The 57,671-nt window shown below is 72.5% G+C and carries 49 protein-coding genes (1 of these 49 running past the window's edge); 40 read left to right on the top strand and 9 right to left on the bottom strand.

The annotated features are described in order from the left end of the window. Positions 1–761, top strand: partial view of a DUF2510 domain-containing protein gene (locus FJ657_RS00240; protein ID WP_141161705.1) — the 3' portion only. It extends 175 nt beyond the left edge of the window; 761 of the gene's 936 nt are visible here — the last part of the coding sequence; its start codon lies off the left edge, out of view; its stop codon occupies positions 759–761. A gap of 73 nt (positions 762–834) precedes the next feature. Here the strand turns inward: FJ657_RS00240 and FJ657_RS00235 are convergent, their stop codons facing one another. Next, complete coding sequence (locus tag FJ657_RS00235) at positions 835–1,662, bottom strand: alpha/beta hydrolase (RefSeq protein WP_255447044.1); 828 nt, start codon at positions 1,660–1,662, stop codon at positions 835–837. Positions 1,663–1,765: 103 nt separating this feature from the next. Between FJ657_RS00235 and FJ657_RS00230 the strand changes: the two genes are divergently transcribed. Continuing rightward, a complete protein-coding gene (locus FJ657_RS00230; protein WP_181408810.1) occupies positions 1,766–2,998 on the top strand; it encodes an alanine racemase in 1,233 nt (410 codons plus the stop codon). Positions 2,999–3,099: 101 nt separating this feature from the next. After that, positions 3,100–3,855: a gamma-glutamyl-gamma-aminobutyrate hydrolase family protein gene (locus FJ657_RS00225; RefSeq protein WP_141161703.1), complete on the top strand. Its 756-nt coding sequence runs from the start codon at positions 3,100–3,102 to the stop codon at positions 3,853–3,855. A 91-nt stretch (positions 3,856–3,946) separates the two neighbouring features. Here FJ657_RS00225 and FJ657_RS00220 read toward each other — a convergent pair whose 3' ends face one another. Further along, positions 3,947–4,876, bottom strand: coding sequence for a hypothetical protein (locus FJ657_RS00220; protein WP_141161702.1), 930 nt, complete (start codon positions 4,874–4,876; stop codon positions 3,947–3,949). Then, complete coding sequence (locus FJ657_RS00215; protein WP_141161701.1) at positions 4,876–5,064, bottom strand: hypothetical protein; 189 nt, start codon at positions 5,062–5,064, stop codon at positions 4,876–4,878. Before FJ657_RS00215 ends, FJ657_RS00220 begins: the two co-directional genes overlap by 1 nt. Before the next feature lie 108 nt (positions 5,065–5,172). Between FJ657_RS00215 and FJ657_RS00210 the strand changes: the two genes are divergently transcribed. The 3 genes from FJ657_RS00210 (at position 5,173) to otsB (ending at position 8,785) form a co-directional block, all read left to right on the top strand. Beyond that, the gene (locus FJ657_RS00210; RefSeq protein ID WP_141161700.1) at positions 5,173–6,321 is read left to right on the top strand and encodes an SLC13 family permease; all 1,149 of its coding nucleotides are present in this window, start codon (positions 5,173–5,175) and stop codon (positions 6,319–6,321) included. An 80-nt stretch (positions 6,322–6,401) separates the two neighbouring features. Further along, positions 6,402–7,928: an alpha,alpha-trehalose-phosphate synthase (UDP-forming) gene (gene otsA / locus FJ657_RS00205; protein ID WP_255447043.1), complete on the top strand. Its 1,527-nt coding sequence runs from the start codon at positions 6,402–6,404 to the stop codon at positions 7,926–7,928. Continuing rightward, positions 7,925–8,785: a trehalose-phosphatase gene (otsB, locus tag FJ657_RS00200; protein WP_141161699.1), complete on the top strand. Its 861-nt coding sequence runs from the start codon at positions 7,925–7,927 to the stop codon at positions 8,783–8,785. The genes otsA and otsB overlap by 4 nt, the downstream gene beginning before the upstream one ends. A gap of 44 nt (positions 8,786–8,829) precedes the next feature. On the opposite strand, the gene FJ657_RS00195 is transcribed toward otsB, so the two are convergent. Further along, the gene (locus FJ657_RS00195) at positions 8,830–9,549 is read right to left on the bottom strand and encodes an SDR family oxidoreductase (protein WP_141161698.1); all 720 of its coding nucleotides are present in this window, start codon (positions 9,547–9,549) and stop codon (positions 8,830–8,832) included. Positions 9,550–9,735: 186 nt separating this feature from the next. On the opposite strand from FJ657_RS00195, the gene FJ657_RS00190 reads away from it, so the two are divergent. After that, on the top strand, positions 9,736–10,227 hold the full coding sequence (locus FJ657_RS00190) for a MerR family transcriptional regulator (RefSeq protein ID WP_141161697.1): 492 nt from the start codon (positions 9,736–9,738) through the stop codon (positions 10,225–10,227). Here FJ657_RS00190 and FJ657_RS00185 read toward each other — a convergent pair whose 3' ends face one another. After that, positions 10,228–10,680, bottom strand: coding sequence for a hypothetical protein (locus FJ657_RS00185; RefSeq protein WP_141161696.1), 453 nt, complete (start codon positions 10,678–10,680; stop codon positions 10,228–10,230). It abuts the gene before it with no gap. Positions 10,681–10,884: 204 nt separating this feature from the next. Between FJ657_RS00185 and FJ657_RS00180 the strand changes: the two genes are divergently transcribed. From FJ657_RS00180 to FJ657_RS00130, 11 genes are all read left to right on the top strand, one after another. Beyond that, positions 10,885–13,821 carry a Na+/H+ antiporter subunit A gene (locus tag FJ657_RS00180; protein WP_141161695.1) on the top strand — a complete coding sequence of 979 codons (2,937 nt, stop codon included), beginning with the start codon at positions 10,885–10,887 and terminating at the stop codon, positions 13,819–13,821. After that, positions 13,818–14,345 carry a Na(+)/H(+) antiporter subunit C gene (locus tag FJ657_RS00175; RefSeq protein ID WP_141161694.1) on the top strand — a complete coding sequence of 176 codons (528 nt, stop codon included), beginning with the start codon at positions 13,818–13,820 and terminating at the stop codon, positions 14,343–14,345. Before FJ657_RS00180 ends, FJ657_RS00175 begins: the two co-directional genes overlap by 4 nt. Continuing rightward, entirely contained in the window at positions 14,342–16,141 is a 1,800-nt protein-coding gene (locus FJ657_RS00170; RefSeq protein WP_141161693.1) for a Na+/H+ antiporter subunit D, read from the top strand. Before FJ657_RS00175 ends, FJ657_RS00170 begins: the two co-directional genes overlap by 4 nt. Next, entirely contained in the window at positions 16,134–16,868 is a 735-nt protein-coding gene (locus FJ657_RS00165) for a Na+/H+ antiporter subunit E (protein WP_141161692.1), read from the top strand. The genes FJ657_RS00170 and FJ657_RS00165 overlap by 8 nt, the downstream gene beginning before the upstream one ends. Next, positions 16,865–17,251 (top strand): MrpF/PhaF family protein, encoded by a 387-nt coding sequence (locus tag FJ657_RS00160; protein WP_255447042.1) that lies wholly within the window; start codon positions 16,865–16,867, stop codon positions 17,249–17,251. The genes FJ657_RS00165 and FJ657_RS00160 overlap by 4 nt, the downstream gene beginning before the upstream one ends. Then, entirely contained in the window at positions 17,248–17,610 is a 363-nt protein-coding gene (gene mnhG / locus FJ657_RS00155; protein ID WP_141161691.1) for a monovalent cation/H(+) antiporter subunit G, read from the top strand. The genes FJ657_RS00160 and mnhG overlap by 4 nt, the downstream gene beginning before the upstream one ends. A 56-nt stretch (positions 17,611–17,666) precedes the next feature. Next, entirely contained in the window at positions 17,667–19,397 is a 1,731-nt protein-coding gene (gene ilvD, locus FJ657_RS00150; protein WP_141161690.1) for a dihydroxy-acid dehydratase, read from the top strand. Between the two features lie 77 nt (positions 19,398–19,474). After that, positions 19,475–21,286, top strand: a complete 1,812-nt coding sequence (locus FJ657_RS00145; protein WP_141161689.1) for an acetolactate synthase large subunit — start codon at positions 19,475–19,477, stop codon at positions 21,284–21,286. A 4-nt stretch (positions 21,287–21,290) separates the two neighbouring features. Next, positions 21,291–21,800: an acetolactate synthase small subunit gene (gene ilvN / locus FJ657_RS00140; protein WP_141161688.1), complete on the top strand. Its 510-nt coding sequence runs from the start codon at positions 21,291–21,293 to the stop codon at positions 21,798–21,800. Positions 21,801–21,909: 109 nt separating this feature from the next. Further along, positions 21,910–22,935 (top strand): ketol-acid reductoisomerase, encoded by a 1,026-nt coding sequence (ilvC, locus tag FJ657_RS00135; protein WP_141161687.1) that lies wholly within the window; start codon positions 21,910–21,912, stop codon positions 22,933–22,935. Positions 22,936–23,155: 220 nt separating this feature from the next. Continuing rightward, entirely contained in the window at positions 23,156–26,824 is a 3,669-nt protein-coding gene (locus FJ657_RS00130; RefSeq protein WP_141161686.1) for a lamin tail domain-containing protein, read from the top strand. 22 nt (positions 26,825–26,846) lie between these two features. Here the strand turns inward: FJ657_RS00130 and FJ657_RS00125 are convergent, their stop codons facing one another. Further along, positions 26,847–27,917, bottom strand: a complete 1,071-nt coding sequence (locus FJ657_RS00125; protein ID WP_181408809.1) for a ThiF family adenylyltransferase — start codon at positions 27,915–27,917, stop codon at positions 26,847–26,849. A gap of 172 nt (positions 27,918–28,089) precedes the next feature. Here FJ657_RS00125 and FJ657_RS00120 point away from each other — a divergent pair, with 172 nt between their 5' ends. The 3 genes from FJ657_RS00120 to FJ657_RS00110 are packed head-to-tail and all read left to right on the top strand — an operon-like array spanning position 28,090 to position 30,308. Beyond that, positions 28,090–29,220: a mannitol-1-phosphate 5-dehydrogenase gene (locus FJ657_RS00120; RefSeq protein ID WP_141161684.1), complete on the top strand. Its 1,131-nt coding sequence runs from the start codon at positions 28,090–28,092 to the stop codon at positions 29,218–29,220. 3 nt (positions 29,221–29,223) lie between these two features. Next, positions 29,224–29,847 (top strand): hypothetical protein, encoded by a 624-nt coding sequence (locus FJ657_RS00115; RefSeq protein ID WP_141161683.1) that lies wholly within the window; start codon positions 29,224–29,226, stop codon positions 29,845–29,847. After that, on the top strand, positions 29,844–30,308 hold the full coding sequence (locus tag FJ657_RS00110) for a hypothetical protein (protein WP_141161682.1): 465 nt from the start codon (positions 29,844–29,846) through the stop codon (positions 30,306–30,308). The genes FJ657_RS00115 and FJ657_RS00110 overlap by 4 nt, the downstream gene beginning before the upstream one ends. Before the next feature lie 8 nt (positions 30,309–30,316). Here FJ657_RS00110 and FJ657_RS00105 read toward each other — a convergent pair whose 3' ends face one another. Together FJ657_RS00105 and FJ657_RS00100 are read right to left on the bottom strand one after the other, a co-directional pair. Then, positions 30,317–30,709 (bottom strand): DoxX-related protein, encoded by a 393-nt coding sequence (locus FJ657_RS00105; protein WP_141161681.1) that lies wholly within the window; start codon positions 30,707–30,709, stop codon positions 30,317–30,319. Then, positions 30,706–31,695 (bottom strand): phosphatase PAP2 family protein, encoded by a 990-nt coding sequence (locus FJ657_RS00100; protein ID WP_141161680.1) that lies wholly within the window; start codon positions 31,693–31,695, stop codon positions 30,706–30,708. The genes FJ657_RS00105 and FJ657_RS00100 overlap by 4 nt, the downstream gene beginning before the upstream one ends. Before the next feature lie 244 nt (positions 31,696–31,939). Between FJ657_RS00100 and serA the strand changes: the two genes are divergently transcribed. The 16 genes from serA (at position 31,940) to FJ657_RS00025 (ending at position 53,245) form a co-directional block, all read left to right on the top strand. Then, complete coding sequence (gene serA, locus FJ657_RS00095) at positions 31,940–33,532, top strand: phosphoglycerate dehydrogenase (protein ID WP_141161679.1); 1,593 nt, start codon at positions 31,940–31,942, stop codon at positions 33,530–33,532. 175 nt (positions 33,533–33,707) lie between these two features. After that, positions 33,708–34,505, top strand: a complete 798-nt coding sequence (locus FJ657_RS00090; RefSeq protein ID WP_141161678.1) for a hypothetical protein — start codon at positions 33,708–33,710, stop codon at positions 34,503–34,505. A 122-nt stretch (positions 34,506–34,627) separates the two neighbouring features. Further along, a complete protein-coding gene (locus FJ657_RS00085) occupies positions 34,628–35,692 on the top strand; it encodes a 3-isopropylmalate dehydrogenase (RefSeq protein WP_141161677.1) in 1,065 nt (354 codons plus the stop codon). Positions 35,693–35,718: 26 nt separating this feature from the next. Then, entirely contained in the window at positions 35,719–36,834 is a 1,116-nt protein-coding gene (locus FJ657_RS00080) for a branched-chain amino acid aminotransferase (RefSeq protein WP_181408808.1), read from the top strand. Between the two features lie 271 nt (positions 36,835–37,105). Continuing rightward, entirely contained in the window at positions 37,106–37,678 is a 573-nt protein-coding gene (locus FJ657_RS00075; protein ID WP_141161676.1) for a hypothetical protein, read from the top strand. After that, positions 37,675–39,729, top strand: a complete 2,055-nt coding sequence (locus FJ657_RS00070) for a protein kinase domain-containing protein (protein ID WP_141161675.1) — start codon at positions 37,675–37,677, stop codon at positions 39,727–39,729. Before FJ657_RS00075 ends, FJ657_RS00070 begins: the two co-directional genes overlap by 4 nt. A gap of 187 nt (positions 39,730–39,916) precedes the next feature. Next, positions 39,917–40,903 carry a phosphate ABC transporter permease subunit PstC gene (gene pstC, locus FJ657_RS00065; protein ID WP_141161674.1) on the top strand — a complete coding sequence of 329 codons (987 nt, stop codon included), beginning with the start codon at positions 39,917–39,919 and terminating at the stop codon, positions 40,901–40,903. A gap of 7 nt (positions 40,904–40,910) precedes the next feature. Next, the gene (gene pstA, locus FJ657_RS00060) at positions 40,911–42,347 is read left to right on the top strand and encodes a phosphate ABC transporter permease PstA (RefSeq protein ID WP_255447041.1); all 1,437 of its coding nucleotides are present in this window, start codon (positions 40,911–40,913) and stop codon (positions 42,345–42,347) included. Continuing rightward, complete coding sequence (pstS, locus tag FJ657_RS00055) at positions 42,344–43,960, top strand: phosphate ABC transporter substrate-binding protein PstS (protein ID WP_141161673.1); 1,617 nt, start codon at positions 42,344–42,346, stop codon at positions 43,958–43,960. Before pstA ends, pstS begins: the two co-directional genes overlap by 4 nt. Before the next feature lie 249 nt (positions 43,961–44,209). After that, positions 44,210–46,738, top strand: a complete 2,529-nt coding sequence (locus tag FJ657_RS00050; protein ID WP_141161672.1) for a hypothetical protein — start codon at positions 44,210–44,212, stop codon at positions 46,736–46,738. 118 nt (positions 46,739–46,856) lie between these two features. Beyond that, positions 46,857–47,966 carry a substrate-binding domain-containing protein gene (locus FJ657_RS00045; RefSeq protein ID WP_141161671.1) on the top strand — a complete coding sequence of 370 codons (1,110 nt, stop codon included), beginning with the start codon at positions 46,857–46,859 and terminating at the stop codon, positions 47,964–47,966. 22 nt (positions 47,967–47,988) lie between these two features. Beyond that, a complete protein-coding gene (locus FJ657_RS00040; protein ID WP_141161670.1) occupies positions 47,989–49,032 on the top strand; it encodes a hypothetical protein in 1,044 nt (347 codons plus the stop codon). A 200-nt stretch (positions 49,033–49,232) separates the two neighbouring features. Continuing rightward, positions 49,233–50,345, top strand: a complete 1,113-nt coding sequence (locus tag FJ657_RS16955) for a COG1361 family protein (protein WP_181408807.1) — start codon at positions 49,233–49,235, stop codon at positions 50,343–50,345. Beyond that, positions 50,342–51,085, top strand: coding sequence for a hypothetical protein (locus FJ657_RS00035; RefSeq protein ID WP_141161669.1), 744 nt, complete (start codon positions 50,342–50,344; stop codon positions 51,083–51,085). The genes FJ657_RS16955 and FJ657_RS00035 overlap by 4 nt, the downstream gene beginning before the upstream one ends. Beyond that, entirely contained in the window at positions 51,082–52,083 is a 1,002-nt protein-coding gene (locus FJ657_RS00030) for a sortase (protein WP_255447040.1), read from the top strand. Before FJ657_RS00035 ends, FJ657_RS00030 begins: the two co-directional genes overlap by 4 nt. A 394-nt stretch (positions 52,084–52,477) precedes the next feature. After that, entirely contained in the window at positions 52,478–53,245 is a 768-nt protein-coding gene (locus FJ657_RS00025) for a phosphate ABC transporter ATP-binding protein (protein ID WP_141162635.1), read from the top strand. A gap of 47 nt (positions 53,246–53,292) precedes the next feature. Here FJ657_RS00025 and FJ657_RS17145 read toward each other — a convergent pair whose 3' ends face one another. Further along, the gene (locus FJ657_RS17145) at positions 53,293–53,505 is read right to left on the bottom strand and encodes a hypothetical protein (RefSeq protein ID WP_141161668.1); all 213 of its coding nucleotides are present in this window, start codon (positions 53,503–53,505) and stop codon (positions 53,293–53,295) included. Positions 53,506–53,571: 66 nt separating this feature from the next. Here FJ657_RS17145 and FJ657_RS00015 point away from each other — a divergent pair, with 66 nt between their 5' ends. The 3 genes from FJ657_RS00015 (at position 53,572) to gltX (ending at position 57,298) form a co-directional block, all read left to right on the top strand. Further along, complete coding sequence (locus tag FJ657_RS00015; RefSeq protein ID WP_141161667.1) at positions 53,572–54,348, top strand: fumarylacetoacetate hydrolase family protein; 777 nt, start codon at positions 53,572–53,574, stop codon at positions 54,346–54,348. Positions 54,349–54,361: 13 nt separating this feature from the next. Then, positions 54,362–55,669 carry an MFS transporter gene (locus FJ657_RS00010; RefSeq protein ID WP_141161666.1) on the top strand — a complete coding sequence of 436 codons (1,308 nt, stop codon included), beginning with the start codon at positions 54,362–54,364 and terminating at the stop codon, positions 55,667–55,669. 135 nt (positions 55,670–55,804) lie between these two features. Beyond that, positions 55,805–57,298 carry a glutamate--tRNA ligase gene (gltX, locus tag FJ657_RS00005; RefSeq protein ID WP_141161665.1) on the top strand — a complete coding sequence of 498 codons (1,494 nt, stop codon included), beginning with the start codon at positions 55,805–55,807 and terminating at the stop codon, positions 57,296–57,298. Positions 57,299–57,671 lie beyond the last annotated feature (373 nt).

The following is a 57,671-nucleotide window of genomic DNA, read 5'->3' as shown; positions in this document are numbered from 1 at the left end:
AGCAGGGTGGGCTCGCCGGACTCACCGCATCCACCACCGCTCTCACCTTCGTGATCACGCCGACGCTCGGCACCGCGCTCTACGGGGTCTGGGGTCCCCTGCCGATCGTCGTCGGGATCGCCGTGCTCGTGCTGGTGCTCGTCTTCCTGCTCGTGCACCCGGCGTTCGCGCCGCGTCGCGCGCCCAGCGGACGGCGCCGCCGCAGCGGTGACACCACGACCCCCGCGCGAGTGCCCCGAGATCGGGGTCTCGCCGGGATTCCGGCGCTCTCCTACATTCGTCGCATGACGATCTCCAACCCGTACGCGCCGCTTCCCTCCGCTCCCGGCTGGTACCCGGACGGGCAGGGCGGCCAGCGCCACTGGGACGGGGCGCAGTGGACCGCCCACTCGCCGGCTGCGCCGCAGCCGCAGTACGCGACCCCGCAGCCGCAGTACGCGACGCCGCAGCCGCAGTACGGCACTCCGCACTACGCCGCGCAGCCGGGCTACGGCGCGCAGCCCATGGTCATCCAGCGCCACGGGATGGCCACCGCGGCGCTCGTGCTGGGGATCTGCGGCTTCGTGCTCATGGGCATCCCGTTCTTCATCGGGATCTTCCTCGGCGGACCGCTCGACATCGTGGCCGTCATCCTGGGCATCGTCGCGCTGACGCGGCTGAACCAGAAGCAGGGCGTCGGCAAGGTGCCGGCGATCTTCGGCATCGTGCTCGGCGGCGTCAGCCTGCTGTCGGTGTTCGTCGGGGCCGGTTGGATCTGGTGATCCGGTCCGCGGCGCCCGGCGCTGCGCGGTCGGCTCGCCTCGCCCGCCGGACTCGTCGTCGCGAACCCGCGGTCTAGCCCTGCATCAGCACGAGCACCTGCTGCGTCAGCGTGCTCGCGACCTTGCGGTCGGAGGCGGTGGCCGCCTTGTCGCCGGGCTGCTCTCCGTAGTCGCCGAAGGAGGCGTGGTCGGCTCCGCGGATCTCGACGAGCGTCGCGGAGTCCGGCAGCAGGTGTCGCGCGGCCTGGATCTTCGCGGGGGTGCTGAGTCCGTCGCGCGAGCCGCCGAGGCTGAGCACCTTCGCGTCGGTGGACGAGATGTCGGCGGCGCAGTAGGAGCCGAGCAGCACCAGCCCCGCGATCGCGTCGCGGCCGCTCGAGCGGTCGTCGGCGACCAGCTGACAGGCGCGCACGCCGCCGAGCGAGTGCCCGCCGACGTACCAGCGCTGCACCTCCGTCGCGCCCGCCGCATCCGCCACCTGGGTGAGGTCGCTGAACGAGCGGGTGTCGAAGAGGGCGAAGTTCAGGGTCACCGACGGGATGACGACCACGACGCCCGCGTCGGCGAGCCCGCGCAGCTTGGCCGCGTAGGCCTCGGGCTCGACCCGCGCTCCCGGCAGCATGACGAAGCCGGCTCCGGTCGCGCCCTGCTTCGGGATGAGCACCACGCCCGCAGCGCTGCGGGTGACCGCGATGCCCGTGTCGTCGTCGAGCGCGGCGAGCGGCTTCGGCTCGGCCCGCATCGGGTTGAGCGCCCAGATCACGAAGCCGAGCAGGGCGACGAGGCCGGCGGCGAGCGCGGCGATGCCGACGCGTCGCACGACCCGCACGGCCCGGGAACGTGGGCGTCGGGCAGACGATCCGGGCGCGGTGCTGCCGGGGGCGGGCGTGTCATCGGTCACCCGGCGAGCGTAGCCGCGACGTGCCGGGAGAACCGCCGCGCGCTCGATGCTGCGCCGCGTCGCGCGACCGAGCGCACCCGCGGCGGAAGGTAGCGTGGACGCCGTGACTGACCTCCGCCTCAGCGCCCGCACCAAGTCCATCCCGCCGCGATTCTGGAACCGCTCCGCCGCCGAGATCGCCGGCGAGCGTCACCGCATCGACGAGTTCACGACGCCGGTGCTCGCGCTCGACGAGAGCGCCGAGGGGCACAACATCCGCCGCTTCGCGCAGTGGGCGAAGGAGCAGAGCGTCGAGTTCGCCCCGCACGGCAAGACGACGATGTCGCCGCGCCTGTGGCGGCACCTCACCGAGGCGGGCGCGACCGCGATCTCCGTCGCGACCCCCTGGCAGGCGCAGCTGGCGCGCAGCGAGGGCGTTCGTCAGGTGCTGCTGGCGAGCGAGCTGCTCGATCCCGCGGCGGCGACCTGGCTGGCGCGGGAGCTCGACGACGACGCCGGCTTCCGCTTCTCCTGCTTCCTCGACTCGCAGGAGGGACTCGAGGTGCTCACCGCCACCCGCGGCGACCGCCCCGTGGATGTGCTGATCGAGCTGGGCGAGCCCGGTGGCCGCACCGGACGCCGCAGCTCCGACGAGGCGCTCGCGCTCGCCTGGGCCGCCGCTCGCGAGAGCCGCGTGCGCCTGCACGGGCTCGCCGGCTACGAGGGCTCGCTCGTCAGCGACCGCAGCCCCGAGTCGGAGGCGATCGTGCGCGCCTACTACGCGCGCCTCATCGATCTGTTCGAGACGATCGCGGCGTTCGAGCTCTGGGATGCCGACCGTCCGCCGGTGATCACGGTCGGCGGGTCGATCTGGTTCGACGTCGCCGCCGAGGTGTTCGCGCCGCTCAAGGACCGCGCGCGCATCGTGCTGCGCGCCGGGTCGTTCGTGGCCCAGGACGACGGCGTCTGGGGCGCCCAGTCGCCGCTCGGCCCGGACTCGGGCGTCGAGGATCCGCTGCGCCCGGCCCTGCGCCTCTGGAGCCGGGTCATCTCGCGACCCGAGAAGGGCCTCGCGATCCTCGACGCCGGCAAGCGCGACGTGCCCGCCGACCTCGGCTTCCCGGTCGCCGTCGACGTCGACGGCGCTCCGCTGGCCGGTCACGAGGTGTTCCGCCTCGACGACCAGCACGCCTACCTGCGCGTGCCGGAGGACAGCACGCTGACGCCCGGCGACGTCGTGCGACTCGGCATCTCGCATCCCTGCGGCGGCTTCGACCGCTGGCGGGTGCTGCCGGTCGTCGACGACGCGAACGCGAAGAAGCCGCGGGTCGTCGGCTTCGTCGAGACGTACTTCTAGGCCGCGCCGTCCGCATCCGCTTACCTGCTCGCCCTGTCGTCACCGCGGCCGCGACGTCGCGCCGCAACGCGCGCGAAACGGCGCGGTGCTTGGATGAGCGCGTGAGCACCGTCCGCCCCGTCATCGGCGTCACCACCTACCTCGAGCCGATCCGCTCGGGCATCTGGGAGCTGCCGGCCGCCTATCTGCCCGAGACCTACCTGCGCTCCGTCGTCGACGCGGGCGGCATCGCCGTGCTGCTGCCACCGCAGCCGGTCGATGACGAGATCGCCGCGGCGACGGTCGCGAGCCTCGACGGGCTGCTCGTCACGGGCGGCTACGACGTCGATCCGGCGCGGTACGGACAGCGGGCGGGTGAGCACACCGACACCCCGCGCGACGACCGCGACGCCTGGGAGGATGCGCTGCTCGCCGCGGCGATCGCGGCCGAGCTGCCGTTCCTCGGCATCTGCCGCGGACTCCAGCTGCTCAACGTGCACCAGGGCGGCACCCTGCTGCAGCACCTGCCCGACGCGCTCGACGGCGACACGCGCTACAGCGGCGACGCAGGGGTCTTCGCGATCAACGAGGCCGCTCCGGTCGACGGCTCACGCCTGGCGGAGCTGTACGGCGGGGCGACGAGCGTGGATGTGCGCAGCTACCACCACCAGGCCGTCGACCGGCTCGGCGCGGGGCTGCGGGTGACGGCGGTGTCGGCGGGCTCCGGTGCGACCGAGCAGGTCGTGCAGGCGATCGAGCTGGAGGGCGACGCCTTCGGCATGGCGGTGCAGTGGCATCCCGAGCAGATCGGCGACCTGCGCGTGTTCCAGGGCCTGGTGGATGCGGCGGTCGAGCACCGCCGGACGCGCTCGGCCTGACGTTCGGTCGAGCCCGGCGCGGTGGGTCGATCCCGGCGGTGCGGGTCGAGCCCGGCGCGGTGGCGCGAGCCCGGATCTCCGGGCGGGTCGGTCAGTCGGCTTCGCCGGTCGGGGGCGTCTTCGGCGTGCGCGGGGTGCGCGGCTTGGCGGCGGGCTTGGCGGTGGAGCTGCCGGCAGCGGCCGAACCCGTCGAACCCGCCGAGCCCGACGACCCGCGGCGGATTCCGGTCGACCCGGTCGCCGCGCTCTTCGACCCGGCGCGGCCCGCGGCGGGCTTGCGCGCCGGTTTGGCGGCGCCCGCGGGCGTGACCGCCTCGGTTCCCGTGCTGCCCGCATTGGCGTGGCTGACGGCCGACTTCGGCGCGGGGAGCACGGCGGTGTCGGCGGTGCCCGCACGGTCGCCGGCGTCGACGGCGAGGTCGTCGGCGGCGGAGCCGGCGGCATCCTCATCGGTCGTCGCGGCGGGGGCCGACGTGGAAGCCGAGCCGGCGGCGTCGCCCGTCGGGGTGACCGGGCCGGTCACGTTCGACTCCTCGGCGACGCCGGCGGGCGCGGCGATCGTGTGCGGGGTGACCGGTGCGCTCGGCGCCGTCGCGGTCGGCGCGGGGTGCGTCTCGGCGACATCCGCCGGGGGAGTCGTCGGCGTCCAGTCCGGCGTCGGGGCGGCCGGCGTCGGCGCGTCGGCCGTCGGCTGGCCGGGGCCGCCCACCGGGCCCGGGGATGCGGCCGGGGCCTTCGGCTCGTGCCGGTCGAGGTAGAGCTGCGCCGCGCGCGTGCCGACCACGAGGAAGCGCACCAGCAGCACGACCAGGATCACGATCACCGCGAACACGAAGAGCATGAAGGCCGCCCACAGGCCGAAGCCGATGAAGTGCAGGCCGGATCCGCCGCCCGGCAGGAGCGGGTTGGGGCCGCCCCCGAACCCGCCGGCCCCGCCTCCGGGGCCCTGGTACTGGTCGTGGTCGCCGCGGGCGCCGACGGCGATCACGCGGTCGAGGGTCGTGAGCAGCGTCGTCGACATCAGTCCTCCAGCTCGAGTGCGCGGTTGTCCTCGATGACGGTGCCGACCGCGATCGCGACGGTCATCGCCCAGCTGATCCACATCAGCGCGAGGCGCCAGTCCTTGGGGCCCTTCCGGGTGGTCTGGACGAGGCCGAACGCCCCGAAGAGCGAGCTCAGCACGCTCGTGTTCAGCAGGTACTTGCGCATTCCGCCTCCTCAGCAGTGCCGCCAACGCTACCCGGCGCGGGAGGCGTGGTCCCAGGGTCTACAGTGAAGCGCCAGCCCCGATGGTCGTGGTGGCGGAAGGAACCACGGTTGCGCACCGCGATCATCGGCGCCGTCCTGCTCGTGCTCGGCGTCGTCGCCGTCGCGACGGGACTCCTGCCCGTCTCCGAGGCGCTCGCCGTCGCGGACCGCACCTGGCCCATCCTGCTGTTCGTCGTGGCGATCACGGTCGTGACCGAGCTCGCCGCCGAGGCCGGGCTGTTCACGGCGATCGCTGAGCGCACGGCGCGCTGGGGCGCCCACCGAGCCTGGCTGCTCTGGATCTTCGTCGTGCTGCTCGCCGTCGTCAGCACGGTGTTCCTCTCGCTCGACACGACGGCCGTGCTGCTGACGCCCGTGGTCGTGCAGCTCGCCCGTCACAACGGCCTGCCGCCGCTGCCCTTCGCGCTCACGACGGTGTGGCTCGCGAACACGGGGTCGCTGCTGCTGCCGGTGTCGAACCTCACCAACCTGCTGGCGGAACATGCCCTCGGCGGAATGCCGGCCGCATCCTTCGCCGCGATGATGGCGCTGCCCGCTCTGGTCGCGGTGCTCGTGCCGTGCGCCGTGCTGTTCCTGATCTACCGCCGCGACCTGCTGCGGCGCTACCAGCCGGGCACGCCCGAGCCGATCGACGACAAGGTGCTGTTCCGCGCGTCGGCCATCACGGTCGCCGCGCTGCTTCCGCTGCTCGTCTCGGGCCTGCCGGTGTGGATGCCGGCCTGCGCCGGAGCTCTCGTGCTCGGCGTGCTGTTCGCCGTGCGCCGCCGTCGGGTGCTGCGCTTCTCGCTCGTCCCGTGGCAGCTGGTCGTGCTCGCCTCCGGGCTTTTCCTCGTCGTCGAGACCGGGCACGCGCTCGGACTGACGGGGATGCTGGCGCAGCTCGTCGGCGAGGGCGAGGGTCCGCTCGCGCTGCTGCGGCTCGCGGGCACCGCCGGGGTGGGCGCGAACGCGATCGACAACCTGCCCGCCTACCTGCTGCTCGAGCCGCTCGCCGAGAGCCCGCACCGCATCGCCGCGCTGCTGGTCGGCGTCAACGCCGGTCCGCTCATCACGCCGTGGGCCTCGCTCGCGACCCTGCTCTGGCATTCGCGGCTCACCTCGATGGGCGTCGAGATCTCCTGGCGGCGCTACGCCCTGCTCGGGCTCGTCGTCGCGCCGCTCACGGTCGTGCTGGCGACGCTCGCGATCCTCGTCTGATGCCGCCCACGCCGGGCGCGGCACCTGGCACTCGACTGGAAACCGAGAGCCCGCCGAACGTGCGCCGATAACCTTGACTCGTGCCTGACGACAGATCCCATCTCGTCGTCGTGTCGAATCGCCTCCCCGTCGACCGCACGGTCGGACCCGACGGTGAGCCCACCTGGTCGCCGTCGCCCGGCGGACTCGTCACCGCCCTCGAGCCCGTCATGCGCTCGGCCGGCGGCGCGTGGGTCGGCTGGGGCGGGCAGCCCGACCTCGGGCTCGAGCCCTTCGAACACGACGGCATCCGCATCATCCCGATCGACCTCAGCGAGACCGACATCGAGCGGTACTACGAGGGGTTCAGCAACGACACCCTGTGGCCGCTCTACCACGACGTCATCGCGCCGCCGAGCTACCACCGTGTCTGGTGGGACAGCTACGTCGGCGTCAACCGGCGCTTCGCGGATGCGGCCATCGCCGCCGCCGCGCCCGACGCGACGGTCTGGGTGCAGGACTACCAGCTGCAGCTGGTGCCGCGCATGCTGCGCGAGGCCCGACCCGACCTGACGATCGGGTTCTTCAACCACATCCCCTTTCCCGCCTACGGCATCTACTCGCAGCTGCCCTGGCGCACCCAGATCATCGAGGGGCTGCTCGGCGCGGATGTGATCGGCTTCCAGCGCGTCGCCGACGCCGGCAACTTCACCCGCGCGGTGCGCCGCCTGCTGCCGTATTCGACGAAGGGCGCGATCGTCAACGTGCCCGACGGCGACGGCGCGCGTCAGGTGCTCGCGAAGGCGTTCCCGATCTCGATCGACACGGCCGGCTTCGAGGAGCTCGCCCAGCGGCCCGAGGTGCAGGCCCGGGCGGCGCAGATCCGCCACGACCTCGGCAACCCGGCGAAGATCATGCTCGGCGTCGACCGCCTCGACTACACGAAGGGCATCCGGCACCGGCTCAAGGCCTTCGGCGAGCTGCTGGCCGACGGCCGGGCGGATGTCGGCGACGTCACGCTCGTGCAGGTCGCCAGCCCCAGCCGCGAGCGGGTCGAGACCTACCGCCAGCTGCGCGACGAGGTCGAGCTGACCGTCGGGCGCATCAACGGCGACTACGGCACCATCAGCCACCAGCCGATCAGCTACCTGCACCACGGCTTCCCGCGCGAGGAGATGGCGGCGCTCTACCTGGCCGCCGACGTCATGCTCGTCACCGCGCTGCGCGACGGGATGAACCTGGTCGCCAAGGAGTACGTGGCCGCGCGCAGCGGCGACCTCGACGGGGTGCTCGTGCTGAGCGAGTTCGCCGGCGCCGCCGATGAGCTGCGCACGGCTGTGCTGATCAACCCGCACGACATCGCCGGCCTGAAGGACGCCATCAGCGGCGCCCTCGACATGCCGCGCGAGGAGCGGCGGCGGCGGATGCGCGCGATGCGCAAGCGCGTGCGCGAGAACGACGTCGAGCACTGGTCGCAGACCTTCCTGGATGCGCTGCGCCGGGTCCGGCGCGGCGACGACCTCTCGGCGCTCGGCGCCGCCCCGGCGCGACGTTCGGCGGGGCAGGCCCCGGCTCCGCGCGCGGCGGCGGGCGCCGCGTCGACCACGCCGGGCGGAGCCCGCGGATGACGCCGGGGGAGGGTCTGGGGGAGGTCGTGCGCGACGCCGCGACGACCTCGGGCCGCGCCTCGGCGCATCCCGAGCCCCTCGCCGACCCGCTCGCCGGAGCGCTGCGCGAGCTCGCGCACCAGCGGCGCCTGCTCGTCGCGCTCGATTTCGACGGAACGCTCGCGCCCGAGGTCGACGACCCCGAGAAGGCGCGCGCGCTGCCCGAGGCCCGGGCGGCGGTGCTGCGGCTCAACGCCCTGCCGAACACCCGCGTGGCGATGGTCAGCGGCCGCGCGCTCGAGAGCCTCATCCACGTCACCGACCTGCCCGACGACGTGCTGCTCGTCGGCTCGCACGGCATCGAGCTGCGCCTCGACAACCCCGACGACGCGCTCGCGCTCAACGACCGGGAGCAGGAGGACGTCGAGGTGCTGCACGAGGTGCTCGGCGAGGTCGCCGACTCGCTCGACGACGTCTGGCTCGAGCCGAAGCCGGCCGGCTTCGCGCTGCACACGCGCCTCGCCTCCGACCGCGCCTCGCGCGTGGCCCACCTGGTGGCGCTGAGCGAGACGGCGGCCGAGCTCGACAACCTCACGGTGCGGCACGGCAAGAACGTGCTCGAGTTCTCGGTGCGGTCGACGACGAAGGGCGAGGCGGTCGAGCACCTGCGGCGCTATGTGAAGGCGGATGCGGTGTTCTACGCCGGCGACGACGTCACCGACGAAGACGCCTTCGCCGCGCTCGAGGCCCACGATCTGGGACTCAGGAGCGGCGACGGCGACACGGTCGCGGCGTACCGCGTCGACGGCCCCGCGGAGGTCGCGGCGGCGCTGGCGGCGCTGGCGACCTTCCGCGAGGGCGACGTGCACGAGCAGTAGGCGCCGCCCTCGGGCACACGTGCCCGAATCCGGAGCCGTGCGACTCAGTCGCGCGGGCCGCGCAGCTGCGCGAGCTGCTCGCCGTAGAACGCGACCGGGTCGGTCACGGCGCCCTTGACGTGCCGGCTCCACTCGTCGACGAGCACCTCGATGTCGCCGTTCTCGATGCCGTCGAGCGCGACGCGCGCCACCTCCGCCGGCGAGACCATCGGCCCGTCGTACCCGGCCATGATGTCGGTGTCGGCGGCTCCGAGATGGATGCCGGTCACCTGCGTCCCCTGTCCGGCCAGCTCGAGGCGGATGCCCGCGGTGAGTGCCCACTCGGCCGCCTTCGCGGGCGCGTAGGCCCCGGCGCCGAGCGTGCTGAACCACGACAGCGCCGAGAGCACGTTCGCGATCGCGCCGCCGCCGTTCGCGGCGAGCACGGGCGCGAAGGCCCGCGCCATGCTCAGCGTGCCGAAGTAGTGGGTCTCCATCTCGAGCCGCACCAGGTCGAGGTCGCCGGCGATCAGGTCCTGCCGGGTCGCGATGCCGGCGTTGTTGATCAGCAGCTGCACATCGCCCGCCTGCGCGGCCGCCGCGGCGACCTGCCCGGGATCGGTGATGTCGAGCCGCAGCGGGCGCACGCCGTCGAGGTCGATGCTGTCGGGGTTGCGGGCGGCCGCCCACACCGACGCCCCGCGGTCGCGCAGCTGCGCGGCGAGCTGGCGGCCGATGCCGCGGTTCGCTCCGGTGACGAGGGCGACGGTTCCGTCGATCTTCATGGTCGTGCTTCTCCTTGGTGCCCCGGCGGGCCCGGTGAGCCGGGCGGGGCTGTCGATGCGAGCGCCGGGATGACGCGCCGGGTTACCGTAAGACCTGACATCAATGTGAGGTGCAAGCGCCGGCCGCGAACGCAGCGCGGCTCGGCGCCGACCTCGCGTCGACTCCCCAGCAGAAGGGCGGCATCCATGCGCATCGGCGACCTGTCGGCGGCGACCGGCGCGAGCGTGCGCTCGCTGCGCTACTACGAGGAGCAGGGGCTCATCGCACCCGAGCGCACCGCGGGAGGACAGCGCGAGTTCGACGACCTCGACCCGGCGCGGGTCGCCTTCATCCAGCAGCTGTTCGCCGCCGGCATGACGAGCTCGAGCATCCGCGAGCTGCTGCCGTGCACGCACTCCGGCCGCACGACGCGGGCCCAGCGCGCGCGACTGCGCGCCGACCGCGACCGCATCGCCGAGCAGATCGACCGTCTCGTGCAGGCGCGCGACCGTCTCGACCACGTGATCGAGCTGGCCGAGGAGCGGGCTGACGGCGTCGAGTCCGACCCCGAGTCGGGCCGCGATCCCGACCGCGGTGCCGCTCGCGAATCCCGTGCCGACGGCGGCGGCGGCTGGTGGGGATCCGAGCTGACCGCGTGCCCGCCGAGAGCCGGGTCGGCGGCGCTCAGCGCATCGTGATCAGCGCTGCGTGATCCTGCGCGGCACCCAGTAGACCGGATCGATCGCCCGAACGCCCGCGTCGGTCGCGACCAGCTCCACGTCGGAGACGACCTTCTCCCCGGTCTGGTCACGCCCGGTGACGGTCACGATCACGCGCCCGTCCGCGGCGGAGCGGGTGCTGAGCGCCACATCCTTCAGACCCGGATCGAGGTCATCGTGCTGTGCCGCGTCGATGGACGCCGAGCATCGGCCCGGATCGTCGGCGTAGTCCTGGCAGAAGGCGTACGCGTCGCTGCTCGGCTCGCCGACGCCGGCGCCCGCCTCGATCACGTGCGCCATGAAGGTGTTCGCCTCCTTCGCGGTGACCGCGGCGGGCGAGTGCTGATTGATCGCGATAGCTCCCGCTGCGACGCAGCCGATCGCCGCGACGGCCATGCCGACGCCGAGGCCGGTGATCGCGCGAGTCGGCATGGCAGGCATCCTTCGGGAGTCGGGGGCCACCGCGAGCGGAGAACTCCTCGCACGCTAACTCCGCGAGGGGGCGGTGCCCTCCGGGCTGACCCCGACCGCGCCCGGCGACATACAGGTGTCGCCCGGTAGACTCCGAGCAGCACACCCTCGCCGTCTGCCGCGACCTCGTTCCCGGCCCCAGGCACCCGACGAGAAGGAGACCAGATGATCGTGCTCCTGCTCGCGTTCGCGTTCGGGGGCGTCGTCATGCCGGTGCTCATCCGCCTGCTGGGCCGCTCGGCCTTCGCGATCGCAGCGCTCATCCCGACCGCGGCGTTCGTGAACGCGCTCGCGCAGCTGCCGACCGTGGTCGGCGGGGGAGTCGTGCGCGAGGTCGTGCCGTGGATCCCGGCGCTCGGCGTCGACCTGTCGCTGCGCCTCGACGGGCTGTCGACCACGATGGCGCTCATCGTCGCCGGCGTCGGCGCGCTCGTGCTGCTCTACTGCGCGCGCTACTTCGCGCCGACCGCCCCGGCGCTCGGCCGCTTCGCCGGGGTGCTGACGGCATTCGCGGGCGCGATGTACGGCCTCGTGGTCGCCGACGACATGTTCGTGATGTTCATGTTCTGGGAGGCGACGAGCGTCTTGAGCTACCTGCTCATCGCGCACCTCGCCGCGAAGGCGACGAGCCGCCGCGCAGCGCTGCAGGCGCTCATCGTCACGACGCTCGGCGGTCTCGTCATGCTCGTCGGGCTCGTGCTGCTGCGCGTCGAGACCGGCACCTCGTCGCTCGCGGGGGTGGTGGATGCGCATCCCACCGGCCCGGTCGCGGGCGTCGCCGCCGTGCTGATCGTGGTCGGCGTCGCGTCGAAGTCGGCGCTCATCCCCTTCCACTTCTGGCTGCCGGCGGCGATGGCCGCGCCCACGCCGGTCAGCGCCTACCTGCACGCCGCGGCGATGGTGAAGGCGGGCGTGTACCTCGCGCTGCGCCTGACTCCGGGGCTGTCGGAGGCGCCCGGCTGGCGCGAGACGCTGCTCGTGCTGGGACTGACGACGATGCTGCTCGGCGGGGTCACCGCGCTGCGGCACAGCGACCTCAAGCTCGTGCTCGCGCACGGAACCGTGTCGCAGCTCGGCTTCCTCACCGCGATGGCCGCCGTCGACACCCCCATCGCGGCGCTCGGCGCCGTCGCCCTGCTGCTGAGCCACGCGCTCTTCAAGTCGACGCTGTTCCTGACCGTCGGCGTCATCGATCACGACCACGGAACCCGCGACCTGCGCAAGCTCTCCGGTCTCGGCCGTCGGCGCCCGGTGCTTGCGATCACGGCGCTCGCCGCGGTGCTGTCGATGGCCGGGCTGCCGCCGGCGCTCGGATTCGTGGCCAAGGAGACCGTGCTGACGGGGCTGATCGAGGGCGCCCACGACGACGGCGCGCTCGCGGCCGTGCTCGTGGTCGTCGTCGCCGGATCCGCGCTCACCCTCGCCTACGGCCTCCGCTTCCTCTGGGGAGCCTTCGCCCGCAAGCCCGGCGTGACCGAGTGCTCGCCGGTCGCGCATCCCGACCCCCGCTTCCTCGCGCCCCCGGTGCTGCTCGCCGCGGTCGGCCTCGCGCTCGGGCCGCTCTCGGGGCTCGTCGATCCGGTGCTCGCGCGAGCCGGCGCCGACGCCTCCTCGCACGGCGAGGCGCACTACCACCTGGCGCTCTGGCACGGGCTCGAGCCGGCGCTCGGGCTCTCGGGCCTCACCCTCGTGCTCGGCGTCGCGCTGTTCCTGCTCGTCGGCCGCCGCACCGCCGACGCCCCCGGCGAGAGCCTCGCGCCGCGGGCCTACGGCGCCGCGATGCACGGGGTGGATGTCGTGGCCGCCCGCGTCACGGGCGCCACCCAGCGCGGCTCGCTGCCCTTCTATCTCGGGGTGATCTTCGTCGTCGCGATCGGCGCCGTCGGCACCGCCGTGGTCGCGTCCGGTGCGCGCATCCCCGAGCTGCGGATCGCCGACGGCTGGGCCCAGGTCGCCGTCAGCGCGCTCATGATCGTCGCCGCCGTCGCGGCTGCCCGGGCGCAGAAGCGCTTCACCGCGGTCGTGCTCGTCGGCGTCACCGGAACCGGGATGACGGCGCTCTTCGCCCTGCAGGGCGCGCCCGACCTCGCGCTCACCCAGCTGCTCGTCGAGACCGTCACGCTCGTCGCCGTCGTGCTCGTGCTGCGGCGCCTGCCGGCCCGGCTCGGCGAGCGCAACGGCAGCGCCATGCCCGTCGTGCGCGCGATCATCGGCATCGCCGTCGGCGTGCTCATGGCGGTCGTCGCGGTCGTCGTGACGGCGGCGCGCACGGCATCCCCCGTCTCGGTCGACTGGGCCGACCTCGCGGTCACCTTCGGCCACGGCAAGAACGTCGTCAACGTCGCCCTCGTCGACCTGCGCGGCTGGGACACGATGGGCGAGCTCTCGGTGCTCATCGCCGCGGCGACCGGCGTCGCGAGCCTCGTCTTCGTGCGCACCCGCGAGGACCGGCTGCGCCGGCCGGGACGCCGCGAGCAGCGCGACGCCCTGCGCGAGCGCCGCGCGACGGCCGCGGCGACGCCCGGCTGGGAACCCGGCCGCAGCGCCTGGCTGCTCGCCGGCCGCACCCTCGGCGAGCGCAACCGCTCGATCCTGCTCGAGGTCGTCGTGCGCCTGGTGTTCCACGCCCTCGTCGTGTTCTCGGTGTACCTGCTGTTCGCCGGGCACAACGCGCCGGGCGGCGGGTTCGCCGGAGGTCTCGTCGTCGGGCTCGCGCTCGTCGGGCGGTACCTCGCCGGCGGCCGCGACGAGCTGGCCGCGGCCGCGCCCTTCGACGCCGGCCGCGTGCTCGGCCTCGGCATGGTCTTCGCCGCCGGAACCGCGGCCGTCCCGCTCTTCCTCGGCGCGGATGCGCTCACCTCGACCTGGTTCGAGGCCGAGGTGCCGGTGCTCGGCCACCTCGAGTTCGTCACCTCGACGTTCTTCGACATCGGTGTCTACCTCGTCGTGATCGGCCTCGCGCTCGACGTGCTGCGCAGCCTCGGCGCGGAGGTGGACCGGCAGTACGAGGTCGCGCAGGGCGAGATCGACGCCGGCGCTGGTGATGCCGTCGGCCCGACGGCGTCGACCGCGTCGGCCGACGCCGAGGGGGTGCGCTCGTGAGCCTCTCGCTCGTGCTGCTGATCACGATGGCTGTGCTCTTCGCCTGCGGCGTCTACCTCATGCTCGAGAAGAGCATGACCCGCGTGCTGCTGGGCTTCCTGCTCGTCGGCAACGCGACGAACCTGCTGATCCTGTCGATGGCGGGCGTGCCTGGCGGCGCCCCGATCGCCGACGGCGCCGACGGCGCGACGACCGATCCACTGCCGCAGGCGCTCGCGCTCACCGCGATCGTCATCACCTTCGGCGTCTCGGCGTTCCTGCTCGCGCTCATCTACCGCTCGTGGAAGCTCGGCCGCCCCGACGAGGTCGAGGTCGACGAGGCCGACGTCGCCGTGCGCACCGAGGGCGTTCCCGAGGAGGAGCTCGACGGCGACACCCGCGCCGGCGACAGCGAGTTCGCCGACGAGACGGGTGGGGCGGATGCCGTGCCCGATGAGCACGAGGTCGGCGACGACGCGAGCGACCCCGACCCCGGCCCTGCACCCGATCCCCGATCCGCCAGCACCGAGGAGGCGACCCGATGACCTCGCTCGTCCCGCTCGTCGTCCTCGCTCCGCTGCTCGGCGCGGCGATCACGCTGACGCTCGCCGGGCGCCCGCGCATCCAGCGCCTCATCGCCGTGGCGGTGCTCGCCGGCGTCGCGGTGCTCGGCGGCGTGCTGCTCGTGCTCGTCGACCTGCACGGCACGCTCGTGATGCAGGTCGGCGGCTGGGCGGCGCCCTTCGGCATCGCCCTCGTCGTCGACCGCCTGTCGGCGCTGCTCGTCGCCGTCTCGGCGATCGTGCTGCTCGCGGTGCTGCTGTTCTCGGTGGGGCAGGGCCTCGCCGACGGGCACGACGAGACGCCCGTGTCGATCTACTACCCGAGCTACCTCATCCTCGCCGCGGGCGTGTTCACGGCCTTCATCGCGGGCGACCTGTTCAACCTCTACGTCGGCTTCGAGATCGTGCTCGTGGCCAGCTACGTGCTGATCACGCTCGGCGGATCGGAGTCGCGCATCCGCGTCGGGCAGACCTACATCGTGGTCAGCCTGGTCTCGTCGATGCTGTTCCTCACCTCGATCGCGATGCTCTACGGCGCGACCGGCACCGTGAATCTCGCGCACCTCGCCCTGCGCATCGCCGAGCTGCCCGAGGGCACGCAGATCGTGCTGCACGTCATGCTGCTGCTCGGCTTCGGGGTGAAGTCGGCGGTGTTCCCGCTGTCGTTCTGGTTGCCCGACTCGTACCCGACGGCGCCCGCGCCGGTCACGGCCGTGTTCGCCGGACTGCTGACGAAGATCGGCGTCTACGCGATCATCCGCACCGAGACGCTGCTCTTCCCGGGGCCCGAGCTCAACGCCGTGCTGCTCGTCGTCGCGTCGCTGACGATGCTCGTGGGCATCCTCGGCGCGATCGCGCAGACCGACCTCAAGCGCATGCTGTCGTTCACGCTCGTCAGCCACATCGGCTATCTGATCTTCGGCGTCGGGCTCGGCTCGGCCGTCGGAACCGCCGCGACGATCTACTACATCGTCCACCACATCGTCGTGCAGACGACCCTGTTCCTGGCGACCGGGCTCGTCGAGCGCATCGGCGGAACCACCTCTCTGCGCCGGCTCGGCGGACTGCTGCAGGCCTCGCCGCTCGTCGCCGTGCTGTTCTTCATCCCGGCGCTCAACCTCGGCGGCATCCCGCCGTTCTCTGGGTTCCTCGGCAAGCTCGGGCTGTTCCAGGCGGGCGCCGAGAACGGCACGCCGCTCGCCTGGGTCGGCATCGGCGTCGGCGCGCTCGTCTCGCTGCTCACGCTCTACGCGCTCATCCGCGCCTGGAGCCTCGCGTTCTGGCGGCCGCGCCCCGAGCCGATCGCCGCGGGCGCGCCCGAGACCGGGTCGCTGTCGCTGACGACGGTGGATGCGCAGACCAGCGTCGTCGAGGTCGTGCGGCCGGGTGGCGGGGCCGGTGCGGCGGGCGCGTCGCCGAGCGGGGTCGTCCGTGCCGCCGGACCCGGCTCGCCCTCGTCGACCGGGCCCGAGTCCCCGGCCAGCGCCGAGGCCGCCGACCGCGCCGTGCCGACCCGCGACGACGCTCGCCGAGCTGTCGGCGCGCATCCATCGACGCGAGGCAAGCGCCGCGGCGCCGCCCCGACCCTGCTCGTCGGCGCGACCGCCGGAATGGTGCTCGTTTCCGTCGCCCTGACGATCGGCGCCGGCCCGCTCTACGAGCTCGCCGAGCGCGCCGGGCAGAGCCTCGAGAGCTCGAGCTACATCTCGGCCGTGTTCCCCGACGGGGTGCCCGGAATCGGCGACGGCACCGCGACCGAGGGAGGATCGCATGGCTGAGAACCCGCGTCGACACGACGCGCTCGACCCCGCATCCACCTCGACCGGCGCCGTCGACCGCGCGGCGTCCGCCGGCTCGAGCGGAGCTGCTGCCGGAGACGGAGACGTCGACCGCACGGCTGCGCAGGGCGGCGCGACCCCGCGCAAGCGCTGGATCCTGGTGCAGCAGCTGCCCCTGCTGGTCGCGCTCGTGCTGCTCTGGATCGCGCTCTGGCGCGACGTCAGCGTGCTCGGCCTCGTCACCGGCGCGATCGTCGCGGTCGTCGTCGGCCGCACCTTCTGGCTGCCGCCGGTCGAGCTCTCCGGCCGCTTCAACCCGTGGCGGCTGCTCGTGCTGATCGGCGCCGTCGGGGGCGAGCTCGTCGCCGCCTCGGTGCAGATCGCGCGTCTCGCGCTCAGCCGCCGCGGGGTGCGCGGCAACGCCGTCGTCGAGGTGAACCTCCGCACGTCGAGCGACTTCGTGCTGACGCTGACCTCGATCGCCGTGTCGCTCGTTCCGGGCTCGATCGTGATCGAGGTCGACCGGGCGCGCTCGAAGATCTTCCTGCACGCGATCGGCGTGACGGACGACGCGGGCGTCGAGCGCGTGCGCCGTCAGGCGCTGCGCATGGAGCGCCGCGTCGTCATGGCCGTCGGCTCGAAGCGCGACGTCGAGCGGGTGTGCGCGGTGGATGCGGGCGCGGGCGCGGCCGCGCCCGGCGCGTCGGATCAGGAGGATCGGCGATGAGCCCCGGAATCGACCTCGTCTCCGTCGGCGTCGCCGTCGCCGGGGCGCTCGTGCTGGTGACCGCGCTGCTGGCCGTGATCCGCATCGTCCGCGGGCCGAGCATCCTCGACCGTCTCATCGCGACCGACGTGCTGATCAGCTGCCTCATGCTCGGCCTCGGCATCGAGATGATCCTCGACGGCCACACCCGCACGATCCCGCTGCTCGTCGCGCTCGCCGCGACGGCGCTGTTCGGCACGATCGCCGTCGCGCGCTACGTCACGAAGCAGGACCGCGCCGAGCGCGAGCGGCTCGAGCGCGAGCAGGCGGAGCGCAACGCGGCCGAGGCGGCGGCGGATGCGGCGGCCGCCGACGCCGCGACCGGAACGGGGGAGCGGGCATGAGCGCCGACATCCTCGACACGATCCTCGACGCCGTCGTGGCCCTCTTCCTCGTGCTCGGCGGCGCGCTCTCGCTGCTCGCCGGCATCGGCCTGCTGCGCTACCCCGATGCGCTGAGCCGCCTGCACGCGGCCACGAAGCCGCAGATCCTCGGGCTCGCCTTCGTGCTCGCGGCCATCGCGCTGAACGACCGGCACTGGACGACGCTGCTCGCCCTCGCGCCCGTGCTGCTGTTCCAGGTGCTGACGACGCCGATCTCGGGCCACATGGTCGGCCGCGCCGGCTACCGCACGGGCAACTTCCGCCGCGACCTGCTCGTGACCGACGAGCTCGTCGACGACATCGACCGCGCCGACGCCTGACGCGCGCCGATCCGCCACGGCACATCCGCACCCCGCGCGAGTCCTAGACTCGACACATGCCGGAAACACCTGAGAACTCCGGCGCGCCCGCCGCGTCGCCGATCGACCACAAGCCCCGCTCCCGCACCGTCACCGATGGCATCGAGGCCACGACCAGCCGCGGCATGCTTCGCGCGGTCGGCATGGGCGACGCCGACTGGGACAAGTCGCAGATCGGCATCGCGAGCTCGTGGAACGAGATCACGCCCTGCAACCTCAGCCTCGACCGGCTCGCGCGGGCCGCCAAGGAGGGCGTGCACGCCGGCGGCGGCTACCCGCTGCAGTTCGGCACGGTGAGCGTCAGCGACGGTATCTCGATGGGTCACGAGGGCATGCACTTCTCCCTCGTCAGCCGTGAGGTCATCGCCGACAGCGTGGAGACCGTCATGCAGGGCGAGCGCCTCGACGGCTCCGTGCTGCTGGCCGGCTGCGACAAGTCGATCCCGGGCATGCTCATGGCCGCGGCCCGACTCGAGCTGCCCAGTGTGTTCCTCTACGCCGGCTCCATCGCGCCCGGCTGGGTGCGTCTGAGCGACGGGACCGAAAAGGACATCACCATCATCGACAGCTTCGAGGCGGTGGGCGGCGTCAAGGCCGGCACGATGAGCCTCGAGGATGCGCACGCGATCGAGTGCGCCTTCGCCCCGGGCGAGGGCGCCTGCGGCGGCATGTACACGGCCAACACGATGGCGTCGGTCGCCGAGGCCCTCGGCATGTCGATCCCCGGATCCGCCAGCCCGCCCAGCTACGACCGTCGCCGCGACTACTACGCGCACCGTTCGGGCGAGGCCGTCGTGAACCTGCTCAAGCAGGGCATCATGACCAGCGACATCCTCACCAAGAAGGCGTTCGAGAACGCGATCGCAGTCGGCATGGCGCTCGGCGGCTCGACCAACATCGTGCTGCACCTCCTCGCGATCGCCCGCGAGGCGCAGGTCGAGCTCACCCTCGACGACTTCAACCGCATCGGCTCGAAGGTGCCGCACATCGGCGATCTGAAGCCCTTCGGCAAGTACGTCATGAACGACGTCGACCGCCGCGGCGGACTGCCGGTGCTGATGAAGGCGCTGCTGGATGCCGGTCTCATGCACGGCGACGTCATGACCGTCACCGGCAAGACGATGGCCGAGAACCTGGCCGACATCGACCCGCCGGCGCTCGACGGCTCGGTGCTGCGCACGCTCGACAACCCGATCCACGAGACCGGCGGTCTCACGATCCTCAAGGGCTCGCTCGCCCCCGAGGGCGCCGTCGTCAAGACGGCCGGCTTCGACGCCGCCACCTTCGAGGGCCCGGCGCGCGTGTTCGAGCGCGAGCGCGCGGCGATGGATGCGCTGACGAACGGCGAGATCCAGAAGGGCGACGTGGTGGTCATCCGCTATGAGGGCCCCAAGGGCGGACCAGGCATGCGCGAGATGCTCGCCATCACGGCGGCCATCAAGGGCGCGGGCCTCGGCGCCGATGTACTACTCTTGACCGACGGACGATTCTCAGGCGGCACAACCGGCCTGTGCATCGGCCACATCGCACCCGAGGCGGTGGACGCAGGTCCTATCGCCTTCGTGCGCGATGGTGATCTGATACGGGTCGATATCGCTGCCCGGTCCATCGACCTGATCGTCGATGAGTCCGAGTTGGAAGCCCGCCGTGACGGCTGGGCTCCGCTTCCCCCGCGCTATACCCGTGGCGTTCTCGCGAAGTACTCGAAGCTCGTGCGTTCCGCTGCGGAAGGCGCGGTCACCGGGTAGTTCCTCTCCGCTTCGGCGCGGCACCGCGCGATCGTGCGCATCCGCGTCGTCAGACACCTCGACACGAAGGGTTCCCCATGACTGCGGACGCATCACCCGCGCCTGCCGCCCGCCCGAACTCCGGTGAGCCGCCGGTGCTCACCGGTTCGGGCGCCATCCTCGCCTCCTTCGCCAAGCTCGGCATCACCGACGTCTTCGGTCTGCCGGGCGGCGCCATCATCCCGTTCTACGACGAGCTGATGGCCTCGAAGGAGGTGCGCCACATCCTCGTGCGCCACGAGCAGGGCGCCGGCCACGCGGCCGAGGGCTACGCCGCGGCGAGCGGACGGGTCGGCGTCGCGATCGCGACCTCCGGCCCGGGCGCCACCAACCTGGTCACCGCGATCGCCGACGCCTACATGGACTCGGTGCCGATGATCGCGCTCACCGGCCAGGTCTTCTCGACGCTGATGGGCACCGACGCCTTCCAGGAGATCGACATCGTCGGCATCACGATGCCGATCACGAAGCACTCGATCCTGGTCAAGACGCCGGAGGAGGTGCCGCTCGCCCTGGCGCGCGCCTACCAGATCGCCACGACCGGCCGCCCCGGCCCGGTGCTGGTGGATGTCACGAAGGACGCCCAGCAGAACTCGGCGCCCTTCATCTGGCCGTCGGCCGTCGACCTGCCCGGCTACCGCCCCGTCACGAAGGCGCACGGCAAGCAGATTCACGCCGCGGCCGAGCTGCTCGCCGCCTCGCACCGGCCCGTGCTCTACGTCGGCGGCGGCACCGTGCGCGCCGAGGCCGCAGCCGAGCTGCTCGAGTTCGCCGAGCTGACCGGCGCCCCGATCGTCACGACGCTCATGGCGCGCGGCGTGTTCCCCGACTCGCACCGCCAGAACCTCGGCATGCCCGGCATGCACGGCGCCGTGCCCGCGGTGCTGGGCCTGCAGGAGTCCGACCTGGTGTTCAGCCTCGGCGCCCGCTTCGACGACCGCGTCACGGGCAAGCCGAGCGAGTTCGCGCCCGACGCGAAGGTCGTGCACGTCGACATCGACCCGGCCGAGATCGGCAAGATCCGTCACGCGGATGTGCCGATCGTGGGCGATGCGAAGGAGGTGCTGCTCGACCTGATCGCCGCCTACAAGGAGATCGCCCCCGAGTCGCGCGCCGACCTCGCGCCGTGGTGGGAGCGCCTCGAGCAGCTGCGCACCGCGTACCCGCTCGGCTACACCGAGCCCGACGACGGCCTGCTGTCGCCGCAGCACGTCATCCAGCGCATCGGCGAGCTCTCCGGACCGGAAGCCGTCTACGCCGCGGGCGTCGGCCAGCACCAGATGTGGGCCGCGCAGTTCATCAAGTACGAGCGCCCGCACGCCTGGCTCAACTCCGGCGGCGCCGGCACGATGGGCTACTCGGTTCCGGCCGCGATGGGCGCGAAGGTCGCCGAGCCCGACCGCCTCGTGTGGGCGATCGACGGCGACGGCTGCTTCCAGATGACCAATCAGGAGCTCGCCACCTGCGCGATCAACGACATCCCGATCAAGGTCGCGATCATCAACAACAGCTCGCTGGGCATGGTGCGCCAGTGGCAGACTCTGTTCTACGACGGCCGCCACTCCTTCACCGACCTCAACACGGGGTCGCTGAACGAGACCGAGCAGACCCGCATGATCCCCGACTTCGTGAAGCTCGCCGACGCCTACGGCGCCCTCGGCATCCGCGTCACGAAGCCGGAGGAGATCGACGCCGCCATCAAGCTCGCGATCGAGACGAACGACCGCCCCGTGGTGATCGACTTCGTCGTCAGCCGCGACGCCATGGTGTGGCCGATGGTGCCGCAGGGCGTCGGCAACTCGCAGGTGCAGTACGCCCGAGACCACGCCCCCGAGTGGGGAGAGGAGTAAAGCCATGACGACTCACGTGCTCAGCCTCCTCGTCGAGGACAAGCCGGGTCTGCTGACCCGCGTCGCCGGCCTGTTCGCCCGCCGCGGCTTCAACATCAACAGCCTCGCGGTCGGCCCGACCGAGATCGAGGGGCTCTCGCGCATCACCGTCGTGGTGGATGTCGACGAGCTGCCGCTCGAGCAGGTCACCAAGCAGCTCAACAAGCTGGTCAACGTCATCAAGATCGTCGAGCTCGACCCGAACCAGTCGGTTCAGCGCGAGCACCTGCTGATCAAGGTGCGCGTCGACAACACGACCCGCTCGCAGATCCTCGAGGCGGTGAACCTGTTCCGCGCCCGCGTCGTCGACGTGGCCACCGACGCCCTCGTGATCGAGGTCACCGGCGACAGCGGCAAGGTGCAGGCGTTCCTGCGCGTGCTCGAGCCCTACGGCATCAAGGAGATCGCGCAGTCGGGCCTGCTCGCCATCGGGCGCGGCGCGAAGAGCATCACCGAGCGGGTGCTGCGCAGCTGACCTCCCGCGGCGCCACGCGCGCCGCACCGACTCGCGGGCCCGAGCCCGCATCCGATCCCGGCCCGAACGGCCGGACCAGCACCCCCAACAGAGAGAGATACCAAGGCAGATGGCTGAGATCTTCTACGACAACGACGCGGACCTGTCGATCATCCAGGGCAAGAAGGTGGCCGTCGTCGGCTACGGCTCGCAGGGTCACGCGCACGCGCAGAACCTGCGCGACTCGGGCGTCGAGGTCAAGATCGCGCTCAAGGACGGCTCGAAGTCGGCCGCCAAGGCGAAGGAGGAGGGCTTCGAGGTCCTCGATGTCGCCGATGCGACCGTCTGGGCCGACGTCATCATGATCCTCGCGCCGGACCAGCACCAGCGCTCGATCTACAACGACTCGGTGAAGCCGAACCTCACCGAGGGCAAGGCGCTCGCCTTCGCGCACGGCTTCAACATCCGCTTCGGCTACATCGACGCGCCCGAGGGCGTCGACGTCATCCTGATCGCCCCGAAGGCCCCCGGCCACACGGTGCGTCGCGAGTACGTCGCCGGCCGCGGCATCCCCGACATCATCGCCGTCGAGAACGACGCCTCGGGCCAGGCCTGGGCGCTCGCGCTCTCCTACGCGAAGGGCATCGGCGGCACCCGCGCCGGCGTCATCAAGACGACCTTCACCGAGGAGACCGAGTCGGACCTCTTCGGCGAGCAGGCCGTGCTCTGCGGCGGCACCTCGCAGCTGATCCAGTACGGCTTCGAGACCCTCGTCGAGGCCGGCTACCAGCCGGAGATCGCCTACTTCGAGGTGCTGCACGAGCTCAAGCTCATCGTCGACCTCATCTGGGAGGGCGGCATCGCCAAGCAGCGCTGGTCGGTCAGCGACACGGCCGAGTTCGGCGACTACGTGTCGGGCCCGCGCGTCATCGACCCCTCGGTCAAGGAGAACATGAAGGCCGTTCTCGCCGACATCCAGTCGGGCGCGTTCGCGAAGCGCTTCATCGACGACCAGGACAACGGCGCCGTCGAGTTCCTCGCCCTGCGCGAGAAGGCCGCCGCGCACCCGATCGAGAGCACCGGCAAGGAGCTGCGCGCGCTGTTCGCGTGGAAGCAGACCGACGCCGACTACGTCGAGGGAAGCGCCGCGCGCTGATCTCGCGCTGATCCTTTGCGGCTCTCGTCGCACGCACGTCCCGGAGGGCGGTCCCGCAGCAGCGGGGCCGCCCTCCGGCGTTCCCGGTCTCGTTCCCGGGCCCCGCGGCACCCGTCGGGGAGCGCGTCGGCGTGAGCGTTGCGGCGCTGGGCATGCGCGGTTCACCCGACACGGGGGTGGATGAGGCGAGCCGTTCACCTGGGATGTCGAACCTGGCCGCGTGCTCAGGCTCGTCCTCGCCACTCTGACCGCCACGATCATCCTCCTCGGGGGTGTGGCCGCCGGGGGACCGGCGAGCGACCCCGCGAACGCCGCGGACGGCACCGCGCCCGGCGCGGCGAGCGCCGCATCCGCCGCCTCGGGCTCCACGAGCGTGACGGGCGCCGCTGACTCCGCGGGCCCCGCCGGCTCCACGAGCGCCGTCGGCGAGGACACCTCCGAGGGGCCCGAGCCCGGCGCCGGATCCCGCGGCGTCGTGAACGCCCCCACCACGAGCGTGCTCATCAACGAGCTCAGCAACGGCTCGTCGCGCTCGCGCAGCGACGGCTTCGTCGAGCTGCGCAACTGGGGCGCCGCTCCGGTGGCGCTCGACGGCTGGAAGCTCTACCGCTGCACCTCGGGTGGACTGCGGGCGAACGACAACGACGTCGAAGCCGACCTGAGCGGGCAGACGCTCGCGCCGGGGCAGCTGCTCACGATCAGCAAGCTCGGCATGGCCGGCGCGCTGCACGTCATGCAGCCCTACGCCTCCAGCGGCTTCGGCCTCTGGCTCGAAGACCCGCAGGGCCGCGTCGCCGACCGCGTCGGGGTCTACCCGAACCAGCCCTGGATGACGGCGAGCGAGTGCACGCCGTCGACCGGCTCGGCGCGCAACCTGCCGAACTCCCTCGACTTCTCGACCGATCAGAGCTGGCAGCGCCGCGCCGACACGGGTGACAGCGGGCGCGACTGGATCGCCGCCCTGGCCACGATCGATGCGCCGAACGTCGCGTCGGCGCCCGCGCGCGACGACTCGGGTGTCGTGATCTCCGAGTTCGCCACGGCTGGGCAGACGGGCAGCGCCGACGACTTCGTCGAGCTGCGCAACGACGGATCCGCATCCGTCGACATCGGCGGCTGGCAGCTGCTGCGCTGCACCGCGTCGGGTCGCCTCGATCACGGCAACCTGCAGACCACGATCGCTACGGGCACGACCCTCGCGCCCGGAGACCGCTGGGTCGCGGCCGGCTCGGGCTTCGCCGGCGACGCGGACGCCCGCTACGACACCGGCTTCGCCGACGCCGGCGCGGGCGCCCTGCTGCGCACGAAGGACGGACTGCTCGCGGATCGCGTCGCCGTGAGCCAGTACAGCGACAGCGCCTGCCAGGACGGCGACGCCAAGCTGCCGGCGATCCTGGATGCGGTGGCCGACGAGTCGTGGCAGCGCGCCGAGCCGGGATCGAGCGCGGCATCCGTGAGCACCGCATCCACGACTCCCGCCTCCACGACTCCCGCCCCCGCTACCCCCGCCTCCGCGACCCCCGGCTGGATCATCGCCCCGCGAACCCCCGGCGCCGCGAACGCGAGCCGGGAGTCGAGCGTGTTCCGCGCGGCGTTCGCCTACCCGGCGAAAGCCGACCGCGGCGTCGCGATCAGCGAGATCGCGAACGACCCCGGCGCTCCGGTGCTGCCGTCGACGCTGACGCAGCGCAACTTCATCGAGATCGCCAACTACGGCTCGCGCACGATCGACGTCGGCGGCTGGACGCTGCGCCGCTGCATGGCCGACGGCCTGCGCGCGCCCGCCGTGCAGACGACGATCCCGGCCGGTACGAAGCTCAAGCCGGGTGCGACCTGGACCGCCGCCCGCGCCGGGACGAGCGATGCGCGCGGCGCGCAGGCGAGCTACGACACGACCCTGAGCTTCCTCGGCACCGGCGTCTGGCTGGCCGACGACCGGGGCGACCGCGTCGACAGCGTCGGCGTCTACGGCCGCAACGAGCTCGACGCGAGCATCGACACCGTCAGCCCCTGCTCGAAGGGCCTCACCCTCACGACCTACCTGGTCGACCGGATGCGCGGTCAGAGCTTCCAGCGGGTCGCCTTCACCGGATCGGACGCCGACGACTTCCGCGCCGCCGAGGCGACGCCGGGCGAGCGCACGACGCTCGACGAGGACTACCGCGCCGAGACCGAGGCGCGCGCCGGCGACACGGCGACGGGCTCGGCCCCGGCGGCGACCGACGCCGTGGGCGCCGCGGGCACGAGCGCCGCGAAGTCCCGCACCGCCTCCACCGCGAAGCCCCTCGCCGGCACCGCCGCGACCGTGCTGCGCGCCTGGTCGGGCACGAGTCAGAACGGCCGCCTCACCGCGGCGCACGCCGACGGCGAGACGTCGCTCGACCCGGCCTTCATCGGCGCGAGCTCACCGGCCGGCGCGGCGGCGGCCGATGCGGCAGCCGGCACCGGCGCACCCGCATCCACCGATCACGCCTACGGCTACCCCTACCAGCGCTTCGAGCTGGATGCGGCGGGCCTGAAGACGGGCAGCCGCATCGGCTGGTCCGGCGCGACGACGGGCCGCAACGAGCTGCAGCTCTCGGTCTGGACCGGCTCCGCCTGGCGCCGACTCGCCGCCGGAACCGACCCCACCGCATGCGGCGCCCCGATCGCGCTGACCGGCACGCTGCGCTCGGGCGAGATCCGCAGCGGGAAGGTCACCGTGCTCGTGCAGGACGGCCCGCGCACGAAGGCCACGATCGCCGCCGGGATCGACGGCGCGCTGCAGGATCCCGACGACTACGACCTCGCGATCTCGCACGTCACCGACACGCAGTACCTCACCGACGCCTACCCCGAGGTCTACGCCGAGGAGCTGAGCTGGATCGCCGACAACGCCGCGAGCCGCAAGATCGCCTTCGCGACCCACACGGGCGACCTCGTGCAGAACTGGGTCGACCCCGACCAGAGCGACGTGCGGGCGCGCGCCGAGTTCGCGCGGGCGTCGAGCATCCAGGGCATCCTCGACCGCGCCGGCGTGCCGAACAGCGTGCTGCCGGGCAACCACGACTCGAAGCGCGGCATCGACTACACGCTCTTCGACGAGTTCTTCGGCCCCGACCGCTACGCCGCGCAGCCCTGGTACGGCGGATCCATCGCGCCGGGCGACAACGCCGCGAACTACTCGCTGATCAGCGCGGGCGGCGCCGACTTCCTCATGCTGTCGCTGCCCTACGCCTACGGCGAGCGCGAGATCGACTGGGCCGAGCGGGTCGTGGCCGCGCATCCCGACCGCAACGTCGTCGTGTCGACGCACGAGCACCTCAGCCCCAAGCTGCGGGATGCGCCCGCGCAGCGCTCGAGCTCGTCGCGCTGGGTGTCGCGCGCCGACGAGCTGTGGGACCGCGTCGTCGCGCCGAACCGCAACGTCGTGGCGGTGCTGTCGGGGCACTTCCACGGCATCGGCCAGATCACGACCGAGGATGCGGGCGGTCTGCCCGGTCACGACGTGGTCGAGCTGCTGGCCGACTACCAGGAGTTCCGCACGCACACGGGTCAGCGGGCGACCGGCTTCCAGCGCCTGCTGCAGCTCGATCTCGCCTCGGGAACGATCGCGGTCGACACCTTCTCGACGCGGCTGAAGGCCACGGCCTCGTATCCCTACGACTACGAGCAGTTCCTCGCCGACAACGGCAGCGACTCCTCCCCGTCGAACGACCGCCCGTGGAACGTGATCGCCGCCGGCACGCAGGACCGCTACGGCGATGCGGATGACGAGTTCACCGCGCACGTGACCTTCCAGTACGCGAAGCGGGTCGCGACGACCGGCCTCACGACGGCGGGCCCGGCGAAGCCCTCGACGCGCGACCTGGCGCTGCTGCCGACGACGAGGCCCGGCGGCCGCAGCTGATCGGCTCAGCTCCTCGGAAGGGTCAGTAGCGGGGCACGGCCGGGTCGACCGTGAGCGACCACGACTCGATGCCGCCGGTGAGGTGCCGGGCGGCGAAGCCCTGGCGGCGCAGGATCGTCAGCGCCTCATCCGAGCGGATGCCGTGGTGGCAGTACACGACGAGCGGCTTCGTCGCGTCGAGCTCGCCCATCCGCAGCGTGAGCTGGTCGAAGGGGATCAGCAGCGACCCGGGGATGCGCGCGATCTCCGCCTCGGCCGGTTCGCGCACGTCGAGCAGGACCGGGCGCTCCTCGAGAAGCCCGAGGCTCTCGGGGGCGAGCAGCTGCGCCAGCTCGATCGCGGAGACGCCGAGGTCGTCGGGGTGCTCGACGGGCGCCGTGGTCTCCTCGAGCGAGCCGGGTCGCACGCCCGGTGACCGGGTCAGCGGCATCCGCTCGCCGACGGTTCCGGTGCGGTCGAGCCGCACCAGCAGTCCGGCGGTGCGGCGGTCGCGCAGCAGCGTGAGCGCGAGCTCGGAGGCGAGCGCCGCCGTCGCGGTCACGAGGGCGAGGGAGGGCTCTCCCTGGCGCGCGGGAGCGCTCGCCGCGGTGTCGTCCGTCGCACGGTCTGTCGCGTCGTGCTCCGCACCGTCCGCCACGGGGTGCCTCTCCGGGTGCGCATCGCGGTAGTCGAGCTCGAGCTCGTCCCAGCCGCTGCCGATCTCGCCGCCGTCGGCATCCGCGGTCGCCCACACCAGGGGGATGCTCACCACGGCCGCGCCGTCGTTGCTGGCGTAGCGGGTGGCCGGGTCGTCGCTCGCGTCGACGACGAGGTCGGCGTCGAGCAGCAGGTCGAAGGTGCTGCCCGCGGCGAGACGCGTCGGCCGGGCCCGCACGATGGTCTGCGGATGCGTGGTCGCCACGGTCGCGGCGACGGCCCCGGCCACGGTCTCCGCCCGCCAGGTCTCGCCGTCGCGCGCGTCGTCGACGATCTCGATCGTGCCGACGCCGGACGCCGCGAGGGTCGTCGCCACGCGCGAGCCGATCGCGCCGGCGCCGACCACCGTCACGGAAGCGGAGGCGAGACGCTCGCGCACCGAACGTTCCGACTCCATCCCTCGATCCTGGCACCGCCGGCCGTGCATCGCATCCGTCAGGCTCCACCTGAACCTCCGCCCGCGTGTCGCGGCGGCAGACGACGGGGCCGAAGGCGGAGAGTGCGGGCCGAGGCGCCGCCCCGCCGCATCCGCGGGTCGCACACAGGCGCGGGCACGGCATGATGGGGGCGTGAGCAGATCAGCGGTGCACTTCGGTGCCGGCAACATCGGCCGCGGCTTCGTGGCCCAGTTCCTGCACGAGAGCGGATACGAGGTCGTCTTCGCCGATGTCAACGAGGAGCTCATCGGCGCGCTGCAGGCGCAGCCGAGCTACCTCGTGCACGAGATCGGCGAGGGCGCGGTCGACAAGGTCGTCGACGGCTACCGGGCGCTGAACAGCCGCTCGCAGGAGTCGGATGTGGTGGCCGCGATCGCCGAGGCCGAGGTCGTCACGACCGCGGTGGGCGCGCGCATCCTGCCCTTCGTCGCCCCCGTCATCGCCCAGGGTCTGGCGCTGCGCGACCCCGACGCGGCCCCGCTCGTCGTGATCGCGTGCGAGAACGCGATCGGAGGAACCGACATCCTCGCCGCCGAGGTGCGCAAGCTGAACGCCGAGCCGAGCGCGATCTTCGCGAACTGCGCGATCGACCGCATCGTGCCCGAGCAGCACGGCGGCCTCGACGTGACGATCGAGTCGTTCCACGAGTGGGTCGTCGACCGCACGCCGTTCCCCGGCGCGACGCCCGACATCCACGGCGTCACCTGGGTCGACGACCTGCGCCCCTTCATCGAGCGCAAGCTGTTCACCGTCAACACGGCGCACGCCGCCGCCGCCTATCACGGGCTCGACCGGGGCTGGACGCGCATCCGCGAAGCCCTCGCGACGCCCGAGCTGCAGGCCGAGGTGCGCGCTGTGCTCGCCGAGACGAAGGCTCTGCTCGTGGCGAAGCACGGCTTCAGCGACGACGAGCAGCAGGCTTACATCGAGAAGACGCTGAAGCGCATCTCGAACCCCGAGCTGCCCGATACCTGCGAGCGCGTCGGCCGCGGCCCGCTGCGCAAGCTGAGCCGCCACGAGCGCTTCATCGGCCCCGCCGCCGAGCTGGCCGAGCGCGGTCTGCCCGCCTGGGACCTGCTCAACGCCGTCGGCGCCGCGCTGCGCTTCGACGTGCCCGAGGATGCGGAGAGCGTCGAGCTGCAGGCGCTGCTCTCCAGCGGCCGGCCGGCCGCCGAGCTGGCCCGCGAGATCACCGGGATCGAGCCGGGGCATCCGCTGTTCGACTCGCTCGTCGAGGTCGTGCAGCTGCGGCTGGACCGCTGAGGCATGGCGGACCGCGACGACCGGACGCCCCACGAGGTCGACGACGAGGCTCTTCCCGAGGGGGAGTCGCCTGCTGAGGCGGAGGCGCTCGACGCCGACGATGACGACGCCGATGAAGACGACGCTCTCAGCTGGGAGGGCGACGACGACCTCGGCCGCACGACCTCGCTGACCGACCCGCGCACGGCGGCGGCCACGCGGCGTCCCCGCTCGGCCACGGTCGACGGGTGCCCGGTGCGCGCGGGCGGGCACGTCTCCGACGGGGAGCTCTCCGCCGAGGACGCCGACCTCGAAGCCGACCTGGCCGTCGACGGTGAGCGTCCGCGCCGCGACCCCGTCCGCCTGCTCGTGACGGGCGTCTTCGCGCTGATCTACCTGGCCTTCACGGTCGGCTGGATCCTGGCGGTGCAGGGCATCGTCGGCACGGCACTCGGCAGCGGATCGACCGGCTGGGTCGACGCGATCGCCCGCATCAGCCAGTTCCTGGCCCTGGTCGCGAGCGCGCTGTGGTTCGTGACCGTCGTGCACCTGACCCGCGACTCGCGCCTGATCGTGCGCGTCGGGTGGATGCTGCTCGGAACGCCGCTGCTGCTGCCGTGGCCCTACCTGATGGGGAGCCTGCTGTGACCCGCGACGAGAGCGCGAAGCGCGACTTCGAGGTCGAGCACTCGGGCGTCGACGACGACCTGCCGGCCGAGCTGCGCGACGCGGAGCCCTTCGAGAGAGAGCTGGACGACGACGAGGGCGTCGAGATCGACGGCACCCTGCGGCGGCAGCGCTTCGGCGTCGCCGATCTGATCGTCGCGATCGTCTTCGCGTTCCTGTTCCTGGTCAGCGGCTATGCGGCGCTCGGCAACCTGATCGGACTGCCCCGCTACCTGCAGGCGAACGGCTACGTCGACATCCCCTGGGTCACGCTCGTCGGCGCCGTCGCGGCTCCGGTCGTGCTCTTCGTGGCGTCGCTGTTCGCCGGCCGCGGGCGCCCCACCTTCGAGCGCGCCCTCATCCTCATCGTCGCCCTCGCGGCGAACGCGGCGCTCGGCTTCTCGCTCGACTGGTTCACCCTGGCGGGCGTGCGCGTCGCCTGACCCGCGGCTCAGCCGAAGGCGGCCAGCAGCACGAGCGCGCCGAGCACGACCTGCCCGACGAGGCGCGGCACGAGCGGGATCGCCGCGCGACCGAAGCGCTCCGGGTTCGCCGCCGCGTAGGCGTTCGCCGGGAACACCGCGATCAGGAACAGCACGAGCAGCACGCCGACCACGAGGCGCAGGCCCGGCACGAGAAGCCCGATCCCGCCGAGGATCTCGCACAGTCCGGTCAGCACGACGAGCACGTGCGGGGAGGGCCAGCCCGGGCGACGGAACATCGGCGGGATCATCGCCCGCATCCCCCGGGCGACCGAGGGCACGAAGTGCGCGACGCCCATGCCGACGAAGAGCACGGCGAGCACGACCCGCAGCACGGCGGCGATGAGGTCGACGGCGGTCATGCGGCGCGGTTCAGAGCGCGGTCGCGACCACGCGCGGTCGAATCGGATGCGGTCGCACCCGACACGGAGTCGGATGCGCCCGCGGCGGTCGAGCGGCGCTGGTCGCCGATCGCGAGCCGGGGCTCGAGGCGCAGACGCTGACGCGACTCCGGGGAGTCGCCGCGGACGGGCCGGGTCGCCGGCATCGCCCAGAGCAGCGCCGCGGGCGCGAGCAGCGCGGGCGCGAGGACCACGCCGTAGGCGTAGCCGGCTGTGACGATCGACGCGTGAGTCAGGTCGAGAGCTCGAACGGCTCCCGCCGCGGTCGCGACGATCGCGGCGACGCCGCCGAGCACGGTGAGCGCGGTTCCGACGGTGCGGGTCGCGCGGCGGGGGAGCCCGGGCGCGACGGCGGGAGCGGCACCGGGGACCAGCGCGCCGATCGCCGCGAGCGACGCGACGAGCAGGATGCCGCCGAGCACGTCGCTCGGGCGGTGCCAGCCGAGGTGCACGAGCTGCACGGCCACGGCGCCGAGCAGCAGGGCGCTCGCCGGCGCGAGCACGAGGCGGGCGCCGGCCGGGCTGACGAGCAGCAGTGCGAACAGAACCGACGCGACGGCGACGGCGTGACCGCTGGGGAAGGTGTTGGCGGCATCCACCGCCAGGTTCGGCCGTTCGAGCAGCAGGTGCTTGAGCGCCTGCCCGAGCACGTTCGCGGCGCCGATCACCGCGATGCCCACGACGGCGCCGACGACGCGGCGCTGCACGAGGGCGATGCCGGCGACGACGACGCAGGCGACGACGAGGGCGGGGATGCTGACCAGGGCGAGCAGCGCCGACGACTCGGAGTAGGCGGCCAGGTCGAGCACGCCCTGCTCGACGTGCTGCCCGCGCGCGGTCTGCACGGCGAGCACGAAGACGATCGCGAGTCCCGCGGCGGCCGCGAGCGCGACCGCGACCTGGCGCACGCGGCGGGCGGCGACGGGGGAGCGGCGGATCTCGGGCACGCCCCGACGCTACCGACGGAGCATGGACGCGAGCACAAAGCGGTGCGGCGCGCCCGCAGGCCGCTCGGCCGCGGTGTCACACGGAGCGGAGGCTCTCGGCGCCTGCACTAGGCTGGTCGCGCCCGGACAGCGCGCCTCCGGCCACAGCGCCTCTGGCCGCTCGACTGCACCACATGGTCACGAACCGTGCCGTGCTCCGCACGACCGGGCATTCCCCGCCGTCGCACCGAAAGCCGCTACGCCTGTGTCAAAGCCGGTCGTCCTGATCGCCGAACAGCTCTCGCCCGCCACCGTCGACGCCCTCGGGCCCGACTTCGACATCCGCGATGTCGACGGCACCGATCGCCCCGCTCTGCTCTCCGCTCTCGCCGAGGCCGACGCGATCCTCATCCGCTCTGCGACGCAGGTCGACGCCGAGGCGATCGCCGCGGCCCCGCGCCTCAAGGTCGTCGCCCGCGCGGGCGTCGGGCTCGACAACGTCGACATCAAGTCGGCCACGCAGGCCGGCGTCATGGTCGTCAACGCGCCGACGTCGAACATCATCAGCGCGGCCGAGCTCACGGTGGGCCACATCCTGAGCCTCGCCCGCCACATCCCGGCCGCGCACGCGAGCCTCGCCGGGGGCGCCTGGAAGCGCTCGTCGTACACCGGCACCGAGCTCTACGAGAAGACCGTCGGCATCATCGGCCTCGGCCGCATCGGCGCGCTCATCACGGCCCGTCTGCAGGCCTTCGGCGTGAACGTCGTCGCCTACGACCCCTACGTCACCGCGAACCGCGCACAGCAGCTCGGCGTGACCCTGCTGAGCCTCGACGAGCTGCTCGCGCAGAGCGACTTCATCACGATCCACATGCCGAAGACCCCCGAGACCACGGGGATGATCGGCACCGAGCAGCTCGCCAAGATGAAGCCGACCGCCTACATCGTCAACGTCGCGCGCGGCGGCCTGATCGACGAGGCGGCGCTGTTCGAGGCGCTGCAGGCGAACGTGATCGCCGGCGCCGGTCTCGACGTCTTCGTCAGCGAGCCCCCGAAGGACTCGCCGCTGCTCGCCCTGCCGAACGTCGTCGTCACGCCGCACCTCGGCGCCTCGACCGACGAGGCGCAGGAGAAGGCCGGCGTCTCGGTCGCCCGGTCGGTGCGCCTCGCGCTCGGCGGCGAGCTGGTGCCGGATGCGGTGAACGTCGCCGGCGGCGTCATCGACCCCTACGTGCGCCCCGGCATCCCGCTGACCGAGAAGCTCGGCCAGGTGTTCTCGGGTCTCGCGGGCAGTGCGATCACGAGCCTGGATGTCGAGATCCGCGGCGAGCTCGTCGACTACGACGTGAGCGTGCTCAAGCTCGCCGCCCTCAAGGGCGTGTTCTCGAACGTCGTCACCGAGCAGGTCAGCTACGTGAACGCGCCGCTGCTCGCTGAGCAGCGCGGTGTCGCGGCTCGCCTGCTGACCGACCCGGAGAGCCCGGAGTACCGCAACCTGATCACCCTGCGCGGCGCTCTCGCCGACGGCAGCCAGGTGTCGGTCTCGGGCACCCTGACCGGACCGAAGCAGATCGAGAAGATCGTCGAGATCAACGGCTTCGACGTCGAGCTGCCGGTCGCCGAGCACTTCATCGTCATGCTCTACACCGACCGCCCGGGCATCGTCGCGGTCTACGGTCGCGAGTTCGGCGAGGCCGACATCAACATCGCGGGCATGCAGATCGCGCGGCAGAGCGCCGGCGGTCAGGCCCTCAGCGTGCTGACGGTCGACTCGCGCGTGCCCGACGAGCTGCTCGAGACGGTGCGCACCGCGATCGACGCGACGCTGCTGCGCGAGATCGACATCGTGCTCGACTGAGTTCTCTGCTCCTCGACGGCCCCGGCGCTCCCGCAGCGCCGGGGCCGTCGTCGTGCGGGGGATGAGGGGACGCCCTCCGCTCGCCGCGTGGGGAGTGGTGCCCGGTGCGCCCCGGCACGCGCCCTCCTAGGGTGGATGCGTGGCCGCCGTCGGGCGGCGCGTGAGGAGCTCCGCCGTGACCGACCCCCAGCATCCCCAGCCCGAGACCCCCGCGTCGAGCGCGCCCGTGCCGCCGATCGACGACCAGATCGACGAGGAGACGCGGGTGCGCGACGTGCTGCGCCCCGCTCCGTCGGCGCCGGACGCCGCGCCGATCGCGGCCCCGCCTGCTGCGCAGCAGGTCCCCGGCCAGCAGCCGCCGCCGCAGTCGTCCGGTCAGCCCGCGCCGCAGCAGTACGGCCAGCCGGCTCAGCAGCACGGCGATCCGGCTCCGCAGCCGGCGTACGGCCAGCCCGTGCCGCAGCAGTACGGCCAGCCCGCTCAGCAGTCGGCGTACGCCCAGCCCGCTCAGCAGCCGACCTACGGCCAGCCCGCCCAGCAGCCCGCCTACGCCCAGCCCGCCCAGCAGTACGGCCAGCCCGCGGCGGGCCCGGTGCCCGGCCAGCCGACCGCGCCCGGCGGCTACGGCGCCCCGGCCCCCGGCTCTCCGCTCGCTCCGGCACCGGGCGCTCGAGCGCCGTTCGGCCTCGGCTTCCTCGCGCTCCTGCTCGGCGGCGGCGCTGCCGTCATCGAGCTGATCGGGCGGCTCGTGCTGTTCGCGGTGTCCCGCACCGGCATCTACGACTTCTATTCGGCCATCAACTGGATCTTCGGCACCCTCAGCTTCCTCGCCGCGCTCGGCGCGATCGTGTTCGGCATCCTGGTGCTCACGCGGCGCGGCGCCGGCCGCATCCCCGCCGCAGCCGGAGTCGCCCTCGGCGGCTACATCGCGGTCGGCTTCGTGCTCTCGCTGCTCTACCTGCTGCCGTCCTGACGCGGGCGCGCTCCCGCACGGCCGAGTCGCGCGGGAGCGCCGGAGTAGGCTGAGCGCGCAGTCGACGACGGCTCCGCCCTGCGACTGGCGATATCCTTCCCCGCACCGACAGGAGCTCCTGCGTGACCCGCGTTCTCGACCTCGCCACCATCCCCGGAGACGGCATCGGAGTCGAGGTGGTCGCCGAGGCGCTCGCCGTGCTGAAGGCCGCGGTCGGGCCCGACGTCGAGGTCACGACCACGGAGTACCCCTTCGGCGCTGAGCACTTCCTCGCGACCGGCGAGATCCTCGGCGACGACGACCTGGCGACGCTCGCGCAGCACGAGGCGATCCTGTTCGGCGCGGTCGGCGGCGACCCCCGCGACCCGCGCCTGGCCGGCGGCATCATCGAGCGCGGACTGCTGCTCAAGCTGCGCTTCGCCTTCGACCACTACGTCAACCTGCGCCCCACCAAGCTCTACCCCTCGGTCACGAGCCCGCTCGCGGATCCGGGCGAGGTCGACTTCGTGATCGTGCGCGAGGGCACCGAGGGGCCCTACGTCGGCAACGGCGGCGTCATCCGCCAGGGCACCCCGCACGAGATCGCCACCGAGGTGAGCATCAACACCGCCTACGGCGTCGAGCGCGTCGTGAAGCACGCGTTCGAGCTGGCCGAGAAGCGCGGCAAGAAGGTCACCCTGGTGCACAAGACGAACGTGCTCACTCACGCCGGATCCACCTGGTCGCGCCTCGTCTCGGCTGAGGCGTCCAATCATCCGGACGTGGTCTGGGACTACCTGCACGTGGATGCGGCGACCATCTTCCTGGTCACCGACCCTGCTAGGTTCGACGTCATCGTCACCGACAACCTCTTCGGCGACATCCTGACCGATCTGGCCGGCGCGATCAGCGGCGGCATCGGGCTCGCCGCCTCGGGCAACGTCAACCCGGAGGGCGCGTTCCCGAGCATGTTCGAGCCGGTTCACGGCTCTGCTCCCGACATCGCCGGGCAGCAGAAGGCCGACCCCACTGCCGCGATCCTGTCGGCGGCGCTCCTGCTCGACCACGTCGGGCTCCCCGAGGCGGCCGCCCGCGTGACCGAGGCCGTCAGCGCCGACCTCGCCGAGCGCGGCTCCGCGACCCGCACGACCTCCGAGGTCGGCGCGGCGATCGCCCAGCGCGTCGCGGCGGCGGCGCCCACCCACTGACACCACACGAACCCGGAGTACAGCACATGCCCATCCAGCTGCCGATGGCCCCGAAGGACCTCACCTTCGCCGTGACCCGCAACGAGAACGCCAAGACCCCCGAGGAGCGCGAGCAGATCCTCGCGAACCCCGGCTTCGGCCAGTTCTTCACGGATCACATGGTCGACATCTGCTGGTCGGAGTGGGGCGGATGGCACCGTCCGCGTGTTCAGCCCTACGGCCCGATCTCGATCGACCCGGCCGCCTCGGTGCTGCATTACGCGCAGGAGATCTTCGAGGGGCTCAAGGCGTACCGCTGGGCCGACGGCAGCATCCGCACCTTCCGTCCCGAGGCGAACGCCGCGCGTCTGCAGCGCTCGGCGGCGCGACTGGCGCTGCCCGAGCTGCCGACGGCGCACTTCATCGACTCGCTCAAGCAGCTGATCCAGGCGGATGCCGACTGGGTGCCGAGCGCGCCGGAGACGAGCCTCTACCTTCGCCCCTTCATGTTCGCCAAGGAGGCGTTCCTGGGGGTGCGCGCGGCGAAGAAGGTCAACTACTACGTGATCGCCAGCCCCGCCGGCGCCTACTTCACCGGCGGCATCCAGCCCCTCGAGATCTGGCTGTCGACGCAGTACACGCGCGCCGGCCACGGCGGCATGGGCGCGGCGAAGACGGGCGGCAACTACGCCGCGTCGCTCGTGGCGCAGCAGGAGGCCGCGGCCAACGACTGCCAGCAGGTGCTGTTCCTGGATGCGCAGGAGGGCAAGTACCTCGAAGAGCTCGGCGGCATGAACGTCGTGCTCGTGACCCGCGACAGCAAGCTGATCACCCCCGAGTCGGACTCGATCCTCGAGGGCATCACGCTCGACTCGCTGCTGCAGCTGGGCCGCGACCGCGGCTACACGACCGAGCAGCGTCGCGTCTCGATCGACGAGGTGCGCGAGGGCGTGGCCTCGGGTGAGATCGTGGAGGCCTTCGCCTGCGGCACCGCCGCCGTCGTCACCCCGATCGGCGTGCTGCGCAACGCCGACCTCCGCATCGACTTCCCGGTGCCGGCCGAGCCGGTGTCGCTGTCGCTGCGCGAGGAGCTGACCGGCATCCAGTACGGCCGCGTGGAGGACCGCCACGGCTGGACCGTGCGCCTCGACGCCGAGGACTGATCCGGCGCCGATCCCGCGCTCCCGACGCCGCCCCGCAGCATCCGCTCGGGGCGGCGTCGTCGTCTCCGGAGCACTCCCACCAGCCCCATCCGTCACAGTTGCGCGACGGCTGTCGGGAGTTCGTTGACGGGTCACAACGGTCGCCCCCCGAACTGGTGTCAGGGGGCGGGATCGGGTTCTGTTCCCGTTCATCTTCGCGGGCGGGCTCGTTCATCCCGGGGCTCGAATCTTCCTTCGCCCCACCCGAATCCGAGCCCGAAGGATGTGCCCGATGGCCTCTGCCGCGCGCATCGTCGTCACGACCTTCGACTCGACCGCCAGCCCCAAGATCACCCCGTGGCGCGAGCACTCGAGCCGCGTCGCCGGCGTCGTGCTCGGCGTCGACGGCCGCCCGTCGCGCCCGCTCGTCGACCTCGGACCGGCACCGGCCGACGTCACCGGCCGTCGCTCCGAACCGCGCCCAACCGGCATCGCCCGCGTCGTGATCGACGCCGACCGGGGCGTGCAGCCCGCGGTGTGGCACCTCGCGGGGTCGAATCACCGCATGCTGGCCCGCAGCGTCGCCGTCTTCGAGTCGGCCGCGGCCGCCGTCGCCGACGCGACCGCGGCACTCGCCGACTTCGCCGCGCTCGAGCCGCGTCTCGTGCGCGATCTGAACGGCTCGGCGCTCGGCTGGTTCCTGCGCCGCGATGAGGAGCCGGTGATCGCCTGCGCCCGGTGGTACTCCACCGACCGCGACCGCCGCAAGTCGCTGCTGGCGGCGCTCGAGGCGCTCGTCACGGCGACCGTCGCGCCGGTCGCGCGCGTGTCGCATCCGCAGCTCGGGCGCGGCCCCCGCGTGTGAGCGCACCGGAGCGCCCCGCCTCCGAGCAGCCCGACTCCGATCTGATCGGCGGCTACCGTCTCGGCGAGCTGAGCGGCAGCGGCGCCACGGCGTCGGTGTTCGCGGCGACGCACGTCGCCACGGGGGAGCGGGCGGCATTGAAGGTGCTGCATCCCCACCTCTCGGTGCGGGCGGTGGATCGCGAGCGCTTCCTCGCCGGGGCACAGCACCGTGTCGTGCATCCGAACGTGATCGCGATCCGCGGAGCGGGAGAGCAGCGCTCGGGCGACACGGTGGTCTGCTGGATCGCGCTCGACTGGGCCGACGGCGAGCCGCTGGCCCGACGGCTGCGTCGTGGTCCGCTCGCGCCGATCGAGGTACGCGAGCTCGCCGAGGGACTGCTCTCGGCGCTGGCCGCCGTGCACGGCTCGGGCCTCGTGCACCGTGACGTGTCGGCCTCGAACGTGCTCGTGCCGGCATCCGGTGCGGTGCGCGCCGCCGACGTGCGGCTGATCGACGTCGACCGGCTCGCCTGGTCGGGCGAGGCGAGTCTGGGGGATGACGTGCTCGGGCTCGACCCGACGGCGCGGCGGGAGGCCGGGGCGGGCGGCGCCGAGGTCGCGGACGGAGGTGCGGAGTCGGGATCCCCCGGCTCGGCATCGGCAGCCGCGCTGGCCCCGCGCATCGTCGCGAACCCCGACTACGCCGCGCCCGAGCAGCTCGCCGGGCTCCCGCTCGATCGCCGCGGCGATCTGTTCTCGGCCGCGGCCGTGCTCTTCGCGGCGGCGACCGGACATCCGCCCTATCGCGGCGCTCGCCGGGATGCCCTGCTGTCCGGCGGCGTCGTGACCCCGCCGATCGCCTCGGTCGAGGGCGCCGACGTGCCGATCGAGGTGGATCGCGCGCTCGCCGAGGCGCTCGCCGCCTCACCGCTGCGCCGCCCGCGCGACGCCGAGGAGCTGCGGCGGCGGATGGTGGATGCGCTCGCGGGCCTCGGGCCGATCGCGGCGGCATCCGGCGTCGGGGCGCGGCCGTCCGGCGACACGGCGGACGACGGGGTGCGCAGCGGCGCCGGGGCGAGCGTCGTCGGCGGAGTCGGGAGCGCCGTCGACGCGCCGACTCGCGTGCTGGCGGCCGGCGGCGCGACCGCGGCGATCTCGACCGCGGCGATCTCGGGCTCGGCATCGGGATCGACGCCGGCGCCGGCTCCGGCTTCCGCGTCCCGCGATGCGCGCACCGAGGTCGTGACCCGCCGCGCCCGCTCGGCCGCCGGCTCTCCCGCCCAGAGCAGCACGCCCCGAGGCTCCGCCGACGCGCGTTCCGCATCCGCCCGTTCATCGCACTCGGTCGCAGCGGCCGGCTCAGGCGCGACGGGTGACCGCGTCGCCGAGCCCGCCGCCGAGTCCTCCCGCGGCCGCGGCGGCCTCATCGCCGCCGTCGCGATCCTGCTCGGCGTCGCCGGCATCGCGACCCTGCCGGCGCTCGCCGACGCCGGCGGCACGGGCGAGGCCGTCCACGACCGCGGAACGGTCTCCGCGGCCCCGTCGTCCACGCCGACTCCGTCGGCGCCGGCGAACCGCGGGCCGCGCCCGACGGCATCGACCGCGCCGCAGCCCGAGCTCGCCCTGCCCGATCTCGCCGGCATGGGACTCGGCGAGGCGACCTCGCGGCTCGCCCAGCTCGGCCTTGAAGTCGGCGTGGTGAGCGAGAGCGACTCGCCCGAGCCGCAGAGCACCGTGCTGAGCGCGCCGGCCTCGGCGCCGGCCGGATCCCGGGTCGATCTCGTCGTCGCCTCCGGCCGCAACCGCGTGCCCGAGGTCGGAGGACTGACGCTCGCGGCGGCCCGGGACGCGCTGACCGCGGCCGGCTTCGGGGTGACCGTCACGGACGGTTCCGGCTCGACCGGCGACCCGGGCGCCGCGTTCCTCGCCTCCGGCACGAACCCGATCGCCGGCACCTCCGTCGCGATCGGCACCGTGATCGAGCTGCGCGTGACGAGTAGCACGCCCAGCGCGAGCCCGTCGCCGGGCCGCCCGTCGCCGTCCCCGTCAGCGGTCAGGGGGCCTTCATGACCCGGACGCCTCGTGTTCACCTGCCGCGGTTCAACTGTCTCGACCCTGCTGGGAATCCGGGCCGAAGCGCCGCGGCGCACCCGGCCGGAAGCTCGGCGGGATCGACTTCGACGCCCGCCCCAGCACCCGCACCGCGCTCGCCGCGACCCCGACTCATCCGCCCCGCTCTCCACCCGAGGATCCGCTCGTGACCGCCGCAGACATCCGCCCGCGCTCGCTGCGCACGCGCCCGTCGTTCGCCGACGCCGTCTTCCGCCGCACCGCGTTCTCGGCCGGCGGCATCACGGTCGCGATCATGCTGGCGGTGGGCATCTTCCTGTCGATCAACGGCGGCCAGGCGCTCGGCGTCGCCGGCCCGTCGTTCCTGGTCGAGCAGGAGTGGTCGCCCGAGACGAAGCACTTCGGCATCGCCGCCGTGCTCTTCGGAACCGTCACGATCGCCGCCGTCGCGATGTGCGTGAGCGTGCCGCTCGCGCTCGGCACCTCGCTGCTGATCTCCGAGATCACCCGCGGCCGGCTCCGCGGCTTCCTCGTCGCCATGGTCGACCTCATGGCCGCCGTGCCGAGTGTCGTGTTCGGCCTGTGGGGCGTCTTCTTCCTGCAGGACAACATCATCCCGGTGTCGCGCTGGCTCTCGACCTACGTCGGCTGGGCGATCCCCTTCCTGCGGGTGACGGATGCGCAGGGGCACCCCCTGACCGACGACAGCGCCTTCACCTCGGCCGCGTTCATCGCCGGCATCGTCGTCGGCCTGATGATCGTGCCCACCCAGACCTCGGTCATGCGCGAGGCCTTCTCGCAGGCTCCGGTCGGCGAGCGCGAGGGCGCGCTGGCGCTCGGCGCCTCGCGGTGGGGCATGATCCGCACGGTCGTGCTGCCGTTCGGACGCGGCGGCATCATCGGCGCCACGATGCTCGGCCTCGGTCGCGGACTCGGCGAGACCATCGCGGTCTACATGATCATCTCGCCGATCTTCACCCTCAACTGGCAGCTGCTGAAGACGGGCTCCAACTCCGTCTCGGCGCTGATCGCGCTGCGCTACGGCGAGTCGAGCCAGTTCGGCCTGTCGGCCCTCATGGCCGCCGGCCTCGCGCTGTTCCTGATCACGCTCGTGATCAACTTCGGCGCCTCGATCGTCGTCGCCCGTTCGCGCTCCGGCGCCCAGACGAACTGACACCGACATGACCCTGCAGCAGGTGAACCCGCAGCTCCTCCTCAAGGAGATCCGCGCCGACATGGACGTCGATGAGGATGACGGGCTCGCGCCCGCCCGCCCGGCCGCCCGGGTCGCGCCGCGCACGAGCATCCCCGACCTGACCGACGTGCCCGAGCCGCCCCGCCGCGGGCTCGGCCGCTCGACCCTCTCGGCGAAGTTCGACGCGATCGGGTCGATCGTCGCGGCGATCTGCTTCACCGCGCTCGTCTACTGGTGGTTCAGCCCCTTCACCGGCGCGTTCGGCGCGCTCGTCGTCGGCTACCTCGTCTTCCTCGGCTTCTACGCCCTGCTCGTGTCGATCGGCAACGACCGCCGCGCCGTCGCCGACAAGATCATGACGGTGCTGATGATCAGCGCCGGGGTCGTGCTGTTCACCGCGCTCGCCTTCGTCGTCGGCTTCGCGCTGTTCCGCGGCGCCGACGCCCTGCGGCACCTCAACTTCTTCACCCAGACGATGGAGTTCGCGGGCCCGCTCGACCCGCTCAGCGACGGCGGCATCGTGCACGCGATCCTCGGCACGCTCATCCAGATCTCCATCGCGCTCGCGATCACGGTTCCGCTGGGCATCCTCACCGCCGTGTTCCTCAACGAGGTCGGCGGCCGCTTCGCCCGCTTCGTGCGCACGATCTCCGATGCGATGACGGCGCTGCCGTCGATCGTCGCCGGTCTCTTCGTCTACGCCTCGCTCGTGCACTTCGTCACGCACCAGAAGTCGGGATTCGCCGCGTCGATGGCGATCACGGTGATGATGCTGCCGATCGTGATCCGCGCGTCCGACGTGGTTCTGCGCCTCGTCGCCGGCAACCTGCGCGAGGCGTCGTACGCGCTGGGCGCGAACCGCTGGAAGACCGTCTGGCACGTGGTGCTGCCGACCGCGCGATCGGGTCTCGTCACGGCCGTGATCCTCGGCACCGCCCGCGGCATCGGCGAGACCTCGCCCGTGCTGCTCACCTCGGGTGTCACCGCGGTGATGAACCTCAACCCCTTCAGCGGCCCGATGATCTCGCTGCCGCTGCAGGTCTTCGAGTTCGTGAAGTCGCCCGAGCCGAACATGATCGCGCGCGGCTTCGGCACGGCGGCGGCGCTGGTGCTGCTGGTGGTGCTGCTGTTCATCGTGGCGCGACTCATCGGCGGCCGGCCGCCGGGCGTGCAGTCGAACGGCGAGCGGCGACGGGCGGCCGAGCGCTCGCGCGACGACCTGCAGCGGATGACGGCCGCGGCCGCCGCCGTGTCGCTCGCCTCGGTCTCGGCGCACGTCGTCGCCACCGAGTTCGACCCGATGCCGTACGAGCCGCCGGCGGAGCCCGCTGCAGACCCCACATCCGCCAAAGACCCCGCACCCGCCACAGAGCCCGCATCCACGACCGACCCCGCATCCGACTCCGAGGAGACCCCGCGATGATCCGCACGACCGCCCGGCGCCTGGCCGCCGCCGCGATCTCCGCCCTCGCGCTCGGCGCCCTGCTCTCGGTCGGTGCCGGTCAGACCGGCCCCGCGCACGCGGCGAGCTACGTCGCGATCTCGGGATCCGGCTCGACCTGGTCGCAGAACGCGCTCGACCAGTGGCGCCGCAACGTGGCCACGAACTACGGCATGCAGGTCAACTACTCCGGCACCGGATCGTCGGCCGGCCGCACCGACTTCATCAACGGCGGCGTCGACTTCGCCGTGAGCGAGATCCCGTTCCAGACGGTGCCCGACGTGCCGGGAGCGCAGCCCGAGAACCCGGAGGCCGGCAGCTTCGCCTACATGCCGATCGTCGCCGGCGGCACCTCGTTCATGTACAACCTCAAGATCGGCGGCAAGCGGGTCACGAACCTGCGTCTGTCGGGCGACACGATCACGAAGATCTTCACCAACCAGATCACCAACTGGAACGACAAGGCCATCGCCGCCGACAACCCGGGCCTGGCGATGCCGAACAAGTCGATCACCCCGGTGGTGCGCTCCGACGGCTCCGGCTCGACGGCGCAGTTCACGCTGTGGATGTCGAAGCAGTACCAGTCGCAGTGGTCCGCCTTCTCGGGGCGCAGCGGACTCACCTCGCAGTACCCGGTGAAGGGCGCCATCAAGGCCCAGAACGGATCCCTCGGCGTCGCCGGCTACGTCAGCCAGAGCTACGGCGAGGGTGCGATCACCTACGTCGAGTACAGCTACGCGATGAAGTCCGGCTTCCCGGTCGCGAAGGTGCTCAACGCCTCGGGCTACTACGTCGAGCCGACGGCGGCCTCGGTCGCGGTGGCGCTCATGCGCGCCGGCATCAACAGCGACCTGACGCAGAACCTCGACAACGTCTACTCGAACGGCGACCCGCGCAACTACCCGCTCTCGAGCTACAGCTACATGATCGTGCCGCTCAAGGTGCGCGGCATCTTCACCGAGCAGAAGGGCACCACGCTGGGCACCTTCGCGAGCTACATGCTCTGCGAGGGGCAGCAGCAGGCCTCCGCGCTCGGCTACTCGCCGCTGCCGATGAACCTGGTGAAGGCCGGATTCACGCAGATCGCGCGCATCCCCGGGGCCTCGGGCGTGAACGTCGACATCAACAAGTGCAACAACCCCACCTTCAAGCCGGGGCAGAGCGAGAACGACAACGTGCTCGCGCAGACCGCGCCGCAGCCCGCCGCCTGCGACAAGAAGGGGCCGGACCAGTGCACGACCGGCACCGCGGGCGCCAAGGGCGACACCGCGGTGAGCGGCTCGGGCAAGGGCGGCTCGGCGTCGGGCGGCGCCGCGGGCGGATCCGGCGGTGCGTCGTCGGGTGCCGGTGGATCGGGCGCGACCGGCGGCGACAGCTCGAGCACCGGGGGAGAGGCCCAGTACGACGAGAACGGCCAGCTGATCGGCAGCACGAACGCCGGGGCCGTGTCGAAGCCCTACGAGCTGCCCTCCGACGGCTTCGGCGGCCCGCAGATCGCCATGGTCATCGGCGCGCTGCTGCTGGTTGGCGCGGTCATCCTGCCGCCGCTGCTGTCTCGCCGGATGCGCGCCGCCGATCGCCGACCCGGGAGCTGAGGCGCCGCCGGCGTCACGGCATCCCGCCCCGCACCCGGCTCGGCGGAGTCGACGAGGACCGACCCGCCGAGCCGTCCTCCGTCGTGCCCGCCTGCGCACCTGCCGGCGGGACGTCGCCACGCCGACGCACCCCTGAGCCGTCCAGCGGCGTGTGCTCCTTCCTCATCCGTTCACCGCGATGTCACCCACCGCGCCGAGCCTTTCGTCGGATTCCTCGGGAGTCCGACCCGAACCCGCCTGGAGATCCCCGTGTCCGCACCCGCTTCGCAGCGCCGCGCCCGCCAGTACGGCGCCTCGCTGATCGCCGGCCTGCTCAGCGCCGGCCTCGCCTTCGGCGTCGGTCTGGTCATCACGGCGCCCGCCCCGGCGGCGAAGGCCGACGACAGCTCGGCGGTCACGGTCAGCGCGAAGGATCAGGACGCGGACGCGGCGACGTCGCCGCTGCCCGATCTGAAGCTCACCGTCTCGCAGACCGAGGGCCTCGTGTCGCAGGCGATCGTGCTCAGCTGGACCGGCGGCACGGCATCGACCCAGCCGAGCCAGCAGAACGGCGGCAAGAACTTCCTCCAGTTCGCGCAGTGCTGGGGCGATGACGCCGCCGGCACCGGGCCGGATCGCGAGACCTGCCAGTACGGCGGCTTCAACCAGGCCGGAACGACCCGCGACCGCTACCACCAGGCCGGCACCGCATCCGCCGATGACGCCGCGTACACCGTGTCCGAGGCCCCCCTCGGCGACTACACGTCGATCCCGTTCAAGGCCGTCGACGGCACCGTCTACTCGAACATCGACGCCGCCACGAAGACCCGCATCCGCGGCATCGACCCGAACACGAACCAGTTCTTCACGAAGTACACGACCAACGAGGTGCCCTGGGCGGGCTCCGGCAGCGACGGCACCGGCACGGTCAAGTTCGAGGTGCAGACCAAGGTGCAGGCCCCCGGCCTCGGCTGCGGCGACCTGATCACCGCGGCCGACGGCACGAAGAGCGGCCGCTCCTGCTGGCTCGTCGCGATCCCGCGCGGCACCGCCGACGCCGGCAGCGCGCAGACCGACCAGTCGGGCCTGTTCGCCGAGCAGTGGAAGCACCGTCTCGCGGTCAAGCTCGACTTCCGCCCGATCGGCGACGTCTGCGCGATCGGCGCGGCGGAGCGCCAGCTGCAGGGCAGCGAGCTGATCGCCGGCGCTGTCGCGTCGTGGCAGCCCGAGCTGTGCGGGGCCGTCGGCGGCGACGCCTACACGGTCCTGACCGGAACCGAGTCGGATGCGGTCGGCATCGCGAACAGCACGACTCCCGGGCCGATGGCGCTCACCTCCCGCGCCCTGCAGGGCGACGTCGAAGACGACCTCAGCTACGCGCCGATCGGACTCACCGGCATCGCGGTCTCGTTCGCGATCGACCGCCAGCCGAACCTCGACGGCAACACCCCGAGCGACGAGCTCGCGAAGGCGAAGCTCCCGCTCGAGTCGATGAACCTCACCCCGCGCCTCGTGGCGAAGCTCCTGACCGGCTCCTATCTCGATGCGCTCCCGTACGACGCCGATCGTTCGCACCTCACGGGCAACCCGCGCAACATCATCCGCGACCCCGACTTCCTCGCCGTGAACGACGCGACCTGGAAGTACCAGTCGGTGGCGAGCCCCGCGATCGCGGACGCGCTCGTGCCCCAGGGGCGCTCGGATGCGGCGTACACGATCTGGTCGTACGTGCTCGCCGACGCCGACGCCCGCGCATTCCTCGCCGGCAAGGCCGACCCGTGGGGGATGAAGGTGAACACGTGGGCGTCGGATTCGGCCGACGTCGCGCCGAAGGACGAGTCGGGTCAGTCGCTCGCCCAGACCTACCCGATCGACGCGTTCCCGAAGTCCGACCCGGTCGAGGTCCCCGCCCAGGACGGCAAGGCCGCGATCAACGCGGTCACCTGGCGCCCGTACACGAACGACCTCGACAGCTCCGCGTACAAGACCCTCCGCGGCGACGGGCAGGTGCTCGGGGCCTGGAACCCGGTCGCGAACCCGCCGAACTACGACAAGTCGGTGCGTGACCTCCCCGGCAACCAGGCCGTCATCGGCGTCACCGACGCCGCCTCGGCGGAGAAGTACCTCACGATCACCGCCGCCCTGCGCAACCCCGCCGGACAGTTCGTGCGGCCGACCGTCGAGGCCTTCACCGCGGCCGCGGCGGCGATGACCCCGTCGGCCGGTCAGAAGCAGGTGTACGGCTTCGACAACGATTCCGCCGCCGCGAAAGCGGCGCCGTCGGCCTACCCCCTCACCGTCCCCGTCTACGCGGCAGCCAACCCCGGCATGACGGATGCGACGCTGCGCACGAGCTACGCCGCGTTCATCCGCTACGCGATCTCGGCCGGAGCGCAGACGCCCGGCACCGACATCGGTCAGCTGCCCGCCGGCTACGCGCCCCTGCCGCAGGGCTGGCGCGACCAGGCCCTCGCCGCCGCCGCGAAGATCCAGGCCGGCACGACCGCGACGCAGCCGACCGACACCTCGGGCGGTGACGCCTCCGGATCCGGCTTCGGCTCTGCGGATGCGGGCTTCGGCTCCGCCGGCGACGGGCTCGGATCCCCGGATGCGTCCGGTGCTGCGGGCTCGAACGACCCGGCGGCGTCCGGCGACACCGCCAGCTCCCTCTCCGCGTCGCGCACCCCGGCCGATCCGAAGACCGGCGGGCTCGACTCGGTGCTGCCGCTCAGTCTCGTGGCCGGCATCCTCGGCGCCCTCGCCGTGCCCAGCATCTCGCTGTTCCGGAGACGCCTCTGACCCCCTGATCTTGGCGAGGCAGGCTGCACCGGGCTGGGACCCGGCGCCTCGCATCAAGCCGCGAACGACCGACTGGGACGGGCGCGGAACCCACCCTGAGACAAAGGACAGCACTCCCGTGAAGATCAAGAAGATCGCGGCGTTCGCCGCGGTCGCCGCAGTCGCCGTCACCGGCGCCGCGCTCGTCGCCCCCGCTTTCGCGGAGCCGGTGTCGAACAGCTACGTGCTGGTCGGTTCCGACACCCTGCAGGACTCCACCAACGCCCTCCTCAACGGCACGGATGCCTCCGGCAGCCGCGTGCGCGTGACCTCGAACAGCTCGACCCTCGGATCGTTCGACGCCTTCGGCTCCGCAGCCATCCAGACCAAGCCCGGTGGCGCCTACTTCGGCCGTCCCGCGGGCTCGGGCGCCGGCGTCAATGCCCTGCGCGCCTCGATCACCGGCAACGCCTACTCGGCCGGCGGCACCAACACCACCCCGGCTCGCGTCATCACCGGCCAGGTCGACATCGCCCGCTCGTCGTCGGGCCCCGGCGGCAACGCCAACGCCGACGGAAAGCTGCTCTACTACCCCTACGCGCGTGACGCGGTCGCCTACGCCTACAAGGGCGGCACCGCCGCCTGGGCGAACCTCACCCCGGCGCAGCTCAAGCAGATCTTCGACGGCACGCTGACCACGGTCGACGGCGTCGCGATCAAGCCCCGCCTGCCCCAGGCCGGCTCGGGAACCCGCAACTTCTTCCTCGCCGCTCTCGGTTACACCGGCACCACCGCCCCGGGCGTGAGCGACACCGGCAACGCCACCGCGGAGAACGACGCCTCGGTGCTCGGCGCCGGCGAGATCATCCCCTTCTCGGTCGCCAGCTGGGTCGCGCAGTCGAACGGCGTCACCGGCGTTTCGACGATCGGCACCACCGGCGTCCTCATCGGCAGCCCGGTCGCCGGTCAGGTGCCCTTCACGGGAACCGGCACCAACCTCGTCCCGAACTCGGCCTTCTACGCCGACACCACCTTCGGTCGTGACACCTACCTCGTCGTGGAGCGCGCTCGCGTGACCCCCGGCGACGCCAAGTTCGACCAGGGCCTCGCCGACCTCGTCGACGCGACCAAGTCGCAGAGCCTCACGAACTTCGGTTCGCTCAGCTCCTCGCCCGGCGCGGTGAAGAAGAAGTTCGGCTTCCTCGCTCCGTCGTCCACCACGCCGCTTCCCGCGTACACCACGCTCTGATCCGGATAGGAATCTGACAGTCATGTTCAAGTCCATCGCCTCGAAGGCCGCCGCGATCGGCGCTGCCGGCTTCGTGGTCCTCGCCTCCTCGGTCGCCGTCCCGGCGTTCGCGGACACTCCGTCCGACTCGGCCGGCGCCTTCTGGATCGCCGACGGCAACACCGGCGCCCCGGTGACCAAGGGATCCACCCTCCAGTGGAACGACGGCGTCATCGCCATCCCCGTCAAGGACGACTACGACGCGCTGTTCCAGGGTTCGGCCGACGCCGAGTCGGTCGCGGTGTTCCTCGCGCCGGTCGGCAAGGAGAAGACCATCAGCGCGTGGTCGGCCTACGCCCCCAGCGGGTTCAACAACGGCTCGAAGAACGTGCTGCAGCCGACTGCCACCCTCGGCAGCCTGGTCAACGGCAACGGTCTCGCGGTGAAGGCCGCGGGCGGCGAGTACAGCGTCGGCCTGGCGTTCCTCAAGAACAACGGCCTGACGATGGCGAACGCGGGGATCTACTACACCCGCGTGCACATCCAGCCCGGTGGCGCGTACACCTTCGACACGCCGACCGACAGCACCACGCCCACGAACCCGCCGGCGGGTTCCACCAGCGGTTCGGTCGACGTCTCGGCGACGACCACGGCCGCCGTCGACGGCGCGCTCGAGCTCTCGGTTCCGGCGGGCGCCAAGGCGACCCTCGGCACCGCCGCTCTGGTCAACGGTCTCTCGACCTCGACCGGGAAGCTCGGCTCGATCACCATCAAGGACGGCCGCGTCGCGTCGACCCCTGGCTGGGATCTGACCAGCGCCGTCGCGAAGTTCGCCCTCACCGGCGGCACCTCGGCTGACGACATCGACGCCAAGCAGCTCGGTGTGAGACCGCTCGTCACCTCCGGCCCCGCGGCCGCGGCGGCGGGCAACTCGGCCGGCACCGCCGGCGACAACAAGTTCGCGTCGGCTGCGGCCGGCACGAGCGGCACCAGCGTCGTCGACGCCGACCTGACCTTCGTCGCCCCGGCGAAGTCGAAGGCCGGAACGTACACCTCCAAGGTGACGCTGACGCTCGTCTCCAAGTAATCCCGGCAGGCCCCGGGCGGTCCCGTCGTCGCACCGACGACGGGCTCCGTCCGGGGCCTTCCCCCTGCTCGACCCGCTCCGCCGGGATGCCCGCCGCGCACCGCCGCCACGGTCGCCGCGCGCCGCATCCACCCCTCGATCCCACCCCGGTCGCGCTTAAGTCGGCGTTCACCTCTCCGACGCCGCACGGCCAACGACCGATGGCTTCATACACTGTGCCCACCTGGACCTCCGCCGCGAATCCGGCCGCCCGCCTCGCCGCCGCCGCTCTCGCGCTCGCCGCCGCCGCCACGCTGCTCAGCGTCGCCCCGGCCGTCTCCGCCCGAGCGGACGACACGATCGGCATCTCCGGCGCGCCCGCGAAGGCCGGCGCCGCCGACGGCCGCACGCGCTTCACCTACCAGGTCGGCCCCGGCCAGCACCTCGACGACGAGTACCTGGTGAAGAACACCGGCAGCACCCGCCAGACCGTCACGGTCTTCGGCACCGACGCCTTCAACACGGATGACGGCTCGTGGGGGCTGCTGCCCACCGACGACACCGCGAAGGACGTCGGCGGCTGGGTCAGCTTCGGCGGACAGCCGCGTGCGACCCTCGATCTCGCCGCGGGCGAGACCCGCGCCGTGGCCTTCTCGGTCGACGTGCCCGCCGACGCCGGCCCCGGCGACCACGCCGGCGGCGTCGTGCTCTCGGCCGTCAGCCCCGACGGGCAGGTGCTCGTCGACCGTCGCGTCGCGACGCGGCTCTACGTGCGGGTTCCCGGCGACATCCAGGCGGCCCTCACCGTCAGCTCGATGGAGGCCGACTACGGCTACAGCTGGAACCCGCTCGACGGCACCGTCGTGGTGAAGATGACCGTGAAGAACACCGGCAACGTCGCCCTCGGCGGGCTCGCCGTCGTGAAGCTGCGCACCTGGTTCGGCTTCGGACTGGCCTCGCCCGAGGCGCGCCCCGACTTCCCCGAGCTGCTGCCCGGCAACGTGCGCGAGCTCACCGTCACCCTGCACGGGGTGCCCGCCCTCGGCTACCTCGAGCCGACGATCTCCCTCGCGCCGCAGATCTCGCCCGACGCCATCCAGCCCCCGTCGCTCGTCACGACCGAGCGCAGCACCTCGCTGGCGGCGGTGCCGTGGCTGCTGCTGGCCGTGCTGCTCGCGGTCGGCCTCGTCATCCTCGTCACCCGCCTGCGTGCTCGCGCCGACGCGCGCCGGGCCGAGGCGTGGATGGCGCACGTCGCCGAGCAGGCGCGCAGCGACGCGGCGACCCCGAACCCGGCCGACAGCAGCCCGGAGAAGATCGGAGCCGGACGATGAAGCGGATGCTCGCCGCCGCACTGCTCGCGGGCGCCGCCGTCGTGCTCACCGCCGCCGCTCCCGTCTCGGCCTTCGCGGCCGACGACCTCGAGGGCGGAGGCGACTACCCGATCAGCGTCACGGTCACCGGCGACGGTTCGGTGCCGTCGGGCGGATCCGACTCGGGCGGCTTCGGGGGATCGGGCTCGGGCTCGTCGGGCTTCGGGTCGTCCGGCTCGTCGGGCGGCTCTGCTCCCTCCGACACCGTCGACACGGGCGCGAAGCCCTCCGGCGAGGGCGCCACGGCGGTCGCCGACGCCGCGTTCTCGCTCGGCGGGCTGCGGCTCGGCTACCTCATCTCCCCGATCCCCACCCAGGGCGAGCTCAGCACCTCGGTGACTCTGCGCAACGGAACCGACGCGCCGATGCCGGTCACGATCCGCGCCTGGCTCACCGGTCCGCTCGGCAACCGCATCGGCGGTCCCGTCGAGCGCACCGTGACGCTCGCGCCCCAGACGGACCGCACCCTGCGGATGCGCGTCGGCGGCGTCGGGCAGTGGACCTTCATCACCTCGCACCTCGAGGCGACCCCGCCGAAGTCGGTCGACGGCGTCGCGCTGAAGAAGCTGACGCGCGAGCAGTCGATCGTGATCGCGCCGTGGGCGATCCTCCTGATCGTGATCGTCGGGGCCGGCGCCGGTTACGGCATCTCGGTCGCCGTGCGCCGCCCGCGCCGCGTCGTGCAGGAGTCCTTCGCATGAGCGTGATCGACGCCCCGCCCGCGGCCGCCGCGCCCGCCGCGCCCCCGGCCGCGCCGCCCGTCCCCGGCTACATGGCGCCGCCGCCGCATCTTCCGCCGGGGCCCCGCCCGCCGCGGCGCATCCCGAAGCCGCCCGTGCAGCTCGCCCCGCTCACCCCGGCTCAGGCGATCACCCGCAGCGTGCTCATCACGGCCGTGCTGCTCGTGTTCGCGTTCCTCGTGCAGGTGGTCGTGCTGTCGCAGCTGCAGCACCTCGAGTCGCAGCAGCGCCTGCGCGACTCCTTCCGCGCTCAGCTCGCGGCGGGCACCGCGCCGGTCAGCGAGGCCGACTACACCGGCAAGATGCTGCGCTCGACGTCGCCGGTGGGCATCCTCTCGATCCCGCAGATCGGCGTGAGCGAGGTGCTCGTCGAGGGCACCGACTCCGACACGCTGAAGACCGGCGCCGGCCACCGTCGCGACACCCCGCTGCCCGGCCAGCCCGGCATAAGCGTGCTCATCGGCCGTGCCGGGGCCTACGGCGGGCCGTTCTCGCACATCCAGGAGCTCGCCCCCGGCGACCGCTTCTCGGTGCGCACCGGCCAGGGCAAGAGCACCTTCGAGGTCATCGGCGTGCGCTACGCCGGCGACCCCACCCCGGCCGCGCTCGCCCGCGGCGGCAGCCGGCTCGTGCTGCAGAGCGCCCGCGGACCGGCCTTCGCCCCGAGCGGCGTCGTCTACGTGGATGCGCGCCTCGTCAGCCCGGTCATGGACGCCGGCGCACGCTGGACCACGACCGGCGCGCTCCCGCCCGAGGAGCGCGCGCTGCAGGCCGACACCCGCGAGGTGTGGAGCCTGGTGTTCGCGCTGCAGTTCCTGCTCGCGGCCCATCTCGGCGCCGCCTGGGCGCGGCGTCGGGTGGGCTCGCGCAAGACCTGGCTCGTCGGCGCTCCCGTCGTCGCTCTCGCCGTGCTGCTGGCCGCCGATCGCATCGTGCCGCTGCTGCCCAACGTGCTCTGAAACCATCCCGAGGAGAACTGTCATGACCGATGCGAACCGCGACCCGGTGACCGAGGTGCTGCCGGCGGCCCCGGCCCCCGCGGCCCCGATCCCGGCGGCTGCGAGCGGGACCGTGGAGGTCCCCGCGATGGTCGAGCCCGCGACGGAGTCCGTGCCTCCGGTTCCGGCGTCCGCGGCGACCGGCTACCCCGGGTACGCATCCACGGGCTTCGGCGGCCCCGAGGCCACCTCGCCGGTCGCCGACGCCCAGCTCGAGGCCGACCCGCGCTACGCCTACGCGGCCCCGTCCGCCATCCCCGGCTACGGCGACGCCGGCTTCAGCGGCGCCTACCAGGCCGCCGCGGCCGCCGCGTACCCCGTGCCCTCGAACCTCGACGCGCGCGAGCCGCTCGCGATGCTCGAGGCCCGTGGCATCACGGCCTGGTTCGGCGACCATCAGGTGCTCGACCGGGTGTCGCTCACGATGCCGGCCGGCCAGATCACGTCGTTGATCGGTCCGTCGGGATGCGGCAAGTCCACGTTCCTGCGCATCCTCAACCGCATGCACGAGCTGGTGCCCTCGGCGAGCCTCGCCGGCGAGGTGCTGCTCGACGGCGACGACATCTACGAGCCGCAGAAGCGCCTCACCGACGCGCGCAAGGCGATCGGCATGGTGTTCCAGAAGCCCAACCCGTTCCCGGCGATGTCGATCTACGACAACGTGATCGCCGGGCTCAAGCTCACCGGCATCCGGGCCGACCGCGCCCGCAAGGACTACCTCGTCGAGACCTCGCTGCAGAAGGCCGGCCTCTGGAAGGAGGTGCGCGACCGTCTGCGCGCGCCCGGCGGCGGACTCTCCGGCGGCCAGCAGCAGCGCCTCTGCATCGCCCGCTCGCTCGCCGTGCAGCCGCGCGTGCTCCTCATGGACGAGCCCTGCTCCGCCCTCGACCCGACGTCGACGCGCGTGATCGAGGAGACCATGCTCGAGCTCGCCAGCGAGGTCACCATCGTCATCGTCACGCACAACATGCAGCAGGCGCAGCGCGTCTCGAGCCAGTGCGCGTTCTTCCTCGCCGGTGCGGGCAAGCCCGGCGGCATCGTCGAGCACGGGCCGACGGATGCGATGTTCGGCGACCCGCAGGATGACCGCACCGCCGACTACGTCAACGGCCGCTTCGGCTGATCGGCGACGCGGCCCCGTCGAAAGGGACGACCGCACCGCCGACTACGTCAACGGCCGCTTCGGCTGATCGGCGACGCGGCCCCGTCGAAAGGGACGACCGCACCGCCGACTACGTCAACGGCCGCTTCGGCTGATCGGCGACGCGCGGCGATCTGGTCGTACTGGTCACGGCCGACGCCGCCGTGCGGATCGGCGCCCCCGATCCGCTGATTCCGTCGCGCGGCGCGCCCCGCATTGTCGGAATTCGCACCGATCGCCACGGATCGCACCTCCGTGTTGTCGGAATCGTTCAACGCCCGCGCAGGGCCCGTCGATAGGATCGACGGGTGAGAGTCGCGCGCTTCAGCACCGGAGACGACGACCCGCGCTTCGGAGTCATCGATGACGACGACATCGTCGTCCTCAAGGCCGACCCGATGTTCGCGGGCTACGAGACGACGGGAGAGCGCGTCCCCCTCGCGGATGCGCGGCTCCTCGCGCCGGTCATCCCGCGCTCGAAGGTCGTCTGCGTCGGCATGAACTACGGCGCCCACGCGAAGTCGATGGACTGGGACACCGACGGCGACCCGCTGATCTTCCTCAAGCCGAACACCGCGGTGGTCGGCCCCGGCGACCCGATCCGCATCCCGCCGGTCGAGGGCCGCATCGTGCACGAGGGCGAGCTCGCGGTCGTGATCGGCCGCGTGGCCAAGCAGGTCAAGGCCGAGGACTGGCAGTCGATCGTCTTCGGCTACACGATCGCCAACGACGTCTCGGCCCGCGACCAGATGTTCGCCGACGGCCAGTGGGCGCGCGCGAAGGGCTATGACACCTTCTGCCCGCTCGGCCCGTGGATCGACACTGAGATCGACCCGAGCGACCTGCAGATCACGACCTACGTCGACGGCGAGGTGCGCCGCACCGGCCGCACGAGCGAGATGCTGCACAAACTGCCCGAGCTGATCGAGTTCATCACCGACGTGTGGACGCTGCTGCCCGGCGACGTCATCGTCACGGGAACCCCCGACGGTCTCGGCAGCTTCGAGCACGGCCAGACGGTCGACATCGACATCGAGGGCCTCGGTCGTCTCTCGAACCCCGCGCTGAACCGCGACCCGCGCTGATCCCGGGGCCGGGATGACCGTCCTCGCCTCGTACGACGCCCTGGCCGTGCACCGTCGCACCCGCCGGGTGCTCGTCGCGGGGCAGGTGCTCGCCGGCCTCGGCATGGGCTCAACGCTCTCGGCCGGCGCTCTGCTGGCGACGCTCGTCTCCGGCTCCGAGGCGTGGTCGGGGTCGGCGACGACCGGCTCGACCGTCGGCTCGGCGGTCGCGGCGATCCCGCTCGCGGCCCTCGCGCAGCGGGCGGGCCGGGCGCCGGCGCTCGCGACCGGGGCGCTGACGGCGGCGCTGGGCGGCGTGCTCGGCATCCTGGCGGCGGTGTGGATGCTGTTCCCGCTGCTGCTCGTCGCCTTCGTGTGCATCGGGGTCGGCACGGCGGTGAACCTGCAGTCCCGGTTCGCGGCGACGGACCTCTCCGAGCCGTCGACGCGGGGTCGTGACCTGTCGATCGTGGTGTGGGCGACGACGGTCGGCGCGGTGATCGGGCCGAACCTGATCTCGTCGGGCAACAGGCTGGGGCTCGCGATCGGGCTGCCCGAGCTCGCGGGTCCGTTCCTGCTGACGATCGCGGCGCAGGCGACCGCGGCGATCGTCTACGCGGTCGGGCTCCGTCCGGATCCGCTGCGGCTCGCTCGCGACATCGCGTCCGGGGAGGCGCGGGATGCCGCTCGGCCGGCGGCCGGCGCGACCGCTTCAGCCGGGGCCGCAGGCACCGCATCCGCCCCGCGCCCGCGTCCGCGCGACGTCGACGACCCGCGCACGGCGCGCATCGGAATCGCGATCATCGGCCTCAGCCACGCCACGATGGCCTCGGTCATGGCGATGACGCCGGTGCACCTGACGCACAGCGGCGCGACGCTCGAGGTCGTCGGTCTCACGATCAGCCTGCACGTCGCCGGGATGTACGCCCTCTCGCCGCTCTGGGGTGTGCTCGCCGATCGGCTCGGCCGCCCCGTCGTGATCGGCTTCGGCCAGGGGATGCTGCTGCTCGCGCTGGTGCTCGCCGCACTCGGCAGCGAGAGCGAGGGGTTCGTCGTCGCGGCGCTGATCCTGCTGGGTCTCGGCTGGAGCGCCTCGACGGTCGCCGGCTCGGCCATGATCGTCGCCGCCACGAGCGCCGAGCGACGCACCCGCACGCAGGGCCGCGCCGATCTGGTCATGAGCTCCTCCGGGGCCGTCGGCGGAGCTCTCGCCGGCCCGGTGCTGGCGCTGCTCGGCTACCCCGGCCTCGCCCTCGCGGCCGTGCTCCTCGTCGCGGTCGCGTCCGGGCTCCTCACCTGGCGCGCCCTCTCCGCGCGCAGCGCCGCCCGCGTCGCCGCCTGAGGGCCTCCCACGAGGCGGCCGCCGCCCGGAGTTCACCCCGGCGGAGCCCCTCCGGTCGACAGACGGCGTGACGGCGCGCGGTGCGCCCGCCCTCGCGGCCCCGCGCATCCCGACCCCGCACTACCCTGGGCAGTGATGTCAGCCCTGCCTTTCACCACTGCCACCGGACCCGATGTGAAGGTCCGCTTCTGCCCGTCGCCCACCGGGACCCCGCACGTCGGGATGGTGCGCACGGCGCTCTTCAACTGGGCCTACGCCCGGCACACCGGCGGCAAGCTCGTGTTCCGGGTCGAAGACACGGATGCGGCGCGCGACAGCGAGGAGAGCTACGAGCAGCTCGTCGAGGCGCTCACCTGGCTCGGCCTCGACTGGGATGAGGGCGTCGAGAAGGGCGGGCCGAACGGCCCGTACCGCCAGTCGCAGCGCGGCGACATCTACCAGGACGTCATCCAGCGGCTGAAGGATGCGGGCAAGCTCTACGAGAGCTTCGTCACCCCCGACGAGATGGAGGCGCGCAACCGCGCCGCCGGCCGCGACCCGCGCCAGGGCTACGACAACCACGAGCGCGACCTCACCGACGAGCAGCGCGAGGCCTTCAAGGCCGAGGGCCGGCAGCCCAGCCTGCGGCTCCGCGTACCGGACAGCGACCTGTCGTACGAGGATCTGATCCGCGGCGACGTCACCTTCCCGGCGGGCAGCTTCACCGACTTCGTGGTGGTGCGGCCCAACGGCGCCCCGCTCTACACCCTCGTCAACCCGGTCGACGACGCGCTCATGGGCGTGACCCACGTCTTCCGCGGCGAGGACATCATGTCGTCGACACCGCGCCAGATCGCGCTCTACCTCGCGCTCATCGACATCGGGGTGACCGACGTCATCCCGCGCTTCGCGCACATGCCGCTCGTCTACGGCGAGGGCTCGAAGAAGCTCTCGAAGCGCGACCCCGAGTCGAACCTGTTCCACCACCGCGAACGGGGGTTCATCCCCGAGGGGCTGCTGAACTACCTGGCGCTGCTGGGCTGGTCGATCGCGGCCGATCGCGACGTGTTCACGACGGCCGAGTTCATCGAGGCCTTCGACATCCGGGATGTGAACCCGAACCCGGCCCGCTTTGATCAGAAGAAGGCCGACTCGATCAACGGCGACCACATCCGGATGCTGGCTCCCGACGACTTCGAGGCGCGGATCGCGCCGTACCTGGCCGGCTTCGTCGAGAACCCGCCGACCGCGGCGCAGCGGGCGATCCTGCGTGAGGCGGCGCCGCTGATCCAGGAGCGGATCATCGTGCTGGGGGAGTCGCGCGACATGCTCGCGTTCCTGTTCACGCCCGACGCCGAGATCGAGTTCCAGCCGGACGCGCTGCCCAAGAACGCCGACGAGGCGAAGCTCGTGCTCGAGGCGTCGACCGCGGCGCTCGAGCAGCTGACGTCGTTCGGCCGCGTCGAGATCGAGGAGGCGCTGCGCGTCGCCCTGATCGAAGGAGCCGGGCTCAAGCCGCGCGTCGCCTTCGGCCCGCTGCGCACCGCCGTCAGCGGCCGCCGCATCAGCCCGCCGCTCTTCGAGTCGATGGAGATCCTCGGCAAGGAGTCGACGCTCGCGCGCCTCGAGCGGTTCCGGCAGACGCTGTAGTCGGCGGCGTCCTCCCGGGCAGCCCTCGCCTCAAATCATGGGCGACACGCCCGGGATGCGCGGATGATTCGCGCCGACCCCGAGACGTACGTAAAGTAATCCCTCGTCAGCCCAAAGGTGCGGGACACGGAGAGCGGCTCAGCCGCCCGGATCCTGGCCTCAAGAGCGACAAGCCCCCATCTGAACTTCTGGATGGGGTTCGCCACTCCAACGAGTCGTTGATCTGATCAACGCGCGGAGCCTCGCAGAGTCTTTACCTCAGCGAAGCCGGCCGCCCACCGGAGTGGTTCGGAAGACGATCGCCTTGGATCGAACCCGCGAGGGTGAGATCTTCGAGCATCCGATCCTTGAGAACTCAACAGCGTGCACTATG

It is taken from the genome of Schumannella soli, assembly GCF_006517435.1.
Classification (GTDB): Bacteria; Actinomycetota; Actinomycetes; order Actinomycetales; family Microbacteriaceae; genus Schumannella; species Schumannella soli.
This window is presented reverse-complemented; position numbering and strand designations above follow the sequence as displayed.

Bases quoted from the DNA above. Each gene is read 5' to 3' on its own strand.
- mnhG (WP_141161691.1), top strand. From the start codon at position 17,248: ATGAGCGCCGACATCCTCGACACGATCCTCGACGCCGTCGTGGCCCTC.
- FJ657_RS00010 (WP_141161666.1), top strand. From the start codon at position 54,362: ATGACCGTCCTCGCCTCGTACGACGCCCTGGCCGTGCACCGTCGCACC.
- FJ657_RS00215 (WP_141161701.1), bottom strand. From the start codon at position 5,064: ATGCGCAAGTACCTGCTGAACACGAGCGTGCTGAGCTCGCTCTTCGGG.
- ilvD (WP_141161690.1), top strand. From the start codon at position 17,667: ATGCCGGAAACACCTGAGAACTCCGGCGCGCCCGCCGCGTCGCCGATC.
- FJ657_RS00035 (WP_141161669.1), top strand. From the start codon at position 50,342: ATGAAGCGGATGCTCGCCGCCGCACTGCTCGCGGGCGCCGCCGTCGTG.
- FJ657_RS00165 (WP_141161692.1), top strand. From the start codon at position 16,134: ATGGCTGAGAACCCGCGTCGACACGACGCGCTCGACCCCGCATCCACC.
- FJ657_RS00025 (WP_141162635.1), top strand. From the start codon at position 52,478: ATGCTCGAGGCCCGTGGCATCACGGCCTGGTTCGGCGACCATCAGGTG.
- ilvC (WP_141161687.1), top strand. From the start codon at position 21,910: ATGGCTGAGATCTTCTACGACAACGACGCGGACCTGTCGATCATCCAG.
- otsB (WP_141161699.1), top strand. From the start codon at position 7,925: ATGACGCCGGGGGAGGGTCTGGGGGAGGTCGTGCGCGACGCCGCGACG.
- FJ657_RS00040 (WP_141161670.1), top strand. From the start codon at position 47,989: ATGTTCAAGTCCATCGCCTCGAAGGCCGCCGCGATCGGCGCTGCCGGC.
- FJ657_RS16955 (WP_181408807.1), top strand. From the start codon at position 49,233: ATGGCTTCATACACTGTGCCCACCTGGACCTCCGCCGCGAATCCGGCC.
- FJ657_RS00190 (WP_141161697.1), top strand. From the start codon at position 9,736: ATGCGCATCGGCGACCTGTCGGCGGCGACCGGCGCGAGCGTGCGCTCG.
- FJ657_RS00180 (WP_141161695.1), top strand. From the start codon at position 10,885: ATGATCGTGCTCCTGCTCGCGTTCGCGTTCGGGGGCGTCGTCATGCCG.
- FJ657_RS00075 (WP_141161676.1), top strand. From the start codon at position 37,106: ATGGCCTCTGCCGCGCGCATCGTCGTCACGACCTTCGACTCGACCGCC.
- FJ657_RS00030 (WP_255447040.1), top strand. From the start codon at position 51,082: ATGAGCGTGATCGACGCCCCGCCCGCGGCCGCCGCGCCCGCCGCGCCC.
- FJ657_RS00220 (WP_141161702.1), bottom strand. From the start codon at position 4,876: ATGTCGACGACGCTGCTCACGACCCTCGACCGCGTGATCGCCGTCGGC.
- FJ657_RS00115 (WP_141161683.1), top strand. From the start codon at position 29,224: ATGGCGGACCGCGACGACCGGACGCCCCACGAGGTCGACGACGAGGCT.
- FJ657_RS00080 (WP_181408808.1), top strand. From the start codon at position 35,719: ATGCCCATCCAGCTGCCGATGGCCCCGAAGGACCTCACCTTCGCCGTG.
- FJ657_RS00105 (WP_141161681.1), bottom strand. From the start codon at position 30,709: ATGACCGCCGTCGACCTCATCGCCGCCGTGCTGCGGGTCGTGCTCGCC.
- FJ657_RS00145 (WP_141161689.1), top strand. From the start codon at position 19,475: ATGACTGCGGACGCATCACCCGCGCCTGCCGCCCGCCCGAACTCCGGT.
- pstA (WP_255447041.1), top strand. From the start codon at position 40,911: ATGACCCTGCAGCAGGTGAACCCGCAGCTCCTCCTCAAGGAGATCCGC.
- FJ657_RS00185 (WP_141161696.1), bottom strand. From the start codon at position 10,680: ATGCCGACTCGCGCGATCACCGGCCTCGGCGTCGGCATGGCCGTCGCG.
- ilvN (WP_141161688.1), top strand. From the start codon at position 21,291: ATGACGACTCACGTGCTCAGCCTCCTCGTCGAGGACAAGCCGGGTCTG.
- pstS (WP_141161673.1), top strand. From the start codon at position 42,344: ATGATCCGCACGACCGCCCGGCGCCTGGCCGCCGCCGCGATCTCCGCC.
- FJ657_RS00160 (WP_255447042.1), top strand. From the start codon at position 16,865: ATGAGCCCCGGAATCGACCTCGTCTCCGTCGGCGTCGCCGTCGCCGGG.
- FJ657_RS00195 (WP_141161698.1), bottom strand. From the start codon at position 9,549: ATGAAGATCGACGGAACCGTCGCCCTCGTCACCGGAGCGAACCGCGGC.
- FJ657_RS00125 (WP_181408809.1), bottom strand. From the start codon at position 27,917: ATGGAGTCGGAACGTTCGGTGCGCGAGCGTCTCGCCTCCGCTTCCGTG.
- gltX (WP_141161665.1), top strand. From the start codon at position 55,805: ATGTCAGCCCTGCCTTTCACCACTGCCACCGGACCCGATGTGAAGGTC.
- FJ657_RS00170 (WP_141161693.1), top strand. From the start codon at position 14,342: ATGACCTCGCTCGTCCCGCTCGTCGTCCTCGCTCCGCTGCTCGGCGCG.